The 52,237-nt window shown below is 73.3% G+C and carries 61 protein-coding genes (2 of these 61 running past the window's edge); 28 read left to right on the top strand and 33 right to left on the bottom strand.

The genetic code is table 11. The annotated features are described in order from the left end of the window. The 3 genes from CCO04_RS10525 to CCO04_RS10515 form a co-directional block, all read right to left on the bottom strand. Nucleotides 1-949 carry the 5' portion of an FAD-binding protein gene (locus CCO04_RS10525; protein ID WP_215814099.1) on the bottom strand. It extends 605 nt beyond the left edge of the window, so only the first 949 of its 1,554 coding nucleotides appear in the window; its start codon is at nt 947-949; its stop codon lies off the left edge, out of view. A gap of 123 nt (nt 950-1,072) precedes the next feature. After that, the gene (locus CCO04_RS10520; protein WP_215814098.1) at nt 1,073-1,903 is read right to left on the bottom strand and encodes an IclR family transcriptional regulator; all 831 of its coding nucleotides are present in this window, start codon (nt 1,901-1,903) and stop codon (nt 1,073-1,075) included. A 258-nt stretch (nt 1,904-2,161) separates the two neighbouring features. Further along, entirely contained in the window at nt 2,162-3,160 is a 999-nt protein-coding gene (locus tag CCO04_RS10515; protein ID WP_215814097.1) for a MarR family winged helix-turn-helix transcriptional regulator, read from the bottom strand. Nucleotides 3,161-3,379: 219 nt separating this feature from the next. Here CCO04_RS10515 and CCO04_RS10510 point away from each other — a divergent pair, with 219 nt between their 5' ends. Then, the gene (locus tag CCO04_RS10510; protein ID WP_215814096.1) at nt 3,380-4,564 is read left to right on the top strand and encodes an acyl-CoA dehydrogenase family protein; all 1,185 of its coding nucleotides are present in this window, start codon (nt 3,380-3,382) and stop codon (nt 4,562-4,564) included. 16 nt (nt 4,565-4,580) lie between these two features. Further along, complete coding sequence (locus CCO04_RS10505) at nt 4,581-5,513, top strand: VOC family protein (RefSeq protein WP_215814095.1); 933 nt, start codon at nt 4,581-4,583, stop codon at nt 5,511-5,513. A 61-nt stretch (nt 5,514-5,574) separates the two neighbouring features. Here CCO04_RS10505 and CCO04_RS10500 read toward each other — a convergent pair whose 3' ends face one another. Further along, on the bottom strand, nt 5,575-6,126 hold the full coding sequence (locus CCO04_RS10500) for a flavin reductase family protein (RefSeq protein ID WP_215814094.1): 552 nt from the start codon (nt 6,124-6,126) through the stop codon (nt 5,575-5,577). Nucleotides 6,127-6,257: 131 nt separating this feature from the next. On the opposite strand from CCO04_RS10500, the gene CCO04_RS10495 reads away from it, so the two are divergent. Together CCO04_RS10495 and CCO04_RS10490 are read left to right on the top strand one after the other, a co-directional pair. Beyond that, on the top strand, nt 6,258-7,133 hold the full coding sequence (locus CCO04_RS10495; protein WP_215814093.1) for an alpha/beta fold hydrolase: 876 nt from the start codon (nt 6,258-6,260) through the stop codon (nt 7,131-7,133). Then, a complete protein-coding gene (locus CCO04_RS10490; protein ID WP_215814092.1) occupies nt 7,130-8,164 on the top strand; it encodes a ferredoxin--NADP reductase in 1,035 nt (344 codons plus the stop codon). The genes CCO04_RS10495 and CCO04_RS10490 overlap by 4 nt, the downstream gene beginning before the upstream one ends. Nucleotides 8,165-8,230: 66 nt before the next feature. Here CCO04_RS10490 and CCO04_RS10485 read toward each other — a convergent pair whose 3' ends face one another. Further along, nucleotides 8,231-8,527 (bottom strand): hypothetical protein, encoded by a 297-nt coding sequence (locus CCO04_RS10485; protein WP_215814091.1) that lies wholly within the window; start codon nt 8,525-8,527, stop codon nt 8,231-8,233. Next, entirely contained in the window at nt 8,527-9,669 is a 1,143-nt protein-coding gene (locus CCO04_RS10480; RefSeq protein ID WP_215814090.1) for a Rieske 2Fe-2S domain-containing protein, read from the bottom strand. The genes CCO04_RS10485 and CCO04_RS10480 overlap by 1 nt, the downstream gene beginning before the upstream one ends. A 122-nt stretch (nt 9,670-9,791) precedes the next feature. Between CCO04_RS10480 and CCO04_RS10475 the strand changes: the two genes are divergently transcribed. Together CCO04_RS10475 and CCO04_RS10470 are read left to right on the top strand one after the other, a co-directional pair. Further along, nucleotides 9,792-10,412, top strand: coding sequence for a maleylpyruvate isomerase family mycothiol-dependent enzyme (locus CCO04_RS10475; protein WP_215814089.1), 621 nt, complete (start codon nt 9,792-9,794; stop codon nt 10,410-10,412). A gap of 114 nt (nt 10,413-10,526) precedes the next feature. After that, on the top strand, nt 10,527-11,225 hold the full coding sequence (locus tag CCO04_RS10470; RefSeq protein ID WP_215814088.1) for an aldo/keto reductase: 699 nt from the start codon (nt 10,527-10,529) through the stop codon (nt 11,223-11,225). A gap of 45 nt (nt 11,226-11,270) precedes the next feature. On the opposite strand, the gene CCO04_RS10465 is transcribed toward CCO04_RS10470, so the two are convergent. Further along, on the bottom strand, nt 11,271-11,906 hold the full coding sequence (locus CCO04_RS10465) for a glyoxalase (protein ID WP_215814087.1): 636 nt from the start codon (nt 11,904-11,906) through the stop codon (nt 11,271-11,273). A gap of 70 nt (nt 11,907-11,976) precedes the next feature. Here CCO04_RS10465 and CCO04_RS10460 point away from each other — a divergent pair, with 70 nt between their 5' ends. After that, complete coding sequence (locus CCO04_RS10460) at nt 11,977-13,350, top strand: FAD-binding oxidoreductase (protein ID WP_215814086.1); 1,374 nt, start codon at nt 11,977-11,979, stop codon at nt 13,348-13,350. A 3-nt stretch (nt 13,351-13,353) separates the two neighbouring features. On the opposite strand, the gene CCO04_RS10455 is transcribed toward CCO04_RS10460, so the two are convergent. Both CCO04_RS10455 and CCO04_RS10450 read right to left on the bottom strand, forming a co-directional pair. Then, the gene (locus tag CCO04_RS10455) at nt 13,354-14,223 is read right to left on the bottom strand and encodes an amidohydrolase (RefSeq protein WP_215814085.1); all 870 of its coding nucleotides are present in this window, start codon (nt 14,221-14,223) and stop codon (nt 13,354-13,356) included. A 39-nt stretch (nt 14,224-14,262) separates the two neighbouring features. Then, nucleotides 14,263-14,997 carry an SDR family NAD(P)-dependent oxidoreductase gene (locus CCO04_RS10450; protein ID WP_215814084.1) on the bottom strand — a complete coding sequence of 245 codons (735 nt, stop codon included), beginning with the start codon at nt 14,995-14,997 and terminating at the stop codon, nt 14,263-14,265. Nucleotides 14,998-15,083: 86 nt separating this feature from the next. Between CCO04_RS10450 and CCO04_RS10445 the strand changes: the two genes are divergently transcribed. Beyond that, nucleotides 15,084-15,671: a TetR/AcrR family transcriptional regulator gene (locus tag CCO04_RS10445; protein WP_215814083.1), complete on the top strand. Its 588-nt coding sequence runs from the start codon at nt 15,084-15,086 to the stop codon at nt 15,669-15,671. Here CCO04_RS10445 and CCO04_RS10440 read toward each other — a convergent pair. Continuing rightward, complete coding sequence (locus CCO04_RS10440) at nt 15,668-16,429, bottom strand: alpha/beta fold hydrolase (protein WP_215814082.1); 762 nt, start codon at nt 16,427-16,429, stop codon at nt 15,668-15,670. The genes CCO04_RS10445 and CCO04_RS10440 overlap by 4 nt on opposite strands. Before the next feature lie 137 nt (nt 16,430-16,566). On the opposite strand from CCO04_RS10440, the gene CCO04_RS10435 reads away from it, so the two are divergent. Then, a complete protein-coding gene (locus tag CCO04_RS10435) occupies nt 16,567-17,172 on the top strand; it encodes a TetR/AcrR family transcriptional regulator (protein ID WP_215814081.1) in 606 nt (201 codons plus the stop codon). On the opposite strand, the gene CCO04_RS10430 is transcribed toward CCO04_RS10435, so the two are convergent. From CCO04_RS10430 to CCO04_RS10415, 4 genes are read right to left on the bottom strand one after another with little or no spacing between them, the layout of a single operon-like run. Next, on the bottom strand, nt 17,153-19,381 hold the full coding sequence (locus CCO04_RS10430) for a cation-translocating P-type ATPase (RefSeq protein ID WP_215814247.1): 2,229 nt from the start codon (nt 19,379-19,381) through the stop codon (nt 17,153-17,155). The two genes, CCO04_RS10435 and CCO04_RS10430, sit on opposite strands and share 20 nt — an antisense overlap. 28 nt (nt 19,382-19,409) lie before the next feature. Further along, complete coding sequence (locus CCO04_RS10425) at nt 19,410-20,348, bottom strand: hypothetical protein (protein ID WP_215814080.1); 939 nt, start codon at nt 20,346-20,348, stop codon at nt 19,410-19,412. Further along, the gene (locus CCO04_RS10420; RefSeq protein WP_215814079.1) at nt 20,345-20,551 is read right to left on the bottom strand and encodes a heavy-metal-associated domain-containing protein; all 207 of its coding nucleotides are present in this window, start codon (nt 20,549-20,551) and stop codon (nt 20,345-20,347) included. Before CCO04_RS10420 ends, CCO04_RS10425 begins: the two co-directional genes overlap by 4 nt. Before the next feature lie 52 nt (nt 20,552-20,603). Next, on the bottom strand, nt 20,604-20,921 hold the full coding sequence (locus CCO04_RS10415) for a metal-sensitive transcriptional regulator (protein WP_215814078.1): 318 nt from the start codon (nt 20,919-20,921) through the stop codon (nt 20,604-20,606). A 143-nt stretch (nt 20,922-21,064) separates the two neighbouring features. Here CCO04_RS10415 and CCO04_RS10410 point away from each other — a divergent pair, with 143 nt between their 5' ends. Together CCO04_RS10410 and CCO04_RS10405 are read left to right on the top strand one after the other, a co-directional pair. Beyond that, complete coding sequence (locus tag CCO04_RS10410; RefSeq protein WP_215814077.1) at nt 21,065-22,474, top strand: MFS transporter; 1,410 nt, start codon at nt 21,065-21,067, stop codon at nt 22,472-22,474. 90 nt (nt 22,475-22,564) lie between these two features. Beyond that, entirely contained in the window at nt 22,565-23,185 is a 621-nt protein-coding gene (locus CCO04_RS10405; protein WP_215814076.1) for a GNAT family N-acetyltransferase, read from the top strand. Here the strand turns inward: CCO04_RS10405 and CCO04_RS10400 are convergent. Together CCO04_RS10400 and CCO04_RS10395 are read right to left on the bottom strand one after the other, a co-directional pair. Further along, nucleotides 23,105-24,163 carry a hypothetical protein gene (locus CCO04_RS10400; protein ID WP_215814075.1) on the bottom strand — a complete coding sequence of 353 codons (1,059 nt, stop codon included), beginning with the start codon at nt 24,161-24,163 and terminating at the stop codon, nt 23,105-23,107. The two genes, CCO04_RS10405 and CCO04_RS10400, sit on opposite strands and share 81 nt — an antisense overlap. Continuing rightward, nucleotides 24,160-24,648: a hypothetical protein gene (locus CCO04_RS10395; RefSeq protein ID WP_215814074.1), complete on the bottom strand. Its 489-nt coding sequence runs from the start codon at nt 24,646-24,648 to the stop codon at nt 24,160-24,162. The genes CCO04_RS10400 and CCO04_RS10395 overlap by 4 nt, the downstream gene beginning before the upstream one ends. Nucleotides 24,649-24,864: 216 nt before the next feature. Here CCO04_RS10395 and CCO04_RS10390 point away from each other — a divergent pair, with 216 nt between their 5' ends. After that, a complete protein-coding gene (locus CCO04_RS10390; protein WP_215814073.1) occupies nt 24,865-25,287 on the top strand; it encodes a hypothetical protein in 423 nt (140 codons plus the stop codon). On the opposite strand, the gene CCO04_RS10385 is transcribed toward CCO04_RS10390, so the two are convergent. Next, complete coding sequence (locus CCO04_RS10385; protein ID WP_252373067.1) at nt 25,199-26,140, bottom strand: cation diffusion facilitator family transporter; 942 nt, start codon at nt 26,138-26,140, stop codon at nt 25,199-25,201. The two genes, CCO04_RS10390 and CCO04_RS10385, sit on opposite strands and share 89 nt — an antisense overlap. Before the next feature lie 85 nt (nt 26,141-26,225). On the opposite strand from CCO04_RS10385, the gene CCO04_RS10380 reads away from it, so the two are divergent. Further along, nucleotides 26,226-26,585, top strand: coding sequence for a metalloregulator ArsR/SmtB family transcription factor (locus tag CCO04_RS10380; RefSeq protein WP_215814071.1), 360 nt, complete (start codon nt 26,226-26,228; stop codon nt 26,583-26,585). Here the strand turns inward: CCO04_RS10380 and CCO04_RS10375 are convergent. Genes CCO04_RS10375 through CCO04_RS10365 form a run of 3 tightly spaced genes read right to left on the bottom strand, consistent with a single transcriptional unit; the run spans nt 26,560 to nt 30,055 of the window. Next, nucleotides 26,560-28,110 (bottom strand): long-chain fatty acid--CoA ligase, encoded by a 1,551-nt coding sequence (locus tag CCO04_RS10375; RefSeq protein ID WP_215814070.1) that lies wholly within the window; start codon nt 28,108-28,110, stop codon nt 26,560-26,562. The genes CCO04_RS10380 and CCO04_RS10375 overlap by 26 nt on opposite strands. 10 nt (nt 28,111-28,120) lie before the next feature. After that, nucleotides 28,121-29,263 (bottom strand): DUF5938 domain-containing protein, encoded by a 1,143-nt coding sequence (locus CCO04_RS10370; RefSeq protein ID WP_215814069.1) that lies wholly within the window; start codon nt 29,261-29,263, stop codon nt 28,121-28,123. A 3-nt stretch (nt 29,264-29,266) separates the two neighbouring features. Further along, nucleotides 29,267-30,055 carry an SDR family NAD(P)-dependent oxidoreductase gene (locus tag CCO04_RS10365; RefSeq protein WP_215814068.1) on the bottom strand — a complete coding sequence of 263 codons (789 nt, stop codon included), beginning with the start codon at nt 30,053-30,055 and terminating at the stop codon, nt 29,267-29,269. Nucleotides 30,056-30,206: 151 nt separating this feature from the next. On the opposite strand from CCO04_RS10365, the gene CCO04_RS10360 reads away from it, so the two are divergent. Continuing rightward, nucleotides 30,207-30,821, top strand: a complete 615-nt coding sequence (locus CCO04_RS10360; RefSeq protein WP_215814067.1) for a TetR/AcrR family transcriptional regulator — start codon at nt 30,207-30,209, stop codon at nt 30,819-30,821. 3 nt (nt 30,822-30,824) lie between these two features. On the opposite strand, the gene CCO04_RS10355 is transcribed toward CCO04_RS10360, so the two are convergent. The 4 genes from CCO04_RS10355 to CCO04_RS10340 form a co-directional block, all read right to left on the bottom strand. Beyond that, a complete protein-coding gene (locus tag CCO04_RS10355; protein WP_215814066.1) occupies nt 30,825-31,844 on the bottom strand; it encodes a DUF4241 domain-containing protein in 1,020 nt (339 codons plus the stop codon). Between the two features lie 9 nt (nt 31,845-31,853). Beyond that, nucleotides 31,854-32,774, bottom strand: coding sequence for an RNA polymerase sigma-70 factor (locus CCO04_RS10350; protein ID WP_215814065.1), 921 nt, complete (start codon nt 32,772-32,774; stop codon nt 31,854-31,856). After that, nucleotides 32,771-33,361 (bottom strand): carboxymuconolactone decarboxylase family protein, encoded by a 591-nt coding sequence (locus tag CCO04_RS10345; protein ID WP_215814064.1) that lies wholly within the window; start codon nt 33,359-33,361, stop codon nt 32,771-32,773. Before CCO04_RS10345 ends, CCO04_RS10350 begins: the two co-directional genes overlap by 4 nt. A 78-nt stretch (nt 33,362-33,439) precedes the next feature. Further along, nucleotides 33,440-34,408, bottom strand: a complete 969-nt coding sequence (locus CCO04_RS10340) for a GlxA family transcriptional regulator (RefSeq protein WP_215814063.1) — start codon at nt 34,406-34,408, stop codon at nt 33,440-33,442. Between the two features lie 119 nt (nt 34,409-34,527). On the opposite strand from CCO04_RS10340, the gene CCO04_RS10335 reads away from it, so the two are divergent. Next, nucleotides 34,528-35,118, top strand: coding sequence for a cysteine hydrolase family protein (locus tag CCO04_RS10335; protein WP_215814062.1), 591 nt, complete (start codon nt 34,528-34,530; stop codon nt 35,116-35,118). 5 nt (nt 35,119-35,123) lie between these two features. Here CCO04_RS10335 and CCO04_RS10330 read toward each other — a convergent pair whose 3' ends face one another. From CCO04_RS10330 to CCO04_RS10320, 3 genes are read right to left on the bottom strand one after another with little or no spacing between them, the layout of a single operon-like run. After that, nucleotides 35,124-35,729, bottom strand: a complete 606-nt coding sequence (locus tag CCO04_RS10330; RefSeq protein ID WP_215814061.1) for a DUF305 domain-containing protein — start codon at nt 35,727-35,729, stop codon at nt 35,124-35,126. A gap of 52 nt (nt 35,730-35,781) precedes the next feature. Continuing rightward, nucleotides 35,782-36,177: a DUF6153 family protein gene (locus CCO04_RS10325; RefSeq protein ID WP_215814060.1), complete on the bottom strand. Its 396-nt coding sequence runs from the start codon at nt 36,175-36,177 to the stop codon at nt 35,782-35,784. After that, entirely contained in the window at nt 36,167-36,958 is a 792-nt protein-coding gene (locus CCO04_RS10320; protein ID WP_215814059.1) for a hypothetical protein, read from the bottom strand. The genes CCO04_RS10325 and CCO04_RS10320 overlap by 11 nt, the downstream gene beginning before the upstream one ends. Before the next feature lie 78 nt (nt 36,959-37,036). Between CCO04_RS10320 and CCO04_RS10315 the strand changes: the two genes are divergently transcribed. Genes CCO04_RS10315 through CCO04_RS10305 form a run of 3 tightly spaced genes read left to right on the top strand, consistent with a single transcriptional unit; the run spans nt 37,037 to nt 39,026 of the window. Then, nucleotides 37,037-37,429 carry an ArsR/SmtB family transcription factor gene (locus CCO04_RS10315; protein ID WP_374197004.1) on the top strand — a complete coding sequence of 131 codons (393 nt, stop codon included), beginning with the start codon at nt 37,037-37,039 and terminating at the stop codon, nt 37,427-37,429. Next, nucleotides 37,426-38,055, top strand: coding sequence for a cation diffusion facilitator family transporter (locus tag CCO04_RS10310; RefSeq protein WP_215814057.1), 630 nt, complete (start codon nt 37,426-37,428; stop codon nt 38,053-38,055). Before CCO04_RS10315 ends, CCO04_RS10310 begins: the two co-directional genes overlap by 4 nt. Before the next feature lie 41 nt (nt 38,056-38,096). Next, a complete protein-coding gene (locus tag CCO04_RS10305) occupies nt 38,097-39,026 on the top strand; it encodes a cation diffusion facilitator family transporter (RefSeq protein ID WP_215814056.1) in 930 nt (309 codons plus the stop codon). 15 nt (nt 39,027-39,041) lie between these two features. Here the strand turns inward: CCO04_RS10305 and CCO04_RS10300 are convergent, their stop codons facing one another. Next, entirely contained in the window at nt 39,042-39,881 is an 840-nt protein-coding gene (locus CCO04_RS10300; RefSeq protein ID WP_215814055.1) for a hypothetical protein, read from the bottom strand. 69 nt (nt 39,882-39,950) lie between these two features. After that, nucleotides 39,951-40,616, bottom strand: coding sequence for a leucine efflux protein LeuE (gene leuE / locus CCO04_RS10295; RefSeq protein ID WP_215814054.1), 666 nt, complete (start codon nt 40,614-40,616; stop codon nt 39,951-39,953). 83 nt (nt 40,617-40,699) lie between these two features. Between leuE and CCO04_RS10290 the strand changes: the two genes are divergently transcribed. Next, nucleotides 40,700-41,299: a dihydrofolate reductase family protein gene (locus CCO04_RS10290; protein WP_215814053.1), complete on the top strand. Its 600-nt coding sequence runs from the start codon at nt 40,700-40,702 to the stop codon at nt 41,297-41,299. Nucleotides 41,300-41,311: 12 nt separating this feature from the next. On the opposite strand, the gene CCO04_RS10285 is transcribed toward CCO04_RS10290, so the two are convergent. Both CCO04_RS10285 and CCO04_RS10280 read right to left on the bottom strand, forming a co-directional pair. Then, entirely contained in the window at nt 41,312-42,025 is a 714-nt protein-coding gene (locus tag CCO04_RS10285; RefSeq protein WP_215814052.1) for a cache domain-containing protein, read from the bottom strand. Further along, a complete protein-coding gene (locus CCO04_RS10280) occupies nt 42,022-42,768 on the bottom strand; it encodes a FadR/GntR family transcriptional regulator (protein ID WP_215814051.1) in 747 nt (248 codons plus the stop codon). The genes CCO04_RS10285 and CCO04_RS10280 overlap by 4 nt, the downstream gene beginning before the upstream one ends. A 156-nt stretch (nt 42,769-42,924) precedes the next feature. Here CCO04_RS10280 and CCO04_RS10275 point away from each other — a divergent pair, with 156 nt between their 5' ends. The 5 genes from CCO04_RS10275 to CCO04_RS10255 all read left to right on the top strand — a co-directional run bounded on the left by CCO04_RS10275 (nt 42,925) and on the right by CCO04_RS10255 (nt 48,531). Further along, complete coding sequence (locus CCO04_RS10275) at nt 42,925-44,007, top strand: ABC transporter ATP-binding protein (RefSeq protein WP_215814050.1); 1,083 nt, start codon at nt 42,925-42,927, stop codon at nt 44,005-44,007. Nucleotides 44,008-44,062: 55 nt separating this feature from the next. After that, entirely contained in the window at nt 44,063-45,244 is a 1,182-nt protein-coding gene (locus CCO04_RS10270) for an extracellular solute-binding protein (protein ID WP_215814049.1), read from the top strand. Between the two features lie 2 nt (nt 45,245-45,246). After that, nucleotides 45,247-46,164 carry an ABC transporter permease gene (locus CCO04_RS10265; protein ID WP_215814048.1) on the top strand — a complete coding sequence of 306 codons (918 nt, stop codon included), beginning with the start codon at nt 45,247-45,249 and terminating at the stop codon, nt 46,162-46,164. 163 nt (nt 46,165-46,327) lie between these two features. Continuing rightward, nucleotides 46,328-47,128 (top strand): ABC transporter permease, encoded by an 801-nt coding sequence (locus tag CCO04_RS10260; RefSeq protein ID WP_215814047.1) that lies wholly within the window; start codon nt 46,328-46,330, stop codon nt 47,126-47,128. Between the two features lie 59 nt (nt 47,129-47,187). Next, a complete protein-coding gene (locus CCO04_RS10255; protein ID WP_215814046.1) occupies nt 47,188-48,531 on the top strand; it encodes an NAD-dependent succinate-semialdehyde dehydrogenase in 1,344 nt (447 codons plus the stop codon). A gap of 18 nt (nt 48,532-48,549) precedes the next feature. Here CCO04_RS10255 and CCO04_RS10250 read toward each other — a convergent pair whose 3' ends face one another. After that, the gene (locus tag CCO04_RS10250) at nt 48,550-48,768 is read right to left on the bottom strand and encodes a hypothetical protein (RefSeq protein ID WP_215814045.1); all 219 of its coding nucleotides are present in this window, start codon (nt 48,766-48,768) and stop codon (nt 48,550-48,552) included. An 81-nt stretch (nt 48,769-48,849) separates the two neighbouring features. Next, entirely contained in the window at nt 48,850-49,143 is a 294-nt protein-coding gene (locus CCO04_RS10245; RefSeq protein WP_215814044.1) for a hypothetical protein, read from the bottom strand. Nucleotides 49,144-49,253: 110 nt separating this feature from the next. On the opposite strand from CCO04_RS10245, the gene CCO04_RS10240 reads away from it, so the two are divergent. The 4 genes in view from CCO04_RS10240 to CCO04_RS10225 are tightly spaced (at most 12 nt apart) and all read left to right on the top strand, a layout consistent with a single transcriptional unit that may run on beyond the window. Continuing rightward, nucleotides 49,254-49,997 carry an LLM class flavin-dependent oxidoreductase gene (locus CCO04_RS10240; RefSeq protein ID WP_215814043.1) on the top strand — a complete coding sequence of 248 codons (744 nt, stop codon included), beginning with the start codon at nt 49,254-49,256 and terminating at the stop codon, nt 49,995-49,997. Beyond that, nucleotides 49,994-50,374 carry a nuclear transport factor 2 family protein gene (locus CCO04_RS10235; RefSeq protein ID WP_215814042.1) on the top strand — a complete coding sequence of 127 codons (381 nt, stop codon included), beginning with the start codon at nt 49,994-49,996 and terminating at the stop codon, nt 50,372-50,374. The genes CCO04_RS10240 and CCO04_RS10235 overlap by 4 nt, the downstream gene beginning before the upstream one ends. Before the next feature lie 12 nt (nt 50,375-50,386). Then, entirely contained in the window at nt 50,387-51,367 is a 981-nt protein-coding gene (locus CCO04_RS10230) for an LLM class flavin-dependent oxidoreductase (protein ID WP_215814041.1), read from the top strand. Then, a protein-coding gene (locus CCO04_RS10225; protein ID WP_215814040.1) for an amidase crosses the window boundary here: on the top strand, nt 51,364-52,237 show its 5' portion. The gene runs 338 nt beyond the window's last position; the window shows 874 of its 1,212 coding nt (coding positions 1-874); it begins with the start codon at nt 51,364-51,366; the stop codon falls past the right edge of the window. The genes CCO04_RS10230 and CCO04_RS10225 overlap by 4 nt, the downstream gene beginning before the upstream one ends.

The raw sequence follows: 52,237 nt of genomic DNA, 5'->3' as shown, positions 1-52,237 counted from the left end.
ACTCGTTGACGAAGCGCTGCCCCTGGTCGTCGACGAAGATGCCGCCGGTGAACCACAGCGCGAACGCCGAGCGCCCGTCGGGGTGGGTCAGCCCGGGCGACCACCAGGCCTCGCCCATGAGGTCGGTGTCCGCGCCGACGGCGATCGCCGCCTGGTGCGCGGCGCCGATGTTGGTGGGCGGGCCCATCGTGTCGCGCGCGACACCGGGGACGCCGTACTTCTGGCGGAGCTCGTCGTTGGCCTCGAAGCCGCCGGCGGCCAGCACCACGCCACGGCGCGCGCGGATCGCCCGGCGTACGCCGTCGTGCTCGACGATCGCGCCGACCACGGCGCCGTCCTCGACGACGAGCTCGGTGAGCGCCGTCGAGCGCAGCAGCGTGGCGTCGGGGTAGTCCGCCAGGGCGGTGAGGAAGCGGGCCACGAGGGCCCGGCCGCCGAGGAATAGGTCGTCGGGCTGCGGCGTGCCGAGCCGGTCGTGGTCGAGCGGCCCGCGCACCACCTCGCGCAGCTCGGGTGCGTCCGGCACCGGCAGCGGCGTCGGGACGATGTGCCGCTGCCCGTCGCGGCGGGCCTTGGGGGCCTCGCCGAAGTAGTCCGGCCACGGGTAGGGCTCGAAGGAGAAGTGGTCGTCCTCCTCGAGGTAGGCGATCAGCCCGGCCCCACCGCGCACGTAGGTCTCCTGCAGGTCCGCGGGGGTGCGGTCGCCGACCACCGCGCGGTAGTACTCCAGAGCGTCCTCGACCGTGTCGTCGGTCCCGGCTCGGAGCAGCACCGGGTTGGCCGGGAACCAGGCCCCGCCACCGCCGGAGTAGGCGGTCGTCCCACCGAACGTGTCACCGGCCTCGACCAGGCACACGCGGAGCCCCTCGCGGGCCGCGGTGTAGGCCCCGGCCATGCCGCCGGCGCCGGAGCCCGCCACCAGTACGTCGTACTCCTCTGCCCAGTCCATCGTGATCCTCTCGCCGGGTTCGCCGACGCCGACCTCCGGCGTCGTGGCGGCGACGCTAGGCAGCGGCCGGGGGCGCTCCGGGGGGTTCTCCCGTCCTGCGGGAGTCGCCGGGCGCGCGGTGGATCAGCGCAGCCAGGATCGGCCGTGGCGGCGGCGCTGGGGGTGCAGGACCCCGGCGATCCGGTGGGCCTGGCCGAGCAGGAGCGGGGCGATCCGGGCCGGCGGCAGGTCGCCGGGGACGGCGAGCGAGATCGCGGCGACGGCGCCGTGGGGGCCGAGGACGGGTGCGGCGATCGAGGCGATCCCGGTGGTGAGCGGGTCGGCCGGCGCGTGCACGACGCCGCGGCGCTGGCGCACGGCGGCGAGCTCGCGGTGGAGATCGGCCAGGCGGGCCGGGGGGAGCCGCGGGCCGAGCACCTCGTCGACGTACTCGGGGGAGCGGCAGGCGAGCAGCGCGCGCCCGCTGACGGTGTCGCACGCGAGCAGCCGGGCGCCGACCCGCGAGGGGACGGCGCGCGCCGCGGAGCCGCCGATCTTGTCGAGGTAGTGCACCCGGTCGCCCTCGAGCACCGAGAGGTGCGCGACCGCGCCGGTGACGGCGTGCAGCTCGTTGAGGTACGGCGACGCGGCGACCCGGACCTCCTGGTGCTCGCCGGGCCGGCCGGTGAGCGTGGGCGCGTGCGGCCCGAGCCGGTAGCCGCGGGTGTCGTGCTCGACCCAGCCCTCGTCGATGAGCTGGCCGAGGATCCGGAACGCGGTCGAGCGGGGCAGCCCGGTCAGCGCCATCACGTCCTCGAGCATCAGCCGGTCGGGGGACTCGCTGAAGGCGTTGAGGATCCGGGTCACCCGGCCCACGACGCCCAGGGGGGTACGCCGGTCGTCGGGGTCGACGTCCGGCGTGAGGGGCGCGACGGGCGCGACGGGCGCGGTGGTGGGCAGGGCGGTGACGGTCATGGCGGGGTCCTCCTCGGGGTGGGGCCTCCCGACGAGTGTGAGCACTGACACAGGGCAAATCAAGTGGATCGAACGCACATATTTTTCAGGTGTGTTTCGGCCATGGGTCGCCACTCCCGGTGAACGGGAGTCTTTCGGCGCCGAGAATTGTGGCTCTGACCTGCTCAAACGTCTCTAGTGACAGACCTGCAACTAACTTGCCGAACGGCTAGTTTTACTGGACCACTTGCACATAAATTTGTTCTGGCTACCGGCGAGTCACAGCTCGGAGATGAGCCCGCGGGCGGTCAGCGCGGCCACGTAGCGCTCGGCCAGCGCGGCCCAGCGGTCCCGGTCGGCGGGGTCGAGGGGGCCGAGCGCGGCGCTCAGGTCGGCGCGCTGTGCGGCGCCGAGCCGGCGTACCTGGGCGACGCCGCGGCGCGAGCACCGGACCAGGGTGGTGCGCCGGTCGAACGTGTCCGCCGCGCGCTCGACCAGGCCGAGCTCCTGGAGCCGGGAGACCCGCTTGCTCGCCTGGGTGTGGTCCACCCAGGTCCGCTCGGCGAGGTCGGAGACGGCGAGCGGTCCGTGCCGGCCGACCACGACGAGGGTCAGGTAGACCTGCGGGCTGAGGTCGGGGGCGTGGTCGCGCAGCAGCTGCTCGAACCAGCGCGCCTGCGGCAGCCACGCGAACAGCCGCACGGCCGTCTCGCCCAGGTCCAGCCGCGCCTCCGAGCGCGCGACGCCGTCCTCGGCGACGAGCCGGCGCCACAGCTCGGGCGCGGCGGAGTCGGGCCGGTCGGCCAGCCAGCCGCTGAGTCCGGTGTGCACGATTCGCAGGAGGCGGGCCAGGGCCGCGACCTCGTCGTCGGACCAGTCGGCGGTCGCGCTGATCGAGGCCTCGGCCCAGCCGAGCAGCGAGGCGTTCATCACCGGCTGCGCGGCGGGCGCGACCTGGAGCAGCGTGCGCCGGCCGTCGGCCGGGTCGGGCACCCGGGCGACGTACCCGAGCTCCTCGAGCCGGCGGGCCTGGCGGCTCGTGCGGGACAGGTCGGTGACGAGCGCGGCGGCGACGGTGCTGGTGGCGACCGGAGGCCGTCCGTTGAGGTACTCCAGCAGGCGCAGGTCCGCGGCCGGCAGCGAGACGCCGCCCATCTCCTCGAAGATCCGGGTGTGCTCCTGGCTCTCCGCGATCCGGGCGAACGCGTTGAGCAGGCGCAGGGTCGTCGCCTCGAGCGAGGGGGTGGGGGTGGGCTCGCTCGGTCGGGTGGTCGGCACCGCGGTCTCCCTCCTGTCCCTGTCGCCGTCAGGCTGCTCGCCGATTCTCGCGTGTCGGGCCGCGGTGCCGGACAGCGGGAGAGGAGCGAGCCGGTTCCGGGTCGGTTCCGGGTCCGTTCCGGCTCCGTTCCCGCCTGGTGGGAGAACGGCCGCGCGCGACCCGGACCGGTTGCGACGGTGTCCCCTCGACTGCCCGAGCAGTCCTGGAGGAGGAGAACCATGGGCCACGATGTCCTGTCCGCGATCGAGAAGCGCGCCGAGCAGATCGCCGCGACCGGTGCGGCCAACGAGAAGCTCGGCCGGCTGGACGACCAGGCGGTCGCCCTGCTGCGCGAGACCGGCGTGATGCGGATGCTGCAGCCCGCCAAGTACGGCGGCGCGCAGGCCACCCCGGCGGAGTTCGCCGAGGCCGTCATGAAGGTCGCCGCCTGCGACGGCGCCACCGGCTGGGTCGCCGGCATCGTCGGCCTGCACCCGTGGGAGATGGCGATGATGGACTCCCGCCTCCAGGAGGAGGTCTGGGGTGCCGACCCCGAGGTGTGGATCGCCTCCCCCTACGCGCCGATGGGCATGCTGACCCCCGAGGACGGCGGCTTCCGGCTCACCGGGCGCTGGCAGTTCTCGTCCGGCACCGACCACTGCGACTGGATCTTCCTCGGCGCCACCAAGGCCGACGCCGACGGCAACCCCGACTTCGCCGCGGGCATGTGGCACGTCGTCCTGCCGCGGGCGGACTACACGATCGTCGAGGACTCCTGGGACGTCGTGGGCCTGCGCGGCACCGGCAGCAAGGACGTCGTCGTCGAGGGGGCCTTCATCCCCGACTACCGGGTGCTCGCCTACGAGCGGCTCACCGACGGCTCGGCCCCGCGGGACGCCGGGCTGGACGACCCGTCGTACCTGATGCCGTTCACGACCGTCTTCCCCAGCGGCATCACCTCGGCCGTGCTGGGCATCTGCGAGGGCGCGCTCGCGCACCACCTCGCCTACCAGACCAACCGGCTCCAGATCAGCGGCACCGCGGTGCGCGAGGACCCCTACGTCCTCTCCGCGATCGGCGCCGCGGCGGCCGAGATCCACGCCTCCAAGGTGGCGCTGCTCGACAGCCTGCGCTGGAGCCACGACCGGGTCGCCGCCGGCCACGAGCTGACGTTCGCGGAGCGCTCGAAGAACCGCCAGACCCAGGTCACCGCGTCCTGGCGCGCGGTGCGCGCGATGGACGAGATCGTCGCCCGCTCCGGCGGCAACGGCCTGCGCATGGACCACCCGATGCAGCGCTTCTGGCGCGACGGCCACATGGGCCTCGCCCACGCCATCAACGTGCCTGGCCCGGCCCTGCACGCCTCGGCCCTGGGCGAGATGGACATCGTCCCGCCGCCCGGCCCGCTGCACTCGATGATCTGACCCGGAAGGAACCCGCATGTCCCAGAACACCCGTCACATCCGCTCGCTCGGCTACATCCGGATGCAGAGCCAGGACATCGCCCGCTGGCGTGAGCTCGCGATCGACACCCTCGGCTTCCAGGAGGTCGCCGGCGCCGACCCGGACGCCCTCTACCTCCGGATGGACGAGCGCCCCTCGCGCCTCGTCGTCGTCCCCGGCGGACCCGACCGCGTCCTCAGCATCGGCTGGGAGGTCCGCGACCACCTGGCCCTCGCCGCCGTCACCCGCGACCTGGAGGCCGCCGGCATCGCGGTCAAGCCCCTCACCGACGACGAGCTCGCCGACCGCCGCGTCGAGGGCGCCATCGGCTTCACCGATCCCGGCGGCAACCCGACCGAGATCTTCTTCGCCCCCGAGCTCGACCACAGCCCGGTCCGCACGGGCTTCGCCCAGAAGTTCGTGACGGGCGACCAGGGCCTCGGCCACGTCGTCGTTCCGACGACGGCTCCGGAGGAGACCTTCGCCTTCTACACCGAGGTCCTCGGCTTCCTGCCCCGCGGCGCCATGAAGGCCGGCCCGCCGATCAACGGCTACCAGCCGCGCGTCCGCTTCCTCGGCGTCAACCAGCGCCACCACAGCCTCGCCCTCATCGGCGCCCCCCACGGCGAGGCCCCCGGCCTGGTGCACTTCATGGTCGAGGTCGACGACCTCGACGCCGTCGGCCGCGCGCTCGACCAGGTCAACCAGCGCGGCTTCTCCATCTCGTCCACGCTGGGCCGGCACACCAACGACAAGATGGTGTCGTTCTACGTCCGCGCCCCCGGTGGCTGGGACGTCGAGTACGGCACCGACGGCAGCCGGGTCGACGAGTCGTCGTACACGGCCGAGGAGATCACCGCCGACTCCTACTGGGGCCACGACTGGTCCGGCTCGGAGCCGCTCGCGGCGTTCGTGCCGCCGTCGGCGTGAGCTGACCCAGGACGACGTACGAAGGCCCCGGTCCGGTGGACCGGGGCCTTCGCGCGTGCGCTCAGCGCCAGTGCTCGTTCCACCCGAACAGATCCGGCGGGACGACGACCCCGTCCCCGTCCACCCCGAACCGCCCCCGGTAGAACACCAACGGCCGCCCGGTCCGCGGCGTCTCCAGCGCCAGCACCCGCCCGATCACCACGTCGTGGTCGCCCTCGACGTGCACCGAGGCGACCTCCGCGTGCACCCGGCAGAGCACGTCGGGCAGCGACGGCGTGCCCCATGCGGACGTCGTCCAGCCGAGCTCGTCGAAGCGCCGCCCGCGGCTCGAGCCGAAGCGCTGGCACAGGTCGGTCTGGTCCTCGGCGAGGACGTTGACGCTGAACCGGCCGGTGGTGCGGATGCGGGGCCAGGTGCGGCCGCCGTGGTCGGCGCAGAACAGGACCAGGGGCGGGGTCAGGGAGACCGAGGCGAAGGACTGGCAGGCGAAGCCGGCCGGGCCGTCGGCGTCGAGGCCGGCGACCACGGTGACGCCGCTGGCGAAGCTGCTCAGGGCACGGCGCATCCGCTCGGGGCTGGGCTCGTGCACCGGGGGGACGGCGGTCTGGGGCATCGGGTACTCCTCGGGTCGTCGTGGTCCGACCGGGTGACGGTAGGCGGGAGTGGGGGCCGGAACGCCTTCTTCTCCCGGAGAACGGAACGAGCCGGGCGCGCGGGGGCGTGGTCGACCTAGCGTCGCCGTCCATGAACCAGACCTCGACGACCGACGCCGTTGCGACCCTGCGCGAGGTGGCCACCGACCGCGGTGTGCTGCGCTACCACGAGGCCGGGGACGGCCCGCCGCTCGTGATGCTGCACGGGTCGGGGCCCGGGGTGACCGGCATGAAGAACTTCGCGGGCAACCTCGCCCGGTTCTCCCAGCACTTCCGCTGCCTGGTGCTCGAGCTGCCGGGCTTCGGGGTGAGCGACGCGACCGGTGAGGGTCTGCTGCCCGGCGCGGCCGCGGCGACGATCCGGTTCCTGGACGCGCTCGGGCTCGACCAGGTCGACATCATCGGCAACTCGCTCGGCGGTATCGCCGGGGCGCTCGTGGCGATGGAGCAGCCCGACCGGGTACGACGCCTGGTCACCGTCGGCGGTCTGGGCCGCAACGTCTTCTCGCCCGCGCCGGGCGAGGGGATCAAGCTGCTCGTCGACTTCACCGACAACCCGACCCGCGACAAGCTGGTCGCCTGGCTGCACTCGATGGTCTACGACCCGGCGATGATCACCGAGGAGATGATCGAGGACCGCTGGAAGCAGGCCACCGATCCCGAGACGCTCGCCAACGCGCGCACGCTCTACGGCAGCGAGGCGTTCGCCCGCAATGCCGCGGCCGCGGCGGCCGCGGACCACGTGCCGTACTGGGCGATGCTGCACAAGATCAAGGCCAAGACCCTCATCACGTGGGGCCGCGACGACCGGGTCAGCCCGATGGACATGGCCCTGATCCCGATGCGCACCATCCCCGACGTCGAGCTGCACGTGCTGCCCAACTGCGGCCACTGGGCGATGATCGAGGCCAAGCACGCGTGGGAGAACGTCGTCGAGGCGTTCCTCACCCGACCCGAGATCGCATGAGCACCGCCCCTCTGCGGCTGCGGGTCGTCGCCACGGTCGCCGAGACCGACGATGCGCGCTCGGTGGTGCTGACGCCCGAGGACGGCGGCCCGGTCGGCTACCGGCCCGGTCAGTTCCTCACCTTCCGGGTGCCGTCCGCGGAGGGGTCGCTGGCCCGCTGCTACTCGCTGAGCAGCTCGCCGCACGCCGATCCGGACCGGCTCGTGGTGACGGTGAAGAAGGTCCCCGGCGGGCGCGGCTCGGCGTGGATGTGCGACGAGCTGGCCGTCGGCGATGTCGTCGACGCACTGCGCCCGGCCGGCACGTTCACCCCGCGCGACCTCGACCGCGACCTCCTGCTGGTCGCCGCCGGCAGCGGGGTCACGCCGGTGATGTCGATCCTGCGCTCCGCGCTCGCTACCGGCACCGGGCAGGTCGCGGTGCTCTACGCCAACCGCGACGAGCGCTCGGTGATCTTCGCCGCCGAGCTCGCCGCGCTGGAGCAGGCGCACCCCGACCGGCTCGTCGTGCTGCACTGGCTGGAGAGCCTGCATGGGCTGCCGGACGACCAGCGGCTCGCCGCCCGCCTCGCGGCGTACGCCGGGCGGGAGGCGTTCGTCTGCGGCCCGGCGCTGTTCATGCGCGCGGTCGAGAAGGCGCTCGCCGCGGCCGGTACGGACTCCGCGCTGGTGCACGTCGAGGAGTTCGTGTCGCTGACCGGTGACCCGTTCGCCGCGCCCGAGCCCGTCGCGCTCGCGGCCGGCGAGGACGTCGACGCCGCCGAGCTCGAGGTCACCCTCGACGGCGCGACCCGCACCCTGCCCTGGGCGCGGAGCCGCCCGCTGACCGACGTGCTGCTGGCCGCGGGCCTGCCGGCGCCGTACTCGTGCCGGGAGGGGGCGTGCAGCGCGTGCGCGTGCGTCGTCACCGAGGGCGAGGTCGCGATGGAGGTCAACCAGGTCCTCGACGACGCCGACCTCGCCGACGGGCTGGTGCTCGGCTGCCAGGCGCGGCCGGTCTCGGACCGGGTGCGCATCTCGTACGACGGCTGACCGGTCGCGATGCACGAAGGGCCCCGGCCGCACGGTGGTGCGGCCGGGGCCCTTCGCGTGTTCCGGCTAGTCCTCGTCGTCCACCAGCACCGGCAGCTCGCCCCGGTCGACGGCGCGGCTCAGCGCCTGGCGCAGCGACGCGCACCCGGTGAACAGCGTGCCCTCGATCCGCGGCGGCATCGCTGCCCGCCGCTCCAGGCAGCGCTCGGTGTCGGCCGCGTGCCACTGGATGCTCGTCTGCTCCCAGCTGCTCTTGCGGGCCTCGACCGCCGCCCCGCACGTCTCGCACGAGACCGGCGACATCGGCGCGGTCTCGAGGCGGACGTCGGGGCGGACGGTGACGCCGGAGGCGGGAGACCCCATCACACCGACTCGTTCTCGGCGGCCCGGGCGATGTTGTCGGCGACCTCCTGGCCCCAGGCCTCGGCCGGGCGGGTCATGTCGAGCTCGAACTCGAAGCGCTCGGTCATCTCCGGCAGCACGGCGTCCACGTCGGTGTAGAACTGCTGGTACCAGCGGCGCAGCTGGTAGACCGGCCCGTCCTCCTCGCACAGCAGCGGGTTGTCGATGCGGGCCTTGTTCTGCCAGATCGCGACGTCCTGCTCGAAGCCGGTCTTGATGAAGTCGCCCATGGTCGCGGCCGAGGCGCTCGCGTACTCGTCGGAGACGCCCTGCGGCTTCTTCACGATGATGCCGTACTGCAGCACGAACGAGTCGGTGTCGACCGGGTAGTGGCAGTTGATCAGGATCGACTCGAAGTCACCCGTGTCGTACTGGTAGACGAGGTCGTCGATCATGAACGACGGTCCGAAGTACGACGCGGTCGACTTCACGGCGAGCAGCGTGGAGCCGTCCTCGCTCGGGACGGCGATGTCGCCGCGGTCGGTGCCGTTCATGACCTGGGTGGCGACGTGGCCCTCGAAGATGTTCTTGAAGTACGTCGGCATCGAGTAGTGCACGTAGAAGAAGTGCGCCATGTCCACGACGTTGTCGACGATCTCGCGGCAGTTGGAGCCGTCGATCTTGATCGAGTACCAGTGCCAGTCGGTCCACTCGTCGTTGGTCGCACCGGGGATCTTGGGGATCGCCTGCTCGGCGATCGGCGGGTTGCCCTGGGGGTCGTTCCAGACGAAGAGCATGCCGTCCTGGTCGAGGGTCGGCCACGCCGACGTCCGCGCGCGCAGCGGCACCCGGCGCGAGTAGGGGATCTGCTTGCAGCGCCCGTCGCCGCCCCAGCGCCAGTCGTGGAACGGGCACGCGATGTTGCCGTCCTTGACGGTGCCCTGGGACAGGTCGCCGCCCATGTGGCGGCAGTAGGCGTCGAGCACGCGGAGCTCGCCGTCGGCGTCCTCCCACACCACGAGCTTGGTGCCGAACGCCATCACCTGGTGCGGCTGGCCGTCGCGGAAGTCCTTCGAGAGACCGAGGCAGTGCCAGCCCCGGGCGTAGCGCTGCGCGATCGGGTCCGCCTCGATCTGGCGGGGGATGTCGGGAGCGGTCGTCATGACGGCTGTCCTTCCTGTGCACGATTCGGGTGCGGCCGACCGTAGGAAGCAGCCGCGGTGAGCTGCCGGGGTTCTCCCGCTCTCCGGCACCGTTGTCGGAGCCCCGTGCCAGGGTGGGCCGCATGAAGGACGTCTGGACCTGGGTCCATGCCGAGCGCGCCGCCCTCGTCGCCGACCTCGCCGAGGTCGACGCCGCGCGGTGGGAGACGCCGTCGCTGTGCCCGGGGTGGAGCGTCCACGACGTCGTGGCCCATCTCATCGACAACGCCCGTACGACGCGGCTCGGCATCGTGCGCGCGATGGTCCGGGCACGCTTCGACTTCGACCGGCAGAACGCCGACGGCGTCCGCCGCGAGCGGGGCGCCACCCCGGCCGAGACCCTCGACCGGCTCCGCGCCGTCGTCACCCGGACGACGACCCCGCCCGCCCCGCTCGACAGCCGCCTGGTCGAGGAGGTCGTCCACGGCGAGGACGTCCGCCGTCCGCTCGGCATCACGCACACCTATGCCCCGACCGCGGTCGAGCGGGCGCTGCACTACCAGGCGCGCACGTCGGTCTCGATGGGCGGCGCCAAGCAGCGCATCGCCGGGCTCCGGCTCGAGGCGACCGACGCCGAGCTCGCGCTGGGCGAGGCCGGCGGCACCGTCGTCCGCGGGCCCGCGGTGGCGCTGCTGCTGGCCGCCTCGGGGCGTACGGCCGCGCTCGACGACCTGAGTGGCGCGGGGGTCGACGCCCTGCGCTGAGGGGTCTGGGGTACCCTGGGTACCGCCAGCCCGGAGCCGTCGGTGCTGGGACTAGCTGCCACGGCTTCGGCATGAAGCTCGACGCCGGGGATCACCCACGTCGACACCGCCGAGATGTACGGCGAGGGCCGCTCCGAGGAGTTCCTCGGCGCGCTGGCCCGGCGGATCCGTGAGGGCGTCGAGGGCAGCCTGCGCCGGCTCGGCACCGACCGGATCGACGTCTGGTACCAGCACTACCCCGACGCCGAGGCGCCCGACGACGAGCTCGTCACGACGCTCGACGAGCTGGTCCGGTCGGGCAAGGTGCTGCACCTCGCGACGTCCAACGTCGACGCCGGCCAGATCGCCGGGCAGGCCGCGGCGGCGCGCGAGCGCGGGCTCGCCACCTTCGCCGGCGTCCAGAGCGAGTGGAACCTGCTCTCCCGCGCGGTCGAGGCCGACGTGGTGCCCGCCGCCCGGGCCGAGGGGATGGGTGTGGTGCCCTACTTCCCGCTCGCCTCGGGCCTGCTCACCGGCAAGTACGCCGCCGGGCAGCCCTATCCGGACGGCTCGCGGTTCGCGGTGATCCCCTACTTCGCCCAGGTCGCGACCGAGGACAACTTCGCCGCCGTGGCCCGGCTGAGCGAGCTCGCCGCCGCCGGCGGGCGCGACCTCGTCTCGCTCGCGTTCGGCTGGCTGCTCGCCCAGCCGGACGTCACCTCGGTGATCGCCGGGGCCAGCACGCCGGCCCAGGTCGCCGCCAACGCCGGCGCCCTCGGCTGGACGCTCGACGCCGACGACCTGGCGGCCGTCGAGTCCGCGCTGGCCGGCTAGCCAGGCGGCATGCAGCCCGGCCGGTGTGCACATGCCGGCGCGGGCCTACGCCTCGCCGCCGGGCACGGACGTGGTCGCCGGCTCCCAGGCGAAGCCGTCGGGGTCGGTGGCCGCCGTCGTCCCACCGCGCAGCGACAGGCGGTGGGCGCCGGTGCCGTCGATGGGCACCCCGGCGTCCTTGGCGAGCGCCTTGCGGCTGAGCAGGCCGAGGGTGACCGGACCGGAGCCGGGCTCGAACTCGACGTACTTGCGGCCGAAGCTCTTGGCCACCCCGAACCCGCGCTCGGTGTAGAACCGCTTGGTCGCGAGCACGTCGTCGGCGCCGATGAGCAGCACCACGCTCTCGTAGGTGCGGCGGACCGGGCCGGTGTTCTTCTTGGAGGCGCTGACGACCTTCCAGATCGCGCCGTCCGGCGCGCGGAGCACGCCGCCGTAGCCCCAGAAGGACTTCGTCACCGGCTTGATCACCTCGGCGCCGGCGACGATCGCGGACTCCGCGAGGGCGTCGACGTCGGCCGGCTGGGCCAGGGTCAGGGAGACGTGGAAGCCGCGGAAGCCCGAGGTCGGGCTGTCGCCGGCGCGGACCTCGACGGGCAGGCCGGGCCCGAAGGCCTGGTCGTAGAAGGCACGGGCGGCGGCCGGGTCGGTCGCCTCGATGATCAGGGTGTCGATGTGGCTCATGTCCCCGACGCTAGGTCCGCGGGCACGGGGGTGCTTCTCGATTCCTGACCGGATCCGGCAGGCTGGGCGCGTGCGCACGGGTGACGTGTCCTTCTGGTGGGCCGACCACGGCCGGTCCGAGCCGAGCGACGTCCTCGACGGCGATGCCGTCGCCGACGTCGTGGTGGTCGGGGCCGGCTACACGGGGCTCTGGACGGCCTACTACCTGGCCGGGCTGCGGCCCGACCTCGACATCCGGGTGATCGAGCAGCGCTTCGCCGGGTACGGTGCGTCCGGCCGCAACGGCGGCTGGCTCTCGGCGTCGGTGACCGGCGGCCTCGACGGCTACGCGCGGACCCACCCGCGCCCCGATGTCGCGCGCTTCCAGCTCGCCATGAACGACGCCGTCGGCGAGGTGATCGGGGTCGCCGAGCGGCACGCGATCGACGCGGAGATCCGCCAGGGTGGCACGCTGCTCGTCGCGCGCAACGCCGCGCAGGAGGAGCGGGCGCGGACGTTCGCGGCCTTCGGCGAGCGCTGGCCCGAGGTCGGCGTCGAGACGCTGACGGCCGACGCGGCGGCGGAGCGGGTACGCGTGGCCGGCACCCGGTCGGCGGTGTGGGAGCCGCACTGCGCGCGGATCCACCCCGCCAAGCTGGCCGCCGGGCTGGCCCGGGTGGTGCGCGAGCGGGGCGTCCGGATCCACGAGGGGACGACCGTGCGCGTGATCGCGCCCGGCCGGGTCGAGACCGACCGCGGCGTGGTGCGGGCCCGGCACGTGATCCGCGCGACCGAGGGGTTCACCGCGAACCTGGCGGGCGAGCGGCGTACCTGGGTGCCGATGAACTCCTCGATGATCGTCACCGAGCCGCTGCCCGAGGACGCCTGGGCGGCGATCGGGTGGGAGCACTTCGACACGCTCGAGGACTTCGCGCACGTCTACTCCTACGCCCAGCGCACCGCTGACGGCCGGATCGCGATCGGCGGGCGCGGCAACCCCTACCGCTACGGCTCGCAGACCGACAACGACGGCGACATCGACCCCCGGACGGTCGCGCACCTGCGGGAGATCCTCGTCTCCTGGTTCCCGGCGCTGGCCGACGTACCGGTGGCGCACGGGTGGAGCGGTGTCCTCGGCGTCCCGCGCAACTGGCGCGCCACCGTCGGGTACGACGCCGCGCGCGGCCTCGGCTGGGCCGGCGGCTACGTCGGCACCGGCGTCACCGCCGCCAACCTCGCCGGCCGGACCCTCGCCGACCTCGTGGCCGGCGAGCGGACCGACCGCACGACGCTGCCCTGGGTCGACCAGCAGGCGCGGCGCTGGGAGCCGGAACCCCTGCGCTGGCTGGGGATCCACGGTCTCTACCGGGCCTACGGGCTCGCCGACCGGATCGAGGCGCGCGGGGCACGGCGTACCTCGGTGATCGCGCGGGTCGCCGACCGGGTCAGCGGCCGGGTCTCCTAGGCCTCAGGCCGGCAGCCGGTAGGCCGCCCGGGTGTTGTCGGCGAAGAACCGCGCGCTCTCCTCGGGCGTCGCCACCGACTGCACCAGCGGCACGATCGCGCGCAGCAGGTCGGCGTGCCCGACGTGGAGCGAGTCGATGGGCATGTTGGAGCCGAACAGCAGCCGGTCCCAGCCCCACGCCGCGACCGCGCCGTCGAGCCACGGGCGGACGGTGTCGGCGGTGACGCTGGGCAGCACCATGCCGAGCCCGGAGAACTTGCAGACCCAGTCGGTGCCCGCGGCGACCTCGCGCATCGACGCGGCCCACGCGGCGAGGCCCTCGGGGCTGACGTCGTGGGGCGTCCCGAGGTGCTCCAGGACGACGGACAGTCCCGGCCGCTGCGCCAGCACGTCGACCCACGCGGGCAGCGAGCCCGGCGAGGCGACCAGGTCGAAGACCAGCCCGCGCTCGTCGAGCCAGTCGAGCAGCACCGGCGTCGCGGGGGAGTCCGGCTCGAGCGCGCCGTAGACGCGGGCCCCGCGGAAGCGCTCGTACGCCGCCTGCTGGTCGAGGTGCGCCACCAGCTCGGCGGCCGGCAGCTGTGGGTCGACGGTGCCGATCGTGACCGCGGGGACGTCCGCGGCCGACAGCTCGTCCTCCAGCCAGCGCGCCTCGTCGAGGTAGGCGTGCGGCGCGGTCGCCGCCGAGACGTGCACGAGCCCGGCGAGGGTGACGCCCGGGTGGTGCGCGGCGTAGTCGGCGTACCGGTGCCGGTCGAGGAGCCAGGGGCTCGCCGCGTGCTCGGCGAAGGCGCGCAGACCCGGGTACCAGGGGTGGGCCGCGGGATCCCAGAGGTGGGCGTGGGCGTCGACGATCGTCGGGGTGGTGCTCATGGTGGGGGCTCCTCGGGCTGGTGGGGGTCAGTTCGGGGTTCAGTGCATGGTCAGGCCGCCGCTGACGCTGAGCGTCTGGCCGGTCACGTAGGCGGCGTCGGGACTGCTGAGCCAGGCGATCGCCGCGGCGACGTCGTCCGGCTCGGCGAGGCGGCGGCTGGGGATCGCGGCGACGAGCTTGTCCAGCATGGCCTGCTTGCCGGCCATGTGCTCGTCGACCATCCGTCCGCGGACAGGTCCCGGGCACACCACGTTGACGGTGATCCCGTCGCGCGCGTGCTCGCGGGCCAGCGACTTGGCCAGCCCGAGCAGACCCGCCTTGCTCGCGGCGTACGCCGCCTCGTGGGCGGCGCCGGCCCGCGCACTGTCCGAGGCGACGTAGACGATCCGCGGGTGGGCGGCGCCGGCCAGCGCCGGCAGCAATGCCTGGGTCAGCAGCATCGGCCCGTGCAGGTTGACCCGGTGCAGGAGCTCCCAGGTGGCGGGCACGTCGTCCACGAACCGGCCGACCGAGGCAACACCGGCGCACGAGACGAGCGCCGCCGGGCTCTGCGCGGCGGCCCGCTCGGCGAGCGCCCGCACGGAGGCGTCGTCGGCCAGGTCGACGTACGCGGCCTCGGCGTGCTCGCCCAGCTCGTCGGCACGCTCCTGCGCGGCCGGCAGGTCGACGTCGGCGAGCAGGACCCGCCAGCCGTCGGCGTGCAGCCGTGCGGCGGTGGCCGCTCCGACGTCGCCGGCGGCGCCGGTGACCACAGCGAGAGGGCAGGGCATCATGTCTCGACCGTAGCGATCGCTACGGTCGAGATCAACATCGCCAGGGGCGATGCCGCGACGAGCGGTGCGATCGCTACGCTGACGCCATGAGTGCGCGCCCCGTCTCCGCGCGGCGCCGCCAGATCCTCGACGCCGCCGCTCCGCTGTTCGCCGAGCACGGCGTCGCGGCGACCTCCGTGCGCGACATCGCGAGCGCCGCCGACCTCAAGTCCGGCAGCCTCTACCACCAGTTCGCGGCCAAGGAGGAGATCGCCGGCGAGATCGTCGCGGCCTACGTCGACGAGCTCGCCGCGGCGTACGACGCCGAGGTGGCCGGCGCCCGGACCGGAGCCGAGCGCGTGGTCGGTCTCATCCGCGCGTCCCTGCGCGTGATGCACCGCCACCCCCACGCGACCCAGATCTACGAGCGCGATGCCGCACTGCTCCGCGAGGCCGGGACGCCGCCGCGGCTGCGCGAGATCACCAACGGCCTGCAGGAGTCCTGGCTGGCCAGCCTGCGTGACGGGATGGCCGACGGGTCGGTGCGGGCGGGGCTCGACGTGCGGGTCGCGTTCCGGTTGATCCGGGACGGGTTGTGGCTGACCGTGCGGTGGTACGAGCCGTCGGAGATCTATCCGCTGGAGCGGCTCGAGGACGAGTGCATCGCGCTCTACCTGGCGGGCATCCGGTCCTAGACGACCGGGCGCAGCGCGGTGATCGCCTCGGCAACCTCCTCCGGTGCGTCGAGGGCGAGGAGGGTCCGGGCGCCGGGGACCTCGCGGAGGTCCGTGCCGACGGCCCGGGCCAGGCGGCGGCCGAGGGCCGGGCGGAAGCAGCGGTCGGCCATGCCCCAGAGCACCTCGATCGGGATGTCGACGTCGGCGAGCCGGTGGGTCGCGTCGTCGAGTCGTTCCGGGTCGACCGCGTGGAGGAAGGCGATCAGGTCGCGCCGGACGGCCGGGTCGGTCCGCGCCGGGCGGAGCCAGTCCCGGGTCAGGGTGGGGTCGAGGTGGCGGGAGAGCAGGCCGTAGCCGAGCCACGAGTGGCGCAGCGGGGTCCACCTCATCGCGGTCGCGACGAGGACGGCGAGCCGCTCGACGCGCAGGGCGGCGAGGATCGCGTTGAGCGGGAAGGGCGGGAACGTCGTGAAGGCGTCGCAGTTGATGAGCAGGGCGCTGGAGACGCGCGGCTCGCCGCCGGTGATCACGAACTGGGTCAGCGCGCCGCCGGTGTCGTTGCCGACCAGGCAGACGTCGGTGAGGTCGAGCCGGTCCAGGAAGTCGCGCACCATCTGGGCCACGCCCTCGGGCGAGCGGTCCGCGTCGGGGTGCAGCGGCGCGACGTGGGCGCCGAGGGGCCAGTCCGGGGCATAGCTGCGGACGCCGCGGGCGGCGAGCAGCTCGCCGACGTTGGTCCAGAGCCGGCCGTCGGTCAGCACCGGGTGCAGGAACACGACGGGATGGGCAGTGGAGGATCGGGGTCCCCAGGTCCGATACTTCAACGGACCCGCGGGCAGCTCGATCGTGTGCATGAGGCTCTCCTCCTATTTACCGACGCGCTGTATGTAAGTTACGAACAGATAGTAGGTAAATGACGAGGCGCAGGCAAGCAGACCGCACGGCGGCGACCCGCGGCGCGCTCATCGCGGCGGCTCGGGAGCAGTTCGCGGCGGCGGGATTCGCGGGCACCGGTCTCGAGGCGGTGAGCGTGGCGGCCGGCGTCAGCCGGGGTGCGGCGTACCACCAGTTCGGGAGCAAGCTCGAGCTCTTCGCCGCCGTCCTGGTCGAGGTCGAGGCGGGCATCGCGGACCGGATCGCCGTCGCCGCGCTGGCGGGTGAGGACCTGGGCTTCCAGGCCGTCCTGCGCCGCGCGATGACGGCGTGGCTGGACGAGTGCAGCGCCCAGGACGTCCAGCGGATCCTGCTGGTGGACGGCCCGTCGGTCCTGGGCTGGTCCCGGTGGCGCGAGCTGCTGCAGCCCTACGCCCTGACGCTCGTCGAGCAGCTGCTGGCCACCGCGATCGAGAACGGCGAGCTGCCGGCGCTGCCGGTCCGCGCGCTGGCCCACACGCTGGTCGCGGTGGCCGACGAGGCCGCGTTGGTCGTGGCGACGTCCGAGCACCCGGAGGCTTCTCGCGACGAGATGCTCCGGGTGCTGGACGCCCTGGTCGCCGGTCTCAGCCGGCCGTCGCCCTGAACCTGCGCAGCCGCAGGCTGTTGGAGACCACGAACACCGACGAGAACGCCATCGCGGCGCCCGCGAGCATCGGGTTCAGCAGGCCGGCGGCGGCCAGCGGCAGGGCGGCCACGTTGTAGGCGAACGCCCAGAACAGGTTGCCCTTGATCGTGGCGAGGGTGCGGCGCGAGAGCCGGATCGCGTCGACCGCGACCTGGAGGTCGCCGCGGACCAGCGTGAGGTCGCTGGCCTCGATCGCCACGTCGGTGCCGGTGCCCATGGCCAGGCCGAGGTCGGCCTGGGCGAGCGCGGCGGCGTCGTTGACGCCGTCGCCGACCATGGCGACGACCTTGCCCTCGCCCTGGAGGCGCTTGACGACGTCGACCTTGTCGGCCGGGAGCACGTCGGCGATGACGTCGGCGTCGGCGATCCCGACCTCGGCGGCGACGGTCCGGGCCACGACGGCGTTGTCGCCGGTGAGCAGGACCGGGCGCAGGCCGAGCTCGCGCAGCTGGGCGATGGCGGTGGCCGAGGTCGGCTTGATCGCGTCCGCGACCACGACGACCCCGCGGGCCTGACCGTCCCAGCCCACCGCGACCGCCGTACCGCCGGTGCGCTGAGCCTCCTCGAGCGCCGCGGTCAGCTCGGGGGAGAGGTGCTGGGACCACTCCTCCAGGAGCCGCGGCCGCCCCACGAGTACGGCGTGGCTGGCGTCCCCGTCGAGCAGGACGCCCTGGACCCCGAGGCCCTCGACGTTGGCGAAGTCCTCGACGGCGGGCAGCGGGCCGGCCTCGCGGGCCGCGTCGGCGATCGCCCGGGCGATGGGGTGCTCCGAGGCGTCCTCGAGAGCCCCGGCGAAGCGCAGCACCTCGGCGGCGTCCTCACCCGAGCCGGCGACCACGTCGCGCAGCGTCATCTTGCCGGTGGTGACCGTGCCGGTCTTGTCGAGGACGACGGTGTCGACCGCGCGGGTCGACTCCAGCACCTCGGGGCCCTTGATCAGGATGCCGAGCTGGGCGCCGCGACCGGTGCCGACCATGAGGGCGGTCGGCGTGGCCAGGCCCAGCGCGCACGGGCAGGCGATGATGAGGACGGCGACCGCGGCGGTGAACGCCGCCGCGAGACCGTTGCCCGTCCCGAGCCAGAAGCCGAGGGTGCCGGCCGCGAGCACGATGACGATCGGCACGAAGATGCCGGAGATCCGGTCGGCCAGGCGCTGGACCTGGGCCTTGCCGTTCTGGGCGTCCTCGACGAGCCGGGCCATCTGGGCGAGCTGGGTGTCGCCGCCGACCCGGGTGGCCCGGACGACGAGCCGGCCGCCCGCGTTGACGGTCGCGCCGACCACCGGGTCGCCCACGCCGACCTCGACCGGCACGGACTCGCCGGTGAGCATCGAGGCGTCGACCGCCGAGGAGCCGCGCTCGACGACCCCGTCGGTCGCGATCTTCTCGCCCGGCCGTACGACGAACAGGTCGTCCACCTTCAGGTCCGCCACCGCGATCTTGGTCTCGGTGACGCCGTCGGGCCCGAGCACCGCGACCTCCTTGGCGCCCAGCTCGAGCAGCGCCTTGAGCGCCGCCCCGGCGCGCCGCTTCGAGCGCTGCTCGAAGTAGCGCCCGGCCAGGATGAACGTCGTGACGCCCGCCGCGGCCTCCAGGTAGATGTTGCCGCTGCCGTCGCTGCGCTCGATGGTGAGCTCGAACGGGTGGGTCATCCCGGTCACGCCGGCGGTGCCCCAGAACAGCGCGTAGAGCGACCAGCCCAGCGCGGCGAGCGTGCCGAGCGAGATCAGCGTGTCCATGGTCGAGGTGCCGTGGCGCAGGTTGGTCCAGGCCGCCTTGTGGAACGGCCAGGCCCCCCACACCACGACCGGCGCGGCCAGCGTCAGCGAGAGCCACTGCCAGTAGTCGAACTGCAGCGCCGGGACCATCGCCATCGCGATGACCGGGACGCTGAGCACGGCCGAGATCACCAGCCGCTGGCGCAGCGGGCGGATCGGGTCCTGCTCGTCCGCGCCGCCCGCACCCTCGGCACCGCCGTCGGCGGCCGGGGGCTTGGGCAGCGCGGCGCCGTAGCCGGCCGACTCGACGGCCGCCACCAGGGCGTCGGTCGTGACGGTGTCGGCGTAGGTCACCTTGGCCTTCTCGGTCGCGTAGTTGACCGTGGCGGTGACGCCCTCGAGCTTGTTGAGCTTGCGCTCGATCCGGTTGGCGCAGGACGCGCAGGTCATGCCGGTGAGGGCGAGCTCGACCTGGTTCTCAGTGTGCGTGTCCACTGCTCTCTCCGGACTCCTGGGGCTGGCTCTTCCCCGTCCCGCCGGCGGTGACGGTGAAGGCCGCGGTGCGGACGACGCCGTCGTGCTGGAAGTCGAGGTAGAGGTGGTAGGTCCCGGGGCTCGGGACCGCGGTGTGGAAGACGACGTCGGGGCCGGGCTTCGTCGTACCGTCGCCGGGCTCGCCGTCCGGGTGGACGTGGAGGTAGGCGAGGTCGCCGCTGCGCAGCGCGACCAGGTGGCCGTAGGCGCCGAGGTAGGGCTGCAGGTCGGTGACCGGCGCGCCGTCCTTGGTGACGCTCAGCGTGAGCCGGGCGTCGGCGCCGGCGGACAGGTCGCCGTCGAGGGTGACCTCGTAGCCGTCGACCGTGACCGTGCGGTTGTCCGGTGCGGGCGGGACCGGCGTGTAGTCGCCGGCGACGCCGAGGTCGGCGCCGAGCGTGAGCGCGTCGGCCCCGGTCGCCTTGAAGTCGGCGAAGAGCCGCCAGGTGCCCGGCGTCAGGTCGAGGTCGATGGTCCACACGCCGTCGGCGAGCCGGGGGTGCACGTGCTGGAAGCCGCTGAAGTCACGCCGTACGGCGATCAGGTGCAGCTGCTTCTCGTGCTGCTCGTCGTACGCCGTCACGGGGGCGCCGTCGGGACCGGTGATGGTGAACCGCACCGGGACGTCGCGCCCGGCGGGCGCGCGGTCGTCGGCGAGGGTGAGGGTGTAGCCGTTCTGCGAGGTCATGAGTCCTCCTGGGATCTCGGACGTCGTCTCGCCGGCCTGCTGCTCCGAGGGACCCGCGGTCGTGTCGGCGGCGTGCGTGTCGTGGCCCGCCGGCTCCGCGTCGACCGGGCCGATGGCCCGGCCGGCGAGGAGGGCGATGCCGAACACGGCCGCGGCGACCGCGGCGAAGCCGGCGAGTCGGGTCGGGGTGTTCATGCGAGCTGGTAGCCGGCCTCCTCGACGGCGGCCTTGACGGCGGTCTCGTCGAGGGGGGCGGCGCTGATGATCGTGACCGCACCGGTGGGCAGGTCGACCGCGACGTTCTCGACGCCGGCGATCTCCTGCACCTCCTCGGTGACGGAGGCGACGCAGTGGCCGCAGGTCATGCCGGTGACGGTGAAGGTCTGGGTGGTGCTCATCGGAGATGTCCTCTCGGTGGTGGGGATGTGGTGCGGTGATCGGGGCGGTCGGTCAGGAACGGACGAGGCGGGCGATGGCGTCGGAGGCCTCCTTGAGCTTGATGTCGGCCTCCTCGCCGCCTTCCTTGGCGGCGTTGACCACGCAGTGCGCCATGTGCTCGTCGAGCAGGCCCAGGGCGACGGACTGGAGCGCCTTCGTCATGGCGGAGACCTGCGTGAGGATGTCGATGCAGTACTTCTCCTCCTCGACCATCCGCTGCAGACCCCGCGCCTGGCCCTCGATGCGGCGCAGCCGCTTGAGGTAGTCGTCCTTGGTCCGGTTCGCGATGTAGCTGTGCTCGTTCTCCGTGCCGGCGTCGGTGTGTGCCATGCCCTCGTCCTTCGTTGCTGGGGGATTCGACCTGGATAGGACCAGGATACCCCCCTGCGGTATTCCGTGCTAACGTCCCGATCTTGAAAGGAACCATACCCCCCTAGGGTATGAAGTCAAGTCATCGAGAAGGAGAGATTCGGATGTCAGTCACCACCGCGCCGGCGACGGACCGTCGCTGGCTCGGGCTCGCGGTCATCGCCGCGGCCCAATTCATGGTCATCATGGACACCTCGATCATCGGCGTGGCGCTGCCGGAGATGCAGCGCGAGCTGGGCTTCACGCCCGAGAACCTGTCCTGGGTCTTCAACGCGTACGTCGTCGCCTTCGGCGGTCTGCTGCTGCTCGGCGGCAAGATCTCCGACGTCCTCGGCGCCCGCACCGTCTTCTCCGCCGGCTGGGTCGTCCTCGCCGCCGGATCGCTCGTCGCCGCCCTCGCCGGCAACGTCGAGGTCGAGCTCGCCGGCCGCGCCATCCAGGGCGCCGGCGCCGCGCTCATCGCGCCCGCCGCGCTGACCCTGCTGATGATGCTGTTCGGCAACAACCCCCGCGAGCTCACCAAGGCGCTCGCGCTCTACGGCGCGGCCGCGCCCGCGGGCGGTACCGCCGGCGTCTTCCTCGGCGGCGTCATCACCGAGTACCTCAGCTGGCCGTGGGTCTTCGCGATCAACCTCCCCATCGCGGTGCTGATCCTGGCGCTCGTCCCGGCCTCGATGCCGGCCGGCCGCTTCCCCGGCTCGCGCCGCGTCGACCTCGTCGGCGCCGTCACCGTCACCGCCGGCCTCGCCGCCCTCGTGTACGCCGTCGTCCAGGCGCCCGAGGTGGGCTGGGGCGCCGCCCGCACCTGGTGGGTGCTCGGCGCGGGCGTCGTCCTGCTCGCCGCGTTCGTGGCCCAGCAGGCCCGTGGCAGCGAGCCGCTCCTGCGCCTCGGCATCTTCAAGGCTCCCGATCTCGCCGCCGCCAACCTCGGCCAGCTGCTCCTCGGCGCCGCATGGATCCCGATGTGGTTCTTCCTGAACCTCTACCTCCAGCAGGTGCTCGGCCTCAGCGCTTTCCCGAGCGGGGCCGCGCTGCTCCCGATGACGCTGCTCATCATGGTCGGCATGGTCGTGCTCGCTCCCCGGGTGCTCGCCGTCGTCGGCGTGCGGACCGCGACCGTCACCGGCCTGGCGCTCCTCGCCGTGGGCATGGGCTGGCTCGCGCTGATCCGGCCCGACGGCTCCTACGCCGCCGACGTCCTCCCGGCGTCGCTGGTCGCCGCCCTCGGCATGTCCCTCGCCTTCATCCCGACCCTCGGCACGGCGATCTCGGCCGCGCCGCCGGAGGAGGGCGGACTCGCCTCCGGCATCGTCAACACCAGCTACCAGATCGGCTCGGCCCTCGGCCTCGCCGTGATGACGGCGGTCGCCGCGGCCTACGGTGCCGGCAAGCTCGGCGACCCGGTGGCGCTGACCGACGGCTACTCCGCGGCCTTTGTCGGCGCCGCGATCGTGGCCGGCGTCGGTGCCGTGGCCACCGGGGTGCTGCTGCGCGGCAAGGGGGCGGACGCGTGAGCCCGCGGGACGTCGTACGGGGGGCGGCGGTGTGCGCCCTCCGGTGCGCCGCCGGGGCCCTCGCCACCCGCGCCGTGCGAGCATCGGGCCATGGCGGACCTCGGCTCACCCCGGATCCGCCGCCGCCGTACTGCTGACCTCCCGGCGCTCGCCGGCGTCCTCTTCGAGCAGCAGCCGGAGACCCGCTATCCCTATCGCGACCCGCTGCCGATCCCCGTGGAGTCCTTCCTCCACGCGGACGACGCCCGGGCAGCGTGGACGGCCGAGCTCGGCGGCCGTCCGGTGGGCCACGTCTGCTGGACGGCGCCCGACCGATCGTCCGAGGCGTCCGAGCCGTGCGAGCTGAACCGCGCAGCGGCCGCCGCGCACGGCTGCGCGGTCGACGACCTGGGGTGGGTGAGCACGCTCTTCGTGGGCCCCGAGGCGCGCGGGTACGGCGTCGGCCGGCGGCTGCTCGACACGGCCGTCGCCGGCATCCGGGACGCGGGCCGGCGGCCGTGCCTCGAGGTGCTGCCGCTGCACGCGGCGGCGGAGCGGCTCTACCGGTCGGCCGGCTGGGTCGAGGCGGCGCGCCTGCCGGCGTCCTGGGCACCGCCGGACCTGCCCGTGGTGGTGATGGTGCTGCTCGGGTCAGGCGCCGCCGAACCCGAGCTCGGCCGGACTCGTCGCGCCGTCGGCGATGTCCGGCCGGGGCGGGGCGAGCAGGCGTAGCGTCTGCCAGTCGTCCACCATCTGGGCCAGGGGGGTGAGCCGCTGGTCGTGGATCTGCTGGACGTGGGTGTCGCAGCGCGAGACCGTCGTGGCCGACGCTTCGCGGACCCGGGCGGCCAGCGCGGTGGCGTCCTGCTCGGTGAGGGTGATCTCCTCCTGGTCGGCCGGGGGGATGCCGCTCTCGACGAGGCCGAGGACGGCGCCGACCGCCGAGGCCGTGATGGCGACGGGCGCGACGGGGATCGCGGACAGCACGGACGTCGCGGCCTGGGCCAGCTGGAGGAAGGCCCGGCCGTTGTCGACCGCCGCCTCGCGCTGCTCGAGGAGCGCGATCTGGTCCTGGGCGGCGCCGCGGACGGCGCCGGCCAGGCTCATCAGGCTCTCCCGTCCGGAGCGGAGGGTCACCGTGACCCCGGCCAGGGTCGCGGCGATGCCGTTGCCGAGGATCACCTGGTTGGCGGTGGCCGTCTGGATCTTCTGCTCGATGTAGGCCCGGAAGTTGGTCGCGCTGTCGCCGGTCCAGTCGGTCAGCGCGACCGACAGGTCGGCGAACGTGCCGGTGAGGGACGACGCCTGCTGCTGCACGTCGCGCTCCAGCATCTGGGCGGCGGTCTGGGGGATCGCGGTGATCGGGGTGGTGAGCGGCTCCGCCGTGGTCAGCAGGTCGGTCCCGACCTGCTCGCCCCAGGTCATCGCGTCGTCGAGCAGCCGGTTGATCTCCGGCGTCACGTGCTCGCGCACGTACTCCGTGACGCGACCCAGCGGGGCGTGGTCGCGCAGGCAGAACATCACCGCGACGCCGTCGTGCGGACCGAGCCGGTAGATCACGTCGCAGTTGCGCTGGCCCATCGGATCGGCGGGGTAGCGCGGCCAGGCGTCGAGGTCGAGCACGTCCTGCAGGCCCTTGAGCACGCCGAGGTGGTGGCCCATCCGGGCGGCTTCGTCGGCGAACCCCGATGCGGTGTAGCGCGCGCTCACCGCCAGCCCTCCGGTCCGCCGTCGTCCGTCGCCGGGGGTACGTCGGCCGTGCCGATCGGCGGCCGCGGGTCGGCGAAGTCGGGCCGGCTGCCGTCGAGGAGCCGGCCGAACTCGGCGGCCGCCGCCTGGTCCCGGATGGCGAAGTCCGCGGCGACCTGGACCAGCGCGGTGCCGGTGTCCTGGCAGGCGAGCGCGGTGCTGTCGACCGCGTGGAAGAGGACGTCGTAGAGATCGTTCACGACGCCCATGAGGATCGCGGGCGATCCGGTGACCGACGCCTGGAAGGACATGAGGGACTCCCGCGGGCCGTGCAGCGCGGTCGCCTGCTCGTGGAGCCGGGTCGCGATGAGCGGGAAGTCGATGGATCCGGCGCGGTACATCGCGTACAGGTCGGCGCCGAGCTCCTGGGCCTGGGCCGGAGAGGTCGTCGTGGAGCCGGCCGACCCCTCGGTCGGGTCGTACGCGGGGTCACCTGGCGCAGCCATGGGGGTGGCCTTCCCGGCCGGAGCGGCCAGAACCCCGCTGAAACCGCGGAACCGCGTAATGGCGGGCGCGTCGGAGGTGTCTCCCTGGCGTGTTCCCGATTCTCGTGACTGCTCTCGGCATCCTGCTCGTCACCGTGCTGCTCGACCTCGGCGTCGCCCGGGTCCGCCTCGCGCGCGACCACGACGACCGGCAGGGCTGAGCGGACGGGGGACGGGATGCGGACCGGGCACCAGCTGCGCGACGAGGCGCGCCAGGCGGCGGAGCTGCTCGGGCCGCTGCCCCCGCGCCTGCAGATGTGGCGCCTGGGGGAGAGCGCGCTGCTGCTCGACCAGGTGACGCTGGCGGTGGCGCTCGGGCTGGCCCAGCCGAGCACGCTGCTGGCCGTCGAGAGCCCGCGGCTGGGTCCGGAGCGGGTCGGCTCGCTGCTCCGGGTGCAGGACGAGCTGACCGGACTGGTGCCCCCGCGCGCCAAGGCGACCCACTGGACGGTGCGCGCGCTCGCCGAGATCCGGCGTCAGGTGGTCGAGCTCCAGCCGATGGCGCCGCGGGTCAGGGTGTCCCCAGCGGGCGCACGTGGACCACGGCCGACTCCAGGTTGGGAAGCACCCGCAGCAGCGCCCGCTCTACCTCCTCGGTGACGTCGTGGGCGGCGGACACCGTCAGGGCCGGGTCGACCTGGACGACGACATCGCCCTCCATCCGGTGTCCCGTCCAGCGCGCCCGCACCCGGTCGACGCCCGCGACCCCCGGGACGGCGTCGGCCGCCGTGGTCAGCCGGGTGATGACGTCGTCCTCGACGCCGTCCATGAGCCGTCGTACGACGGAGCGCAGGGTGGCGACGAGCACGCCCAGGATCATCAGCCCCACCAGCAGCCCGGCGATCGCGTCCGCGCGGGCGACGCCGGACCAGACGCCGACGACGCCGGCCACGACCGCGATCGAGCTGAGGCCGTCGGCCCGGGCGTGCTGGCCCTCGGCGATGAGGGCGGCTGAGCCGATCCGCCGTCCCGCCCGGATCCGGTGGACCGCGACCGCCTCGTTGCCGGCGAAGCCGACCACGCCCGCCGCGAACACCCAGCCCAGGTGCTCGATGCGGCGCGGGTGGAGCAGGGCGTCGAACGAGTCGACGATGATCCAGGCCGCCGACAGCGCGACGATGAGCGCGATGAGCAGGCCGACCAGGTCCTCCGCGCGGCGCAGGCCGTAGGGATAGCGCCGCGAGCTGGGCCGCCGGCCGATCCGGAAGGCGATGATCAGCGGGATCGTCGTCGCCGCGTGCCCCAGGTTGTGCACGGTGTCGGCCAGCAGCGCGGCCGAGCCGGAGATCGCGACGATCGCCACCTGGGCGGCCGCGGTCGCGGTCATCCCGGCCAGGCCGATCCAGGCCGCCCGGATGCCGAGGCTGCTGCTCTCCGCGGCACTCGCCAGCCCGGCATGGCCGTGCCCATGCCCGTGCCCGTGTCCATGGCCGTGCCCCCAGCGCGTCGTCATGGGACCCAATATAGAGACATGCATATATGTGCATGCAATTGCGTGAACGGCACGGCGCGCCGGCCGGCCCGACTACGATGCTCCCGTGGGACATGCCGAGGACCGCAGCGAGCCGCGTCCGCTCGACGCCGCCGCGGCGAAGTCGCTGGCGACCACGCTCCAGGCGCTGGCCACGCCGAGCCGGCTGCTCATCCTCGACCGGCTGCGGCGCGGCCCGGCGACGGTGACCGAGCTCGTCGACGCGATCGGCATGGAGCAGCCGGCCGTCTCCCAGCAGCTGCGCGTGCTGCGCAACCTCGGCCTGGTCACGGGCAACCGCGAGGGCCGCAGCATCGTCTACGAGCTCTACGACGACCACGTCTCCGCGCTGCTGGACCAGGCGATCTACCACGGGGAGCACCTGCGGCTGGGCCTGCCGGCTAGCCCGCGTTCAGCACCTGCTTGATCTCGGTCTTGAGCACCTTGCCGACCTTGGAGCGCGGCAGGTCGTCCCAGACCTCCACCTGCTTGGGCGTCTTGACGCTGCCGATCCGCTCCTTGACGAACGCCTGCACCTCCGCGGGCGTCACCGTCTGCCCCGGCCGCAGCTGCAGGACGGCGGTGAGCCGCTCGCCCCACTTGTCGTCGGGCAGCCCGATCACCGCGCAGTCGGCGACGGCCGGGTGCGCCATCAGCGCCTGCTCGACCTCGGTCGAGTAGACGTTGAAGCCGCCGGTGATCACCATGTCCTTGGCCCGGTCGACGATGTGCAGGAAGCCCTCGTCCCCGGGCTCGGTGCTGAGGTAGCCGATGTCGCCCGTGTGGTGCCAGCCGTACGCCGACGCCTCGGCCGTCGCCTCCGGGTTGCGGAAGTAGCCGCGCATCACCAGCGAGCTGCGGACCACGATCTCGCCGCGCTCGCCGGCGGGCAGCAGCCTGCCGTCCTCGCCCATGATGGAGACCGTCACCAGCGGTGCGGGCCGCCCCGCTGATGACAGCCGTTCGTGGGCGACCGAGCCGTCGGCACGGAAGTGGTCGCGCGGGGACATCGTGGAGATCATCATCGGCGCCTCGGTCTGGCCGAAGAGCTGGGCCATGACCGGGCCGATCCGGGTGAGCGCCTCCTCCAGCCGGCGCGACGACATGGGCGCGGCGCCGTACCAGAAGCACTGGAGGGAGGAGAGGTCCGTCGTCTCCAGGGCCGGGTGGTCGAGCACCATGTAGATCAGCGTCGGCGGCAGGAACGTGTGGGTCACCCGCTCCGCCGCGACCAGCTCGAGGAAGGCGCTGACGTCGGGCGTCCGCATGATGACGACCGAGCCGCCCGCGGCGAGGACCGGGAAGCACAGCACGCCGGCGGCATGGGTCAGCGGCGCCAGCGCGAGGTACGTCGGCCGCGCGGGCCGCTCCGGCCACGGGTAGCTCATCAGCGTGAGCGCCGTCATCGTCTCGATGTTGGTGCCGGTGAGCATGACGCCCTTGGGCCGCCCGGTGGTGCCACCGGTGCCGACGATCATCGCCAGGTCGTCGTCGGCCGGGTGGTCGACCTCCTCGCCCCCGAACGCGAGGAAGTCGTCCCACCCGAGCGCCCCTTCGTACGACCCGTCGAGGCACACGAAGGTGCGCACGTTCGGCAGGTCGTCGCGGATCTGGTCCACCAGCCCGGCGTACGACGACTGGAAGATCAGCGTCGTGCACTCGAAGAGCGCCAGCAGGTCGCGGTTCTCCGCGGCCTCGTTGCGCGGGTTGATGGGGCACCAGACCGCACCGGCGCGGCTGATCCCGAAGACGCAGGTGAACGCGACCGGGTCGTTGGACGCGAGGATCGCGACCTTCTCACCGGGCGCGACACCCCGCCCCACGAGGGCGGACGCGATCCGTCCGGCGAGGTCGCGGACCTCGTCGTAGGTCCACGTCCGCCCGTCGCAGACCAGGCAGGCCGCGTCGCCCCCCAGCGACGCGCCCTTGTCGAGGTAGTCGACCAGCCGCACCGGATCCTCCTCAGCCCTCGACCGTGAGCACCGGCTCGGCGACCAGCCCGAACGCGCGCAGCTGACCGAGCAGCTCCCGGTGTCCGAACGCCTTGCAGCCCGAGGCGAAGCCCACGCGCAGCGGCGGCTGCTGCAGCAGCGAGTACGCCGCATAGGCCTGCAGGAGCCCGGTCTGCTTGTAGTTCTGGTTGCCGTGGATGACGCAGTGCGCGCGCCCCAGCGGGCCCGAGGCGTGCACCGAGTCGAGGGACTTGTTGAGCCGCGGGTTCTCGCGCGGCGGCATCTGGTTCATCACCTGGGCCGCGGTCGCGGTCAGCGCCTCGTCGCGCTCGTCCTCCGACATGTCCTTGGTCGCCTCGAGCGCACCCGCCACGATCTGGGGGACGCCGTTCATCAGCGCCGCGTTGAAGACGCCGCCCTGGGCCTTGCAGTTCGCGACGCGCGGGTCCTTGCGGTACCAGACCGGGTGCGAGGTGCCGCCCCACGGCAGCGAGAGCGCGAGCTCGTGCTGCCCCGGTACGACGAGCGGGACCAGGCCCTGGGTGGGGTCGAACTCGACGTACTGGTTCTGCTGGAGGTAGTGCGCCCGCGACGTGGCGGCGTTGACGAGGATCGTCTGGGTCGACGCGATCGTCGGCGAACCGCCCCAGAAGACGGCGATGTCGAGGGTGTCGAGGCCCGGCTTCTCCAGGCACAGCTCGGCGGCGATCTCGCCGGTCGTGTACATCTGCGCGATGCCGGGCGAGAGCAGCAGCCCGGCGGCGGCGAAGTCCGCGCCCCACCGGTCGTCGCAGGTGATGAGCCAGTCCTGCTCGCCGGTGGTGTCGAGGTAGTGGGTGCCCGCGGCGAGGCAGGCCTCGACCACCTCGGGGCCGTACTTGCTGAACGGGCCGACCGTGTTGCACACCACGGAGGCACCGCTGAAGAGCTCGGTGAGCGAGGCGACGTCGTGGCCGACCTCGACGATGTCGTAGTCGGCGGTCTCGATGCCGGGCACGTGGGCGTCCATCGAGGCCTTGAGCTTGTCGGCCGATCGGCCGGCGGCGATGAACGGGACGCCGAACTCGCGCAGGTACTCGCAGATCAGCCGCCCGGTGTAGCCGGAGGCGCCGTAGACGATGACGGGCTTCTTGTCGGCGGTGTTGTCAGCCATGGTTCACATCCCCATTCCGCCGTCGACCGACAGGTCGACGCCATTGATGAACTTCGAGCGGTCGGAGGCGAGGAAGACCACGGCCTCGGCGATGTCCTCCTCGGTGGCCAGCCCACCCGACGGCGTGAGCTCGACGACCTGGCCGACGGCGGCGTCGGGTGAGGCGAAGAGCCCCATGCCGGTCAGCTCGTTGGCCAGGCCAGCGCCCATCTCGTTGGGGATCAGGCCCGGCGAGACGCAGTTGACCCGGACGCCGAGCCCGAGCTTGCCGGCCTCCATCGCGGCCACCCGGGTGATCCGGTCGACGGCCGACTTCGACGCCGAGTACTGCGAGAGCGCCGGGAAGGCGATGTGCGCGGCGACCGAGGCGACGTTGATGACCGCACCGCCCTTGCCCGCCGCGCCGCCCGGACCCATGGTGCGGAACGCGTGCTTGATGCCGAGCGAGGTGCCGACGACGTTGACGTCGAAGATCCGCCGCGAGACGTCGGGGTCGAGGTTCACGAACAGCGAAGCGATCTCGATGCCGGCGTTGTTGACGACGATGTCGAGGCCGCCCGTGTGCTCGACGGCGGCGGCGACGCCGGCCGCCCACGAGGCGTCGTCGGTGACGTCGAGGTGGACGAAGTGGCCCCCGACCGCGGCGGCCACCTCCTGACCCTTGTCGTCCTGCAGGTCGCCGACCACGACCGTGGCCCCGGCCGCGGCGAGGTGCTCGGCGAACTTCTTGCCCAGCCCCTGGGCGCCGCCGGTGACGAGCGCCGTGCGCCCGGACAGTTCGGCTTCGGTCATGGTGTGCGACTCCTTCGTCGGTGCTGCGGTGGGTGACGTGGGCCACACAACCCCGTTTCCTTGACGACTGTCAAGACTTCTCTGGACGATCGTCAAGAAAAATCCGGACGATCGTCCAGAAAGCGCCCGGGAGGCGGTAGGGTCGGGCCCCATGACGACAGCGACCGCGCGTCGTACGCCGGCCGACAAGCACGACGAACGGCGGCGTGCCCTCGCCGACTCCGCCCTGCGGACCCTCGGCGAGCTCGGCTACGCCCGCGCCAGCCTGCGCGAGATCGCGAACAACTCCGAGTTCTCCCACGGCGTCGTCCACTACTACTTCCACGACAAGCTCGACCTGATCGTCTACTGCGTGCGCCAGTACAAGGCGACCTGCGTGCACCGCTACGACGGCGTGGTCGCCGACGCGACGAGCGCCGACGAGCTGGTCGCGGCCTTCGCCGACAAGCTCGTCGAGACCGTCGTCGACGAGGCGCCGATGCACCGGCTCTGGTACGACCTGCGCTCCCAGAGCATGTTCGAGGAGAGCCTGCGCGAGGCGGTCCTCCAGATCGACCAGACGCTCGAGGACATGATCTGGCGCGTGGTCAGCACCTACGCCGAGCTCGCCGGCAAGGAGCCGTCGATGACGCCGCACGTCGCCTACGGCCTGCTCGACGGCCTGTTCCAGCAGGCGCTGCTGGGCTACCTGTGCGACCGCGAGGGCGTCCTCGACGACCTGCGTGCCCAGGTGCACCGGCTGATGCCGGTGCTCCTCGCGCCCTGATCCCTAGGCCAGCACCACGAAGTCGAGCACCAGCACGACCGGTGTCCCGCCGGCGTCGACGCCCCAGTACGCCGGGTAGGCGCCGTCGCCCCAACCGGAGTCGGCGACCACGGCGGTGACCCGGTCGTCGTCGCCGAAGGCGTGCCCGCGCACCGCGGGCCGGGCGCGCTCCCGCGCGAGCTGCTCGAGCGCGCGCTCCTTGGCGCGGCGCACCACCGCGGCGTACGACGGGTAGTCGGCCAGGCACAGGTTCCCGGCGTCGACGCCGAAGACGTGGCCGCCCCCGACGACCGTCGCGGGGTGCCAGGCGACCGGCTCTCCGGGCCCGATCACCAGGCGCAGTGCGGCATTGCGCCCGAACGCGGTGCTCACCTCGACCGGGTAGGTGCCCGGCGCGACGGTGCGCGCGAGCGGTCGCGCGTCGTCGTTGTCGTAGCCCAGGTCGACCACCGTGAGCGCGCCGGACGCGGTCGTCAGCGTGCCGGCCGGGCGCACCTCGACGGTCCCCTCGTGGTCGTCGAGCCGGGTCGGACCGGGCCGGAACAGTGCCGCCGGGTCGCGGCGCAGGTCGTCCGGCCCGAGGGGCGCCAGTGGTGCCGTGGGGGAGCAGCCGGCGAGGTGCGCGGCGGCCTCCTCCGGGCCGAGGAAGGGCAGGTCGGGGTCGTCGAGGTAGGTCGCGCAGTGGTCGATCAGCCAGCCCTGCGCGGTCCGGCGCAGGACGTACTCGCGGATGCTGTGGAAGATGTCGTCGACCGCGGCCCGCACCGTGCTGGTGTCACCCTCGGTGTCGACCGCCGTCACCGTCTCGCCGCCGGGCCGGAACGGCGCGGGACGCCCGAAGCTGGTGTCGATCCGGAAGTCCGTGCCGGGGACGAGGTGGTGCTCCTCCAGCGCGGCGAGGGCGGGCAGCCAGTGGGCGAAGCCGTCGACCCCCGGCGTCTCGAAGTGCGGCGCGACCTCCTCCCACCGGGCGAAGTAGTCCGCGACGAACTGCGCGACCCGGGCCTCGGGGCTGGCTGCCATGGCGTCACCCTAGGGGGCGGAATCCCCGGGTTCGGCGGGGGTGGTGGACGCCTCGGTGCGGGTGAGCGGCCACTCCTGGTCGAGCGCGGTGAGCTTGGCCGGGTTGCGGACCGCGAGGATCCGGGTGATCCGGCCCTGCTCGACGACCAGGCTCACCGCGGTGAGCTCGCCGTCGGCGTCGATCAGCGCGGCGGGCGCCCCGTTGAGCCAGGTCGGCGAGATGGTCGCGGTGGGGGCGAGGAGGGCGAAGTTCGCCAGCAGGCGGGCCACCGGCTCCGCCCCGGTCAGCGGCTTGCGGATCGCCTGGGCGACCCCGCCGCCGTCGGCGAGCATGACCACGTCGGGTGCGAGCGCGTCGAGCAGCCCCTGGATGTCGCCGGTCCGCACCGCGCCGAGGAAGCGGTCGACGACGGCCTGCTGCTCGCCGCGCCCGACGTCCTGGCGAGGGCGGCGGGCGGCGACGTGGTTGCGGGCGCGCAGCGCGATCTGGCGTACGGCGGCGGGCGTCTTGCCCACCGCCTCGGCGATCTCGTCGTACGGCATGTCGAAGACCTCGCGCAGCACGAACACCGCCCGCTCAGCGTGCCGGAGCGTCTCGAGCACGGTGAGCATCGCCATCGACACGCTCTCGGCGAGCTCGACGTCGTCGGCGACCTCGGGGGCGGTGAGCAGCGGCTCGGGCAGCCACTCGCCGACGTAGTCCTCGCGCCGGCGGGCCAGCGTGCGCAGCCGGTTGAGCGACTGCCGGGTGACGATCCGGACCAGGTACGCGCGGGCGTCGCGCACCTCGGTCCGGTCGACGTCGGCCCACCGCAGCCAGGTCTCCTGGACGACGTCCTCGGCGTCGGCCGCGGAGCCGAGCATCTCGTAGGCGACGGTGAAGAGCAGGTTGCGGTGGGTGACGAAGGGATCGGCGTCCCGAGAGGTCATGCCGGCGAGCCTACGGTGGGGCGCTCGGCCAGCGGGGCCAGGCCGCAGGCCGACGCGAAGCCCTCGGACTCGATGCCGAGCGCGGTGTTGGAGCGGGTGGTCAGGTTGGCGAACCCGATCACGTTGGTCAGCTCGATCAGCCCGGCCGGCCCGAGCGCGGCAAGCAGCGGCTCGACCATCTCGTCGGTCACCGTCGGGGGCGTCTGGCTCGCCGCCTCGGCGTACTCCAGGACCTGGCGCTCCAGCGGCGAGAACACCGTGGCCGCCCGCCAGTTCGGGACCTGGCGCGCCTTGTCGAGGTCGAGGCCCTTGTCCTTGGCCATGAAGTAGTTGAAGTCGAGGCACCACGAGCAGCCGACGAGCGAGGCGACCGCCATGTGCGCGTAGGTCTTGAGGGTCTCGTCGCAGGTGTCCCACTTCTGCAGCTTCTGGCCGTAGGACATGCTCGCCTTGAGAGCCGGCTGGTGGTGCCACAGCACCCCGATCGACTCCGGCACGCTGCCGAACATCTTGCCGGCGAACTTCTTGACGAGGGCGCCGTAGAGGCCGGTGATCGGGGCGGCGGGGATGCGGGCGGTGCTGGTCATGTCGTCCTCCGTGGTGGTGCTGGTGGGTGGTCGAGCATGAAGACACCGGCCGCGCGCCGCGTGTGACAACCTCCCCCGTCACCCCGGTACGACGGCCCGCGCGGCGAAGTCGGAGCGGTAGCGCGTGGGCGTCACGCCGAGGGCCGCGACGAAGTGGGAGCGCAGCCGCGGCGCGGTGCCGAAGCCGGCGTGACGCGCCACCTCGTCCATCGCGAGGTCGGTGGTCTCGAGCAGGTCCTGGGCGCGCGCGACCCGCTGCGCGACGAGCCACGGATGGACGCTCGTGCCGGTGCGTGCGCGGAACGCGCGGGTGAAGGAGCTGCGGCTCATGCAGGCGTGCGCGGCCAGGTCGTCGATGCCGAGCGGGATGTCGAGCGCGCCGGCGGCCCAGGCCATGGCGCGCGCGACGGCGTCGTCGCCGGGCTCGGGGACCGGCGCCTCGATGTACTGCGCCTGGCCGCCGGCGCGGTGCGGTGCCGCGACGATCCGGCGGGCGACCTGGTTGGCGACGGCCTGGCCGGCCCGCTGGGCCAGGACGTAGAGGCAGGTGTCGACGCCCGCCGTGGCGCCGGCGCCGGTGATCACCGCGCCCGCGTCGACGTACAGCTCCTCGGGGCGCAGGTCGACCTCGGGGAACCGGCGGCGGAACACCGCCTCCCACTTCCAGTGCGTGGTCGCGGCGCGGCCGTCGAGCAGGCCGGCGTCGGCGACGACGAACGAGCCCAGGCACAGCCCGACCACCTGGGCCCCGCGGTCGTGGGCGACCCGGAGCGCGCCGAGGACCGCCTCCGGTGCGGACCGGTGCGGGTCGTGCCACCACGGCATCACCACGATGTCGGCGCGCTCGACGACGTCGAGGCCGTGCTCGACCCCGATCGCGTAGCCGGCCGAGGTCGCCACCGGTCCGGGCCGGACCGCGGCCACGTCGATCGGCCAGGGCTCCATCTCGCCGGCCGGCTCCTCGCCGCCCCAGACCAGGGACGGCACGGACAGGTGGAACGGGCTGATCCCGTCGGCCGCGATGACGGCGACGCGGGGTGCGGGCACCGGGGGCTCCTCTCGGCTCGCGCTCGGCCGATCTCGGCGAGCACTGACCCGATCTGGACTGTTGGGTGCGATTCGGGTCAGCCACCATGGAAGCACCCCATCGACCGAGAGGAAAACCCATGACCTCGATCCCGCTGCGCGCGCTCGACGGCAGCGCCGACGTCCCCGCGACGCTCGCCGAGTCGGCCGTCGTCCTGATCGACTACCAGAACACCTACACGACCGGCGTGATGGAGCTGACCGGCTGGGACCCGGCCCTCGACCACGCCGCCGACCTCCTCGCCCGGGCCCGGGCGGCGGGGGCTCCGGTGATCCACGTGCAGCACGACTCCGGCCCGGGCAGCCCGTACGACATCACGGCGCCGATCGGCCGGATCCACGACCGGGTCGCCCCGGTCGCGGGCGAGGAGGTGGTCACCAAGACCGCGCCCAACTCGTTCGTCGACACCCCGCTCGCCGACCTGATCGCGGCGACCGGACGCCGGCAGGTGGTGCTGGCCGGCTTCATGACCCACATGTGCGTGACCTTCACCGCCGAGGGCACGGCGCTGCGCGGGTACGACCTCACGGTGGTCGCCGACGCCTGCGCGACCCGGGCGCTGCCGAGCGCGGCCGGCGACGTACCCGCGGAGCAGCTCCATGCCGCTGCCCTGGCGACCATCGGCGATGCCTATGGTGCCGTCGTCGGGTCCGCCGCCGACCTGCGGTAGCCGGCTCAGCCCTGGCCGAGCAGCTCCTTCATCGTGGCGATCTCCGCGGCCTGGGCCTCGACGATCGCCTTCGCGAGGGCGACGGCGTCGGCGTACCGGCCGTCGGCCTGCTCGGCGCGGGCCATGGTGATCGCGCCCTCGTGGTGCTCGATCATCATGGTCATCCAGAGCCGCGGGAAGTCCTCGTCGGAGGACTCCTCGAGCTCGGTCATGTCAGCGCCGGACATCATGCCGTCCATGTCGTGACCCGCGTTGGCGTGGTCCATCGCGGTGGCCGGGATGTCCTTGCCCCAGTCGGTGAGCCAGGTCGTCATCGTCTCGACCTCGGGGGTCTGGGCGGCCTGGACCTGGTCGACGAGGGCACGGACCTCCGGCGGCAGCGGACGGTCCTGGGCGAGCAGCGCCATCTGCAGCGCCTGGGCGTGGTGCGGGATCATCGCGGTCGCGAAGGCGACGTCGGCGGCGTTGAAGACGTCGCCGTTGCGGGCGGTCTCGACCGCGGCCGGCTCCTGCTTCGCGTCGTCGGAGTCCGAGCCGCAGGCGGCCAGGCCCAGGGCGAGGGTGATCGCGCCGGTGGCGGAGGCCAGCCGGCGAAGGGTCGTGCGGTGCATTGCTTCTCCTGATGAGGTTGTCGGTGTCGTGCGTGCTGGGGGCGAACCCCGCTCAGCAGCGCTGGACCGACAACCGGAAGAGATCAGGAGGATCGCGGAACCGGGCCGCCCGCGCGATCAGCACCCGCCACCGGGTGGGGGCCGGGCGCAGCGCGAGCAGCGGGCGGCCGCGGCTGAGCAGCCCGGCCGCGAGCCCGGCCGCGGCCAGGACGAGCAGGGCCAGGCAGAGCTCGGCCATGGTGCCGCTGTGGCCGCCGCCGCTCCCGTCGTCGGTCCCGTCGCCGGTCCCGTCGTGGTGACCGGCCATGGTCGCCATGGCCGCCGTCGCCGGCAGCGGCGCGGAGGCGACGCCGTGGTCGGCCATCCCGTGCATCGCGAACAGCCCGGCCAGCGCCGCGAGCGTGACGAGCACCCGGCGCAGCAGCAGACCGCCGTGCTCAGGGCGCATAGTCGAGGCCGAGCCCGGCCATCGCGGCGGCGAGCCGGTCGAGCGCGATCGGGCCGACGCCGTGGAGCGCGGCCAGGTCGGCGCGGCGCCAGCCGCTGACCGCTTCGAGGGTGTGGACGTCGACCGCGCGCAGCGCGCGGGTGGCAGGGGCGCCGATGGTGCGCGGCAACGGCGTGCCCGTACGACGGGGCGCGCGCTCGCGCGGTCCGTCCTCGTGGTCGAGGACGGCCTCGCCGCGGGGCGAGAGGCGGTAGCCGATCGCGAGCGACTCGGTCAGCCCGCGCTCCTTGAGCTTGCGCACGTCCTTCTTGAAGTCGGGCGTCTCGCGGCCCAGCTCGGCAGCGAGGTCGGGGGCGCGGACCTCGGGGTTGCGGTCGATGATGCGCAGCGTGGTCCGGGTCCAGGGGCCGATCGGCGAGGCCGCGTCGAGCCGGTCGAGGCCGGTGAGGATGGTGCCGATCTCGGCCGCGTCGGGGAGGGCCGCGCGCAGCGCCTCGCGGGGATCGGCGCCGCCGTAGGTGAGGCCGACGCGGAAGATCGGGCGCTCCGCCCGGGCCGCGAGCGCCTGCTTGAGCGCGGTGAGCGAGGCGGCGCCGGCCCGGCGGGCGTCCTCGGCCCGGAGCCGGGAGAGGGCGACCTCCTCGACGCTGACCACCTCGACCACGCCGACCGCCGTACGGAGTCGCGTGCCGACCTTGACCCGCGGTCGGTCCCAGCGGCGGAAGGCCAGGTCGACGGTGCCCGCGCGCACGCCCTCGAGCTCGGCCGGTCGCATCATCACGGACCCGAGCATAGGAGGCGGTCGCGAGGCCGGGGGTTGACTCTCGTCGTCGATCGGTGATTACATCGCCACATGGCGATGAATCAGACGGTGGCGGAGCCGACCGTGACGACGGCGGAGAACGAGGCCGACGCGCTCGTCGCGGCCGCGTGCCTGCTGCACGGGCTCAGCGATCCCAACCGGCTCGCGATCCTGCAGCACCTCGCCCTGGGCGAGCACCGGGTCGTCGACCTCACCGCCCACCTCGGCCTCGCCCAGTCGACGGTCTCCAAGCACCTGGCCTGCCTGCGCGACTGCGGGCTGGTCGTCTCGCGCCCCAGCGGCCGGGCCTCGGTGATCTCGCTGGCCCACCCCGAGCTGACCCGCGACATCCTGCGCGCCGCCGAGCGGCTGCTGGCGGCGACCGGCTCGGCCGTCGTGCTGTGCGAGAACTTCGGTCCCGCCGCGCTGCACACCCTGGACGAGCAGTGACGCTCACCATCGGCCCCGCGCCGTCGCTCCCCGACCCCCGCCTGGTCCGCCGGGCGCGGCTGCTGGCCGCGTCCTCGGTGAGCTACAACGTCGTCGAGGCGGTGATCGCGGTCAGCGCCGGCCTGGTCGCCGGCTCGGTCGCGCTCGTCGGCTTCGGCCTCGACTCGATGGTCGAGGTGTCGAGCGGACTGGTGGTGCTGTGGCAGTTCCGGCACCCCTTCCCGGCCTCGCGCGAGCGGACGGCGCTGCGCCTGATGGCGCTCTCCTTCTTCGCCCTCGCGGCGTACGTCGGCGTCGAGTCCACGCGCGCCCTGGTCGGCGGGCACGAGCCCGACCCGTCCACGGTCGGCATCGTGCTGGCCGCGGTGTCGCTGGCCGTGATGCCGTTCCTGTCCTGGGCCCAGCGCCGGACCGGCCGGGCGCTCGGCTCCGCCGCCGTCGTCGCCGACGGCACCCAGACCCTGCTCTGCACCTGGCTCTCCGCCGCCCTCCTCGCCGGCCTGCTCCTCAACGCGCTGCTCGGCTGGACCTGGGCCGACCCGGTCGCCGGGCTGGTGATCGCGGCGGTCGCGGTCCGCGAGGGCATCCAGGCCTGGCGCGGCGAGGGCTGCTGCGCCACCTGCTGAACCCAGCACGCACCACAGACGACGGACGAGAGGGAAGAGACGTGGGAGTCGGACACGGTCACGGACACCAGGCAGGTGCCGCCGGGACGAGCGGTCATGCCGGAGCACGCCACCGCTGGCGGCTGGCGGTCTCCTTCGGCCTGATCGCGACGTTCTTCGTCGTCGAGCTGGTCGTGGGCATCATCAGCGGCTCGCTCGCGCTGATCTCGGACGCCGGCCACATGGCCGCCGACGTGGTCGCGCTCGGCGCCGCGCTGGTCGCGACCAAGATCGCGACCCGGGCCGACAGCAGCGGACGGCGTACCTACGGCTCCTACCGGGCCGAGGTCTTCGCCTCTGGTCTGGCGGTGCTGATGATGCTCGGCGTTGCCGCCTACGTCGTGGTCGAGGCGATCGGCCGGATCGGCGACTCCCCGGACGTCGAGACCGGCCCGATGCTCGTCGTCGGCTTCCTCGGCCTGGTCGTCAACGTCATCGCGCTCCTGCTGCTGCGCAGCGGCGCGAAGGACTCCCTCAACGTCAAGGGCGCCTACTTCGAGGTCATCGCCGACACCGCCGGCAGCGTCGGCGTCATGGTCGCCGGCGGCCTGATCCTGCTGACCGACAACAGCATCTGGGACACCGTGGTCGCCTTCGCGATCGGCGCCTTCGTCGCGGTCCGGGCGGTCATGCTCGGCCGCGAGGTGCTCGCGGTCCTCGGCCAGCACGTCCCCGCGGGCCTCGACATCGACGAGGTGACCGGCGCGCTCGGCGGGCTCGACGGCGTCCGCGACGTCCACGACCTGCACGCCTGGACGCTGACCTCCGGCATGAACGTCGCCACCGCGCACCTGGTGCTCCTCGACGGTGCCGACGGGGCCGGCGTCCTGCGCGAGGGGCAGGTGCTGCTGCGCGAGCGGTTCCAGATCGAGCACGCCACGCTGCAGATCGAGGGGCACCGCTCCGCGGCCTGCGACGCCGTCACCTGGTAGCGGCCGGGCCGGTCCTCACCACTCCCAGCGGGCGTCGATGCGGCCCGGGCCGAAGGCGGTCTGGCGCTCCATCAGGCTGCGCCCGCCGGCCAGCTCGACCGGCCACTCGTAGCCGGCGCCGTCCTCGGTGAACCCGAGCCAGCACCGCCGGGGCAGGCAGTCGGGGTGGAAGCGCACCCAGAGCAGCGCCTCCTCGAGGGCCGATCCCGTCGCCAGGCTGTAGGACGTGTCGAGGTCCAGCCCGCGGTGGGTGAGCTCGATCTCGGTGACCACCTGCTCGTCGCGCGCCAGGGGCCGGTCGAACAGCAGCTCCAGCGACTGGATGCCGCCCTCGAGCTGGGTGCTCTCGCCGGTCCGGCAACCGCCCAGGGCCCGGACCACGAGGTCATCGGTCCCGGGGTCGCCGTGGTAGTAGAGCGTCTCCTTCTCCACCCCGTCGCGCGTCGCGACCAGCACCGTGCGTGCCACGGCCGAGGCGATCTCGCGGTGCGCCCCGACGTCCACGACGATGTGGGCCGAGGCCCGGAACAGGAACGACTCGCTCTGGAGGGGCTCGCTGGTCTCCACGCCGACGAGGTCGTTGAACGGCACCGCGTCGAGCGTCTTCCGCTGCAGGGTGCTGGGGATCCGGCCGAGCAGGTCGCCCTCGTCGAGCCCGAGGATCGCCTCCAGCTCGGGGATGGCCTCGAGCGACGTCTGGCGCTGCGGCATCCGCTGCCCCGAGCGCCAGTACGACAGCGCGGACAGCGAGACCGAGTGCCCGCGGTCCGTCAGCCGCTCGCGCAGGTCGGCCAAGGTGGCGCCGCGGCGCTCCATCGCCGCCGCCATGACCTCGCCGAAGCTGTCCGTGTCCATGCGTTCCCCCCCCGGAGGAGGTGTCCCCCCGAGGCACGCTCGGCAAACGCCGCGGGCTCAGCCGCGGGCTCAGCCGTGGGCCAGCGACAGCTTGACCGCGAACCCGAGGAACACCGCGCCGACCGCCGAGGTCGCGCCCGCCGAGAGCACCTTGCGGCGCCGGAAGGCCGCCGCGAGGCGGGTGCCGAAGAAGATCAGCGCGCTCAGGTAGGCCACGCTCGCGACCTGGGCGAGCGTGCCCAGGACCAGGAACGACAGCGCCGGGTGGGCGTAGGCCGGGTCGACGAACTGCACGAAGAAGGCGACGAAGAACAAGATCGCCTTGGGGTTGAGCAGGCTGATCACCAGGGCCCGGCGGTAGGGCCGCTCGCCCGGGGTGGCCGGCGCCGCGGCGTCGGCGGCATCGGCCGCCACCTCCGCGACGGTACGCCGCGAGCGCCAGGTCGCCAGCGCCCCGCGCAGCATGGTGAAGGCCAGCCAGCCGAGGTAGGTCGCGCCCGCGAACTTCACGATCGAGAAGGCGAGGTCGTTGGCCTTGAGCAACGAGGCGACACCCGCCGCGGACAGCGTCATCAGCACCGCGTCGCCGGTCCACACGCCGGCAGCGGCGCGGTAGCCGTCGCGGGCACCGCGGCGGGCCGCCACGGAGAGGACGTAGAGCGAGTTGGGGCCGGGCAGCAGGATGATCAGGATCAGCCCGACGAGGTACGTCGAGAGGTCGGTGATGCCCAGCACGCGGTCGATCCTCCCACGCAGGTGCCCCGGTCTCCCAGTCGTTTTTGCGATGAGTCCGGGCCCGTCCGGCGGTCCACCCCCTCATGAGCATCGTGACTGCGGACCTCACCACCTCCGCCGACGGCTTCGGCGCCGCCGCCGACCAGACCCTCGAGCACCCCTTCGGCTCGATCGACCAGGGCCGGATGCACGGCTGGATGTTCGACCACGCCGAGGACAACGCCGACGAGGTCGCCGGGATCCTCGACGCCGGCGCGTTCGTCATGGGGCGCAACATGTTCAGCCCCGACCGCGGGCCCTGGGACCTCGCCTGGCGCGGCTGGTGGGGCGAGGAGCCGCCGTACCGGGCGCCGGTGTTCGTGCTGACCCACCACGAGCGGGAGCCGCTGGAGATGTCCGGCGGCACCACCTTCCACTTCGTCACCGACGGCCCGGCCGCCGCGCTGGAGCGGGCGCGCGAGGCGGCGGGGGAGCGCAACGTGTCGATCGCCGGCGGGGCCGGCACGGTCAACACCTACCTCGCGGCGGGCGCGATCGACGAGCTGCGCGTGCACGTGGCGCCGTTCGTCTCCGGGCTGACCACGGGGTCCCGGCTCTTCGCGGGGCTGCCGGCGCTCGACCTGGTGCCGGTCTCGGCGCGGAGCACGCCGTACGTCACGCACCTGGTCTACGGCCGGGCCTAATCCGGCCGGGCCTCAGTCGTCGAGGGCGACCACGGCGAGCGGCAGGTCGCCGATCCGCTGGTCGGCGGGCAGGGTCGCGAGGTCGACGCCGTCGAGCAGGTCGCCGCACAGGTGCCGGCCGCTGTTGCTGGACAGGATCCGGCCGAAGCTGTTGACCACCGCGATCCGGGTGTCGGCGCTGCGCAGGGCGGGCAGCAGCGCCTGCTCGGCGTTCTTGACCGCGATGTCGGCGCCCGCCACCCCGCAGAACCGACCCTCGACGAGGACCGGGGCGGTGAAGGTGAGGGTGTACTCCTCGGTGCAGAGGTAGTCGACGTAAGGCCCGGTCACGTGGGTCCGCCCGGTGTCGCGGGGCACGACGTACCAGGGCAGGTGCTCGTAGTCGTAGAACCCGATCGCCTGGGGCTCGGAGTGGGTGAGCAGGCGCTGCGGGCGGCCGTCGGGGGCGCGGGCGAACCACTCGAGCCACCACTCCGCGTCGCCGAGCAGGTTCGGGGCGGCGACGAAGCCGGCGCCCTGGACGGGCTGCCCGGCGTCGGCGAGCACGGGGACGACGAGCGGCTCGACGACGGCGAGGTCGCTGCGCCGCGGCCCGGGGCGCGGGGCCCGGGCGAGGGCGGGGGCCACCGCCTCGGCGATCCGGTCGGCGAGGCCGAGGGCGTGGGTGGCGAGCCCGGTGACGGCGTCCGCCACGCGGGTCACGTCGGTCAGGGTCGGTGCGGTCATGAGGCAGCCTCGCTCAGCTGGTAGTCGATGAGGCGGGCGGTGGAGTCGGCCACCCGCTGCTCGGCCGCCTCGCGGGCGGCGTGGGGATCGCGGTCGGCGATGGCCGCCACGACGGCCCGGCAGCTGCGGACCATCTGGGCGTGGCTGTCGTCGTCGCCGAAGGCGAGCCAGAGAAGGGTGCCGAACTCCGCCTGGAGCGTGACCTCCTCGTGGTAGAGCCGCGGCGACTGGGCGGCCGCCGCGACCTCGATGTGGAACTGCGCGTCGGCCCGGCGCCGGGCGTCCGGCTTGACGGCGTCGGCGAGGACGACGGCGACCCGGTGCAGCCGGTCGACGTCGTCGGGGCTGGAGCGGCGCGCGGCGAGGGCCGCGCTGGCGCCGCAGATGGCGGCGTAGACGTCGCCGAGGTCGCGCAGCTCACCGAGGCTGAAGCCGTCGAGCCGGCGCCGGGCGAGGTGGCTGATGCCGTCCTCGGGGGTGCGCACGAAGCTGCCGCCGCCGCGTCCCCGGCGGGTCTCGATGAGCCCCTCGGAGCGCAGCACCGAGAGCGCCTCGCGCACGGTGACGGTGGAGACGCCGAAGATCCCGGCGAGGTCGAGCTCACCGGGCAGCTGCTCGGCATCGGGGAGCAGGCCGAGCGCGATCGCGTCGGTGAGCCGCCGGACGACGAGCTCCGAGCGACTGAGCGACTCCAGCGGTGAGAACACCGCTGCTGATGCGCGTCCGTAGAACGGCACGGCCACCGTTTCCCCTCCTGTCCCGAGCCCCCGGGTCGGGGCTCGACGAGCGCGGACCGGGTCTCGATCCGGGTCCATCTTGCCCGACCCTCTTGTGCTTTGAACTCTGAAGTCATATGTTATCGCACCATCCACCCCGGATGAGACGAAAGGCACACTGTGATGTCACCCTCGACCAGCGCTCCCGTCGAGGCGGACGAGGTCGTCGAGGTCCCCGCGATCTCGGTTCGCGGCCTGCGCAAGACGTTCGGCAACGTCACCGCGGTCGACCACGTCGACATCGACATCGCCAACGGCGAGTTCTTCTCGATGCTCGGGCCCTCCGGCTCCGGCAAGACCACGGTGCTGCGGATGATCGCGGGCTTCGAGGCCCCGACCGCCGGCACGATCCGGCTCGACGGGACCGACGTGACCCGCAGCGCTCCCTTCGAGCGCGACGTGCACACGGTCTTCCAGGACTACGCGCTCTTCCCGCACATGAGCGTGCTCGACAACGTCGGCTACGGCCTGCGGGTGCGCGGCATGGGCAAGAAGGAGCGCCGCGAGCGGGCCGGCCAGGCGCTCGACAAGGTCCGGCTCGGCCACCTCGGCGACCGCCGCCCGAGCCAGCTCTCCGGCGGCCAGCGCCAGCGGGTCGCGCTCGCCCGGGCGATCGTCCTGGAGCCGCGGGTGCTGCTCCTCGACGAGCCCCTCGGCGCGCTCGACCTCAAGCTGCGCGAGCAGATGCAGGTCGAGCTCAAGCAGCTCCAGCGCGACCTCGGCATCACCTTCGTGTTCGTCACCCACGACCAGGAGGAGGCGCTCACCCTCAGCGACCGGATCGCCGTCTTCGACGCCGGCCGGATCCAGCAGCTCGGCACCCCGCGCGAGATCTACGAGAACCCCGCCTCGGCGTACGTCGCCGGCTTCGTCGGGACGACGAACCTGCTCGACGCCGCGACCTCCCAGCGCCTCCTCGGCACGGCCGAGGAGCACGCGGTCCGCCCCGAGCGGCTCCGCCTGTCCGCCGCCTCCGACACCGCGCCGGCCGAGCCCGGCGAGGTCCGTCTCGACGCGACGGTCGTCGAGACCATCTACCTCGGCACCGGCAACCGGGTGCACCTGCGCACCGCCGACGGCGTCGAGCTCGTCGCGCTCGAGCAGTCCACCGGCGCCGCCGCCGGTCACGAGGTCCGTGGGGACCGGGTGACCGTCCGGTTCGCCCGCGCGGACGTCGTCCGCCTCACCGCCGCGTCGGGCTCCTGACCCGGCCTTCCAGCTCCCTCCCCTCCAGCAACCCAACGAGAAAGCGGAGAACCCGATGAAAACCACCCTCCGACGCGGCCGTGTGGCCGCGGCGTGCCTGACCCTGCTGTCGGTCTCCGTGCTGTCGGCCTGCGGCAGCGGCGACAGCGACAAGAAGACCGAGGCCGTCGAGAAGCTCGGCAAGACCGAGGGCCAGGTCTCGATCCTGGCCTGGCCCGGCTACGTCGAGGACGGCAGCAACGACCCCAAGGTCGACTGGGTCTCCGCCTTCGAGAAGGACACCGGCTGCCAGGTGACGAGCAAGGTCTACGGCACCTCCGACGAGGCGCTCAACCTCGCCAAGTCCGGTGAGTACGACGTCATCGCCGCCTCCGGCGACCTGTCGCTGCGGCTGATCGCCTCGGACGAGGCCCAGCAGATCAACACCGACCTGGTCCCCAACTACAAGAACGTCTTCGACTTCCTCAAGGACACCGAGTGGAACTCGGTGGACGGCAAGAACTACGGCGTCCCCCACGGCTACGGCGCCAACCTGCTCATGTTCAACAAGAAGGACTTCCCCGAGGCGCCGACCTCGTGGGGCGCGGTCTTCGAGAAGGACCAGCTCGCCAAGAACAAGGGCAAGGTCACGGCGTACGACTCGCCGATCTACATCGCCGACGCCGCGCTCTACCTGATGAAGACGCAGCCCGACCTCGAGATCACGAACCCCTACGCGCTCGACGCGGACCAGCTCGCCGCGGCGACCGCGCTGCTCAAGGAGCAGCGCCAGTACGTCGGCGAGTACTGGTCGGACTACCTCAAGGAGGTGCAGGCCTTCGAGACCGGCAACTCGGTCGTCGGCACCACCTGGCAGGTGATCAAGAACAGCATCGAGAACAAGGACGTCGAGGTCACCCTGCCCACCGAGGGCGCGACCGCGTGGAACGACACCTGGATGCTGTCGTCGCAGGCGAAGAACCCCAACTGCGCCTACAAGTGGATGGACTACATCCTCAGCCCCAAGGCCAACGCGCAGGCGACCGAGTACTTCGGCGAGGCGCCCAACAGCCCGCAGGCCTGCGCCGAGACGACCGACCCGAAGCACTGCGACACCTTCCACGCCGGTGACGAGGAGTACGCCAAGCAGCTCTGGTTCTGGCGCACCCCGATCAAGAAGTGCCTCGACGGCCGTACCGACGTGGAGTGCACCGACTACGCCCAGTGGACCCAGGCGTGGACGGAGATCAAGGGCTGATCATGGCCACCACCGACGTCACCGACGCCCGGCCCGACCAGGCCCCGGCCCCCGCACTGCGGGGGCCGGTGGCCCGGCCGGGGTCCCGGCTGCTGCACCGCTGGGTGTGGCTGCGCCTGAGCCTCCTGCTCTCCGCGCCCCTCGCCTGGATGCTCCTCGTGTACGTCGTCGCGCTCGCGGCGCTGCTGGTCACCTCGCTGTGGTCGGTGGACAGCCTCAGCAGCGAGATCGACCGCACCTGGACGCTCGACAACTTCCGCACGCTCCTCGACAACGAGGTCTACCGCAAGGTCGCGCTGCGCACCGTCGGCGTCGCCGCCGCGGTCACCGTCATCGACGTCGCGATCGCGCTGCCGATCGCCTTCTACATGGCCAAGGTCGCCTCCCCGCGGGCGCGGCGGATGCTCGTCGTCGCGGTGCTCACGCCGCTGTGGGCGAGCTACCTGGTCAAGGTCTTCGCCTGGCGCGTCGTCCTCTCCGAGGGCGGCCTGGCCGAGTGGAGCCACCTCGGCTCGCCCGGCTACGGCCTCACCGCGGTGATCATCGCGCAGTCCTACATCTGGCTGCCCTACGTCATCCTGCCGATCTTCGCGGCGCTGGAACGGGTCCCCGACTCGCTGCTCGAAGCGGCCGGCGACCTCGGCGCCCCGAGCCGGATGGTCGTGCGCACCGTCGTCCTCCCGCTGCTGGTCCCCGGCATCGTGGCCGGCGCGATCTTCAGCTTCTCGCTGACCATGGGCGACTACATCACCGTCAACATCGTGGGCGGCGCGAGCCAGATGCTCGGCAACCTGATCTTCATCAACGCCGGTGCGGCCAACAACCTGCCGCTCGCCGCGGCCATCGCGATGATCCCGATCGTGGTGATGCTCGTGCTGCTGACCGCCATCCGTCGTACGGGCGCACTGGAGAACATGTAGTGGTCATCTCCACAAGCTCGCCGTGCGGCCCGCGCCCCGGGCACGCACCTGGCCGCGTTGGCGTCGCTCCACAGACAACCCGGCATGCCACCGCTCCGCCGCCTTGCCATGCACGCACCCGGAGCACGGGCCGCCCCCACCGACCTTCCGGAGATGACCACTCATGACCCTGAGCCGCACCACCCGGCGCCTGCTCGCCGGCCTCACGTTCGCCGTCCTGGCGCTGATCTACCTGCCGCTGCTCGTGGTGGTCGTCAACTCGGTCAACCCGAGCCAGTCGATGACCTGGCCGCCCGACGGCGTCACCTTCGAGTGGTGGCGCCGGGCCGCGCACAGCGCCGGTGCCCGGGACGCGCTGGTGACCAGCCTCCAGGTGGCCGTCATCGCGACGGCGCTCGCGCTGGTCCTCGGCACCCTGCTCGCCCTGGCGCTGCAGCGCTACTCGTTCTTCGGCAAGCACTCGGTCAACCTGCTGGTGATCCTGCCGATCGCGCTGCCGGGCGTGGTCACCGGCATCGCGCTCAACAACGGCTTCAAGGGGATCCTCGGCGTCGACCTGTCGCTGTGGACGATCGTCGTGGCGCACGCGACGTTCTGCATCGTGACCGTCTTCAACAACGTGCAGGCGCGGTTGCGCCGGATGGGGACGAGCCTCGAGGAGGCCTCGGCCGACCTCGGCGCGGGGGTGCTGACGACGTTCCGGCTGATCACGCTGCCGCAGCTGCGCTCGGCATTGCTGGCGGGTGGCATGCTTGCCTTCGCGCTCAGCTTCGACGAGATCATCGTGACGACCTTCACGGCCGGCAACGGTGCCACCACCCTCCCGATCTGGATCCTGAACAACATGTTCCGTCCCAACCAGGCCCCCGTGGTCAACGTGGTCGCGGTGGTCCTGATCGTGTTCTCGATCATCCCGGTGTGGTTGGCCCAGCGCCTGTCCTCGGACGTCGAGGCCGCCCGCTGAACGCAGCACCACCCCGCACGTACGCACCGCCCGCTCAGACCTTCCCGAAGGAGCACCCCATGACCGAGTACGCCGTCCGCAACCCCGCCACCGGTGAGCTGGTGGAGACCTTCCCGACCGCGACCGACGCCCAGGTCGGCGCCGCGGTCGACGCCGCCAGCGCGGCCTACGACAGCTGGGGCCGGACCTCGAGCGTGGCCGAGCGTGCCGCGCTCATCCGCCGCGTCGCCGAGCTCCACCGCGAGCGCCGTACCGAGCTCGCCGCGGCGATGACCGAGGAGATGGGCAAGGCGCCGGCCGACGCCGAGGGCGAGGTCGACTTCTCGGCCGCGATCTACGACTTCTACGCCGACAACGCCGAGAAGTTCCTCGCCGACGAGTCGATCGACCTGCTCGACGGCACCGGCACCGCGGTCATCAAGCGCTCGCCCGTCGGCGTGCTGCTGGGGATCATGCCGTGGAACTACCCGGTCTACCAGATCGCCCGCTTCGCCGGCCCCAACCTCACCACCGGCAACACGATCGTGCTCAAGCACGCGCCCCAGTGCCCGCGCTCGGCCGCGATCCAGGAGCAGATCTTCCGCGACGCCGGCTACCCCGAGGGTGCCTACGTCAACGTCTACGCCACCAACGACCAGATCGCCGACGTCATCGCCGACCCGCGGGTCCAGGGTGTCTCGCTGACCGGCTCCGAGCGGGCCGGTGCGGCCGTCGCCGAGATCGCCGGGCGCCACCTCAAGAAGGTCGTCCTCGAGCTCGGTGGCTCCGACCCCTTCATCCTGCTCTCCAGCGACGACCTCGACGCCACCGTCGAGGCCGCCGTCGCCGCCCGCCTCGAGAACACCGGCCAGGCCTGCAACGCCGGCAAGCGCTTCGTCGTCGTCGACGACCTGTACGACGACTTCGTCGCCCGCTTCACCGACGCCCTGCTCGCCGCCTCGCCCGGCTCGCCGCTCTCGTCCCAGACCGCCGCCGACAACCTGGCCCGCCAGGTCGACGAGGCCGTCGCCGGCGGCGCCTCGCTCGCCACCGCGGGCGAGCGCCAGGGCGCGTTCTTCCCGACCGGCGTGCTCTCGGGCATCGAGACCGGCAACCCGGCGTACCGCCAGGAGCTGTTCGGCCCGGTCGCCATGGTCTTCCGCGCCAGCGACGAGGACGACGCCGTACGGATCGCCAACGACACGCCCTACGGCCTCGGCTCCTACGTCTTCACCACCGACGCCGCCCAGGCCGAGCGCGTCGCCGACCGGATCGACGCGGGCATGGTCTTCGTCAACGGAGTGGGCCTCGAGGGCGCCGAGCTGCCCTTCGGCGGCATCAAGCGCTCGGGCTTCGGCCGCGAGCTGGGCCGCTTCGGCATGGAGGAGTTCGTCAACAAGAAGATGATCCGCACCAACGGCTGATCGTCACCGCACCGGACCTCAGCCCGCGGTCGGGTACGCCGCCCGCCAGCCCTGGCTCAGCACGTCGAGCAGGCCGGGGACGTCCTCGGCCGCGAGCTGGAAGGTCCCGGTGCACACGTTGTCGCGCCACAGCGACAGCACCACCACCTCGGCCTCCGTGTGCCAGCTGACCCGGAGCGCGCGACCGTCGCCGCGGGCGTCGAGGTAGGCGTCGCCCGCGCGGGGGAGAGGCTGCACCCGTCGCGTCCGCACCGCCCCATCATGCGTCGGACCGGGCCGCCTTGTCACCGGATCCGGCGCAGCCGCCGGTCCGCCCGCTCAGCCCAGGCCCTGGTGCGCCGCCCACAGCTCGCCGGCCCGTCCTGCGGCCGCGGCCACCAGGGCGGCGAGCTCGGGCCGGTCCGGGACCGGGAACGAGACGTAGGCGCCCCGCCCGCCCGCGACCGGGCGGCCGTAGGCCTTCGCGGCGAGGCGGCCGTCGGGCAGCAGCCGGACGTTGAGCGTGAGGAGCACGAACTCCTCGTCGCGCCGTACGTCGGTCCAGCGGAGGTCCTCCGGGATCGTCACGTTGATCGCCAGGGCACTGACCTCGGGGGCGGTCGCGTCGCTCACCCGGGTGATCGTGCCAGGCCGCGGCCGGTGTTGCACGGACGTCAACGACGCTGGGCCGCGGGGGCCGCGCGTCCTTAGGTTCACTGCCACGGCACGGCAGGAGGACCGGGATGAGATTCGGCGTCAGCACCCACGGGCACGGCGCGGCGGCGACGCAGGTCGTGGTCGCGGCGCGGCTCGCGGCGCAGGCCGGGTTCGACACGGTCGGCGTGGCCGGGCCGAGTGCGGACGTGGTCGCCTCGTGGATCGCGGCGACCACGACCCGGGTCCGGATCCGCGCGGCGCTGGGTGCCGCCGTACCGGCGGACCCGCACCGGTGGGCCACCATCGACGCCCTCTCCGGCGGCCGCCTCGACCTCGCCGCCGAGGACCCCGCCGTCCTCGCGGCGCTCGGCCGGGCCTGGGCCGACAGCACCGAGCCGCTGCTGCCGGTGCAGAGCCCGCACCCGCCCCTCGCCCTCGCCGGCGACCCCGTCCGGGCCGGACGGCACCGGCTGCCGCTGTACGCCGTCGTCGAGGACGACCGTGCCGGGGACCTGGTGGACGCCTACCGCCAGGCCTGGGACGCCGGCCGGCCGCTGTCCGGTGTCGCGCCCTCGGGCGACCTGACGATCGCGCTCCCGGTGCCGGACGCCTCCGCCGCGCTCCTCGCGAGCGTCGCGCACCTGGCGACGCTGGGTGTCGCCGAGCTGACCTGGCGCCTCGAGCCCGGCGACGAGAGCCGGCGGATCGCCGCCCTGGCCGCCCACCTCCCGGTGCTGCGCGCGGAGGCGGAGCGCCGGCACCCGTCCGTGTCCGGCGGTCCCGCCGGAGCGACGCCTCCCTTCCCGCTGCCCGATCGGAGCCTGCGATGAGCCACGAGCCGAACCCCCAGCCGGACGAGCTGCACGACCTGGTCCGCCGCCTGGAGGACGCGCTGCGCACCGGTGACCTCGCCGCCGTCGCGGCGCTGTGCGACCCGGACCCGTCGATCACGTTCTACGACGTCGACGGCCACCTCTACCGCGGCGCCCGGCACTGGGCCCGGCGTCCGCCGCTGCCCGAGGGGCGGCCCCGGCTCGACGACGTCGCCCCGGAGGTCACCGTCCGCGGCCCCCTCGCGCTCGTCACCTGGAGCGGCGCCGAGATCGCCCGCGCCACCGCGCTCGTCGTCCGGCGCCCAGGCGGCTGGCGCGTCGTCCACCTGCACCACTCGCCCGCGACCCCCGGCCCTCGGCCGGGCAACATCTGAGAGGCCCGCGCCATGAAGATCTCCATCCGGCTCAGCAGCGACCTGAGCCCCGAGCGGGTGCTCGAGGGCGCCGACGGCGCGGCCGCGGCGGGCCTGTCCGGCGTCTGGCTCGCGGACAACCCGCTCGAGCGGTCTGCCCCGATCAGCGCGGCGGTCATCGCGGCTCGCCACCCCCAGCTCGACATCGGGCTCGGGATCGTCTCCGCGCGCGACCGACACCCGGTCGTGCTGACCCAGGAGATGGTCGCGCTCCAGAGCTACACCCGGGGCCGGGTCGCGGTCGGGCTCGGCCTGCAGAGCGACGAGCACCGCAAGCTGCTGGGCCTGCCCGCCCGCAGCGGGCTCGAGCTGCTGCGCACCACGGCCGGGCTGATCACCGAGCTGTCCGCGGGCCGCGAGGTCCCCGCGCTCGGCGAGGGCGAGGGGACGATCCGGCTCAAGGTCACCGCGGACGCTCCGCTGCCGGTGTTCGTGGGCGCGATGGGGCCCAAGACGCTGGCGCTGGCCGGGGAGGTGGCGCACGGCGCCGTCCTCTCCCTCGGTACGACGGCCGCCGCCGCCCGCGACGCCCTCGGCACGGCGCGCGCGCACTTCACGCCGTCCGAGGTCGCCGACCACTTCGACGGGGTCTGCTACGTCGGCTTCGGCGGCGTGGGCGAGGGCTCCTACGCGCGGCTGGAGACGTTCGCCGCGGGCTACCTGCGGATCATCGTGGCGCACCCCTTCCTCAGCATGCTCCTCGACGGCACCGGGCTCGACCTGGCGCAGGCGGCCGAGGTCGTCGCGGCGTACGACGCCGGGACCCCGGTCCCGCGCGAGGTCGTCACCGTGATGGGCATCGGCGGCTCGCTGGAGGAGTGCCTGGACCAGCTCCAGGCGTACGCCGACGCCGGGGTCGACGACGTCGCGCTCGGCATCGGTCTGTGGAACGACACCCTGCCCGCGACCCTCGCCGACGTCGCGACCCTCGCCCGGGCCTGGTCGCAGCGATGACCCCGCTCGACGTCGCGACCGCGCTCGACCGGATCGCCGCGACCGACGCCGAGCTCGGCGCCTGGGTCGGCCCCGTCACGGACCCGGGCCCGAGCGCCGCCGGTCCGCTGGGCGGCTGGCCGCTGGGCGTGAAGGACCTGATCGACGTCCGGGGGCTGCCCACCGCCGCCGGCGCGTACGACGGCAGCGCGCCGCCGCCCGCGAGCGCCGACGCCGAGGTGGTCCGCCGGCTGCGCGCGGCGGGCGCCGCGGTGCTCGGCAAGACCGAGGCCGTGGAGTACGGCTGGTTCGGCACCGTCCGGACCCGCCACCCGCGCCGCGCCGACCGCAGCCCGGGCGGCTCGTCGAGCGGCTCGGCCGCCGCGGTCGCGGCGGGGCAGGTGCGGGCCGCGCTGGGCACCCAGACCGCGGGGTCGGTGATCCGGCCGGCCGCCTACTGCGGTGTCCCGGCGGTGAAGTGGTCGCACGGCGCGGTGCCGATGACCGGCGTGATGCCGGCCAGCCCCAGCCTCGACTCCCTCGGCGCCTACGCGGCGACCGTGGCCGACCTGGTCGCGCTGAGTGCGGTCGCGCTCGACGAGGAGCCGGTCGCCCCCGACCCGATCACCGCGGCCGGAGCCCCGGTGCTCGCGGTCGTCGAGGACGCGGCCTTCGCCGACATCGACCTGCGCGTGCGCGACCGGTTCGCCCGGGCGGTCGACGCCCTGGTCGCCCGCGGTGCCACGGTGCGGACCCTCGGTCTTGGCGGCGAGCTGCCGTGGGCCGAGTACGCCCGGGCCCACCGCACGATCATGGTCCGCGAGATCGCCACCGTGCACGCGCCGCGGCACCGCGCCGAGCCCGGCCACTTCTCGCCCTCGCTCGGTGCGG

It is taken from the genome of Pimelobacter sp. 30-1 (assembly GCF_018831735.1).
Taxonomy (GTDB): Bacteria; Actinomycetota; Actinomycetes; order Propionibacteriales; family Nocardioidaceae; genus Nocardioides.
Note: the sequence above shows the minus strand (reverse complement) of the source record. Positions and strands in the feature narration are given on the sequence as shown.

Excerpts from the sequence above, each read along its gene's own strand:
- CCO04_RS10520 (WP_215814098.1), bottom strand. The coding sequence starts at position 1,903 with ATGACCGTCACCGCCCTGCCCACCACCGCGCCCGTCGCGCCCGTCGCG.
- CCO04_RS10415 (WP_215814078.1), bottom strand. The coding sequence starts at position 20,921 with ATGGCACACACCGACGCCGGCACGGAGAACGAGCACAGCTACATCGCG.
- CCO04_RS10230 (WP_215814041.1), top strand. The coding sequence starts at position 50,387 with ATGAAGATCTCCATCCGGCTCAGCAGCGACCTGAGCCCCGAGCGGGTG.
- CCO04_RS10325 (WP_215814060.1), bottom strand. The coding sequence starts at position 36,177 with ATGCGCCCTGAGCACGGCGGTCTGCTGCTGCGCCGGGTGCTCGTCACG.
- CCO04_RS10485 (WP_215814091.1), bottom strand. The coding sequence starts at position 8,527 with ATGGGGTCTCCCGCCTCCGGCGTCACCGTCCGCCCCGACGTCCGCCTC.
- CCO04_RS10330 (WP_215814061.1), bottom strand. The coding sequence starts at position 35,729 with ATGCACCGCACGACCCTTCGCCGGCTGGCCTCCGCCACCGGCGCGATC.
- CCO04_RS10480 (WP_215814090.1), bottom strand. The coding sequence starts at position 9,669 with ATGACGACCGCTCCCGACATCCCCCGCCAGATCGAGGCGGACCCGATC.
- CCO04_RS10235 (WP_215814042.1), top strand. The coding sequence starts at position 49,994 with ATGAGCCACGAGCCGAACCCCCAGCCGGACGAGCTGCACGACCTGGTC.
- CCO04_RS10240 (WP_215814043.1), top strand. The coding sequence starts at position 49,254 with ATGAGATTCGGCGTCAGCACCCACGGGCACGGCGCGGCGGCGACGCAG.
- CCO04_RS10345 (WP_215814064.1), bottom strand. The coding sequence starts at position 33,361 with ATGACCAGCACCGCCCGCATCCCCGCCGCCCCGATCACCGGCCTCTAC.
- CCO04_RS10335 (WP_215814062.1), top strand. The coding sequence starts at position 34,528 with ATGACCTCGATCCCGCTGCGCGCGCTCGACGGCAGCGCCGACGTCCCC.
- CCO04_RS10455 (WP_215814085.1), bottom strand. The coding sequence starts at position 14,223 with ATGAGCACCACCCCGACGATCGTCGACGCCCACGCCCACCTCTGGGAT.
- CCO04_RS10390 (WP_215814073.1), top strand. The coding sequence starts at position 24,865 with ATGCGGACCGGGCACCAGCTGCGCGACGAGGCGCGCCAGGCGGCGGAG.
- CCO04_RS10465 (WP_215814087.1), bottom strand. The coding sequence starts at position 11,906 with ATGAGCCACATCGACACCCTGATCATCGAGGCGACCGACCCGGCCGCC.
- CCO04_RS10405 (WP_215814076.1), top strand. The coding sequence starts at position 22,565 with ATGGCGGACCTCGGCTCACCCCGGATCCGCCGCCGCCGTACTGCTGAC.
- CCO04_RS10450 (WP_215814084.1), bottom strand. The coding sequence starts at position 14,997 with ATGATGCCCTGCCCTCTCGCTGTGGTCACCGGCGCCGCCGGCGACGTC.
- CCO04_RS10430 (WP_215814247.1), bottom strand. The coding sequence starts at position 19,381 with ATGACCTGCGCGTCCTGCGCCAACCGGATCGAGCGCAAGCTCAACAAG.
- CCO04_RS10360 (WP_215814067.1), top strand. The coding sequence starts at position 30,207 with ATGACGACAGCGACCGCGCGTCGTACGCCGGCCGACAAGCACGACGAA.
- CCO04_RS10275 (WP_215814050.1), top strand. The coding sequence starts at position 42,925 with ATGTCACCCTCGACCAGCGCTCCCGTCGAGGCGGACGAGGTCGTCGAG.
- CCO04_RS10385 (WP_252373067.1), bottom strand. The coding sequence starts at position 26,140 with ATGACGACGCGCTGGGGGCACGGCCATGGACACGGGCACGGGCATGGG.
- CCO04_RS10505 (WP_215814095.1), top strand. The coding sequence starts at position 4,581 with ATGTCCCAGAACACCCGTCACATCCGCTCGCTCGGCTACATCCGGATG.
- CCO04_RS10445 (WP_215814083.1), top strand. The coding sequence starts at position 15,084 with ATGAGTGCGCGCCCCGTCTCCGCGCGGCGCCGCCAGATCCTCGACGCC.
- CCO04_RS10265 (WP_215814048.1), top strand. The coding sequence starts at position 45,247 with ATGGCCACCACCGACGTCACCGACGCCCGGCCCGACCAGGCCCCGGCC.
- CCO04_RS10300 (WP_215814055.1), bottom strand. The coding sequence starts at position 39,881 with ATGGACACGGACAGCTTCGGCGAGGTCATGGCGGCGGCGATGGAGCGC.
- CCO04_RS10495 (WP_215814093.1), top strand. The coding sequence starts at position 6,258 with ATGAACCAGACCTCGACGACCGACGCCGTTGCGACCCTGCGCGAGGTG.
- CCO04_RS10285 (WP_215814052.1), bottom strand. The coding sequence starts at position 42,025 with ATGACCGCACCGACCCTGACCGACGTGACCCGCGTGGCGGACGCCGTC.
- CCO04_RS10315 (WP_374197004.1), top strand. The coding sequence starts at position 37,037 with ATGAATCAGACGGTGGCGGAGCCGACCGTGACGACGGCGGAGAACGAG.
- CCO04_RS10420 (WP_215814079.1), bottom strand. The coding sequence starts at position 20,551 with ATGAGCACCACCCAGACCTTCACCGTCACCGGCATGACCTGCGGCCAC.
- CCO04_RS10490 (WP_215814092.1), top strand. The coding sequence starts at position 7,130 with ATGAGCACCGCCCCTCTGCGGCTGCGGGTCGTCGCCACGGTCGCCGAG.
- CCO04_RS10395 (WP_215814074.1), bottom strand. The coding sequence starts at position 24,648 with ATGGCTGCGCCAGGTGACCCCGCGTACGACCCGACCGAGGGGTCGGCC.
- CCO04_RS10410 (WP_215814077.1), top strand. The coding sequence starts at position 21,065 with ATGTCAGTCACCACCGCGCCGGCGACGGACCGTCGCTGGCTCGGGCTC.
- CCO04_RS10365 (WP_215814068.1), bottom strand. The coding sequence starts at position 30,055 with ATGACCGAAGCCGAACTGTCCGGGCGCACGGCGCTCGTCACCGGCGGC.
- CCO04_RS10425 (WP_215814080.1), bottom strand. The coding sequence starts at position 20,348 with ATGAACACCCCGACCCGACTCGCCGGCTTCGCCGCGGTCGCCGCGGCC.
- CCO04_RS10475 (WP_215814089.1), top strand. The coding sequence starts at position 9,792 with ATGAAGGACGTCTGGACCTGGGTCCATGCCGAGCGCGCCGCCCTCGTC.
- CCO04_RS10270 (WP_215814049.1), top strand. The coding sequence starts at position 44,063 with ATGAAAACCACCCTCCGACGCGGCCGTGTGGCCGCGGCGTGCCTGACC.
- CCO04_RS10290 (WP_215814053.1), top strand. The coding sequence starts at position 40,700 with ATGAGCATCGTGACTGCGGACCTCACCACCTCCGCCGACGGCTTCGGC.
- CCO04_RS10260 (WP_215814047.1), top strand. The coding sequence starts at position 46,328 with ATGACCCTGAGCCGCACCACCCGGCGCCTGCTCGCCGGCCTCACGTTC.
- CCO04_RS10500 (WP_215814094.1), bottom strand. The coding sequence starts at position 6,126 with ATGCCCCAGACCGCCGTCCCCCCGGTGCACGAGCCCAGCCCCGAGCGG.
- CCO04_RS10470 (WP_215814088.1), top strand. The coding sequence starts at position 10,527 with ATGTACGGCGAGGGCCGCTCCGAGGAGTTCCTCGGCGCGCTGGCCCGG.
- CCO04_RS10350 (WP_215814065.1), bottom strand. The coding sequence starts at position 32,774 with ATGACCTCTCGGGACGCCGATCCCTTCGTCACCCACCGCAACCTGCTC.
- CCO04_RS10510 (WP_215814096.1), top strand. The coding sequence starts at position 3,380 with ATGGGCCACGATGTCCTGTCCGCGATCGAGAAGCGCGCCGAGCAGATC.
- CCO04_RS10255 (WP_215814046.1), top strand. The coding sequence starts at position 47,188 with ATGACCGAGTACGCCGTCCGCAACCCCGCCACCGGTGAGCTGGTGGAG.
- CCO04_RS10355 (WP_215814066.1), bottom strand. The coding sequence starts at position 31,844 with ATGGCAGCCAGCCCCGAGGCCCGGGTCGCGCAGTTCGTCGCGGACTAC.
- CCO04_RS10435 (WP_215814081.1), top strand. The coding sequence starts at position 16,567 with ATGACGAGGCGCAGGCAAGCAGACCGCACGGCGGCGACCCGCGGCGCG.
- CCO04_RS10370 (WP_215814069.1), bottom strand. The coding sequence starts at position 29,263 with ATGGCTGACAACACCGCCGACAAGAAGCCCGTCATCGTCTACGGCGCC.